General features: G+C 53.7%; 47 protein-coding genes, 2 tRNA genes and 2 pseudogenes (1 of these 51 running past the window's edge). 23 read left to right on the top strand and 28 right to left on the bottom strand.

Features of this window, described 5'->3' with window-relative positions; genetic code table 11:
- Positions 1-145: 145 nt before the first annotated feature.
- The 4 genes from DI579_RS06470 to DI579_RS06485 form a co-directional block, all read right to left on the bottom strand.
- A complete protein-coding gene (locus DI579_RS06470; protein ID WP_369680259.1) occupies positions 146-2,761 on the bottom strand; it encodes a type I restriction-modification system subunit M in 2,616 nt (871 codons plus the stop codon).
- A gap of 116 nt (positions 2,762-2,877) precedes the next feature.
- On the bottom strand, positions 2,878-3,801 hold the full coding sequence (locus tag DI579_RS06475) for a site-specific integrase (RefSeq protein WP_290599124.1): 924 nt from the start codon (positions 3,799-3,801) through the stop codon (positions 2,878-2,880).
- Positions 3,802-3,995: 194 nt separating this feature from the next.
- Complete coding sequence (locus DI579_RS06480; RefSeq protein ID WP_290599123.1) at positions 3,996-4,643, bottom strand: YqgE/AlgH family protein; 648 nt, start codon at positions 4,641-4,643, stop codon at positions 3,996-3,998.
- A gap of 6 nt (positions 4,644-4,649) precedes the next feature.
- A complete protein-coding gene (locus tag DI579_RS06485) occupies positions 4,650-6,119 on the bottom strand; it encodes a CCA tRNA nucleotidyltransferase (protein ID WP_290599149.1) in 1,470 nt (489 codons plus the stop codon).
- Between the two features lie 232 nt (positions 6,120-6,351).
- Between DI579_RS06485 and DI579_RS06490 the strand changes: the two genes are divergently transcribed.
- The 8 genes from DI579_RS06490 (at position 6,352) to DI579_RS06520 (ending at position 16,144) form a co-directional block, all read left to right on the top strand.
- The gene (locus DI579_RS06490; RefSeq protein WP_303678960.1) at positions 6,352-7,476 is read left to right on the top strand and encodes an NUDIX hydrolase; all 1,125 of its coding nucleotides are present in this window, start codon (positions 6,352-6,354) and stop codon (positions 7,474-7,476) included.
- 101 nt (positions 7,477-7,577) lie between these two features.
- Positions 7,578-10,088, top strand: a complete 2,511-nt coding sequence (locus DI579_RS06495) for a DUF6049 family protein (protein ID WP_303678961.1) — start codon at positions 7,578-7,580, stop codon at positions 10,086-10,088.
- Positions 10,081-12,495, top strand: coding sequence for a murein biosynthesis integral membrane protein MurJ (locus DI579_RS06500; RefSeq protein WP_303678962.1), 2,415 nt, complete (start codon positions 10,081-10,083; stop codon positions 12,493-12,495). The genes DI579_RS06495 and DI579_RS06500 overlap by 8 nt, the downstream gene beginning before the upstream one ends.
- A gap of 161 nt (positions 12,496-12,656) precedes the next feature.
- Positions 12,657-13,133 carry an RNA polymerase sigma factor gene (locus DI579_RS06505; protein ID WP_290599118.1) on the top strand — a complete coding sequence of 159 codons (477 nt, stop codon included), beginning with the start codon at positions 12,657-12,659 and terminating at the stop codon, positions 13,131-13,133.
- The gene (locus DI579_RS07215) at positions 13,088-13,270 is read left to right on the top strand and encodes a hypothetical protein (RefSeq protein WP_369680260.1); all 183 of its coding nucleotides are present in this window, start codon (positions 13,088-13,090) and stop codon (positions 13,268-13,270) included. The genes DI579_RS06505 and DI579_RS07215 overlap by 46 nt, the downstream gene beginning before the upstream one ends.
- A gap of 90 nt (positions 13,271-13,360) precedes the next feature.
- Positions 13,361-14,335 carry a thioredoxin-disulfide reductase gene (gene trxB, locus DI579_RS06510; protein ID WP_290599117.1) on the top strand — a complete coding sequence of 325 codons (975 nt, stop codon included), beginning with the start codon at positions 13,361-13,363 and terminating at the stop codon, positions 14,333-14,335.
- A 166-nt stretch (positions 14,336-14,501) separates the two neighbouring features.
- A complete protein-coding gene (gene trxA, locus DI579_RS06515) occupies positions 14,502-14,828 on the top strand; it encodes a thioredoxin (protein WP_290599116.1) in 327 nt (108 codons plus the stop codon).
- Positions 14,829-15,016: 188 nt separating this feature from the next.
- Positions 15,017-16,144, top strand: coding sequence for an N-acetylmuramoyl-L-alanine amidase (locus DI579_RS06520; protein ID WP_303678963.1), 1,128 nt, complete (start codon positions 15,017-15,019; stop codon positions 16,142-16,144).
- A 90-nt stretch (positions 16,145-16,234) separates the two neighbouring features.
- Here DI579_RS06520 and DI579_RS06525 read toward each other — a convergent pair whose 3' ends face one another.
- From DI579_RS06525 to rpmH, 10 genes are all read right to left on the bottom strand, one after another.
- Positions 16,235-16,633 carry a hypothetical protein gene (locus DI579_RS06525; RefSeq protein ID WP_290599112.1) on the bottom strand — a complete coding sequence of 133 codons (399 nt, stop codon included), beginning with the start codon at positions 16,631-16,633 and terminating at the stop codon, positions 16,235-16,237.
- The gene (locus DI579_RS06530; RefSeq protein WP_303678964.1) at positions 16,624-16,923 is read right to left on the bottom strand and encodes a hypothetical protein; all 300 of its coding nucleotides are present in this window, start codon (positions 16,921-16,923) and stop codon (positions 16,624-16,626) included. The genes DI579_RS06525 and DI579_RS06530 overlap by 10 nt, the downstream gene beginning before the upstream one ends.
- 316 nt (positions 16,924-17,239) lie before the next feature.
- Positions 17,240-18,253: a ParB/RepB/Spo0J family partition protein gene (locus DI579_RS06535; RefSeq protein ID WP_290599109.1), complete on the bottom strand. Its 1,014-nt coding sequence runs from the start codon at positions 18,251-18,253 to the stop codon at positions 17,240-17,242.
- Positions 18,254-18,357: 104 nt separating this feature from the next.
- Entirely contained in the window at positions 18,358-19,266 is a 909-nt protein-coding gene (locus DI579_RS06540) for a ParA family protein (RefSeq protein ID WP_290599108.1), read from the bottom strand.
- A 547-nt stretch (positions 19,267-19,813) separates the two neighbouring features.
- Entirely contained in the window at positions 19,814-20,413 is a 600-nt protein-coding gene (gene rsmG, locus DI579_RS06545) for a 16S rRNA (guanine(527)-N(7))-methyltransferase RsmG (RefSeq protein WP_290599148.1), read from the bottom strand.
- Positions 20,414-21,142: 729 nt separating this feature from the next.
- Positions 21,143-21,652, bottom strand: coding sequence for a R3H domain-containing nucleic acid-binding protein (locus tag DI579_RS06550; protein WP_290599107.1), 510 nt, complete (start codon positions 21,650-21,652; stop codon positions 21,143-21,145).
- A 99-nt stretch (positions 21,653-21,751) separates the two neighbouring features.
- Positions 21,752-22,948, bottom strand: a complete 1,197-nt coding sequence (gene yidC / locus DI579_RS06555; protein ID WP_303678965.1) for a membrane protein insertase YidC — start codon at positions 22,946-22,948, stop codon at positions 21,752-21,754.
- 5 nt (positions 22,949-22,953) lie between these two features.
- Entirely contained in the window at positions 22,954-23,337 is a 384-nt protein-coding gene (gene yidD / locus DI579_RS06560) for a membrane protein insertion efficiency factor YidD (protein ID WP_290599105.1), read from the bottom strand.
- 5 nt (positions 23,338-23,342) lie between these two features.
- Positions 23,343-23,780: a ribonuclease P protein component gene (gene rnpA, locus DI579_RS06565; RefSeq protein WP_290599104.1), complete on the bottom strand. Its 438-nt coding sequence runs from the start codon at positions 23,778-23,780 to the stop codon at positions 23,343-23,345.
- 20 nt (positions 23,781-23,800) lie between these two features.
- Positions 23,801-23,944, bottom strand: a complete 144-nt coding sequence (gene rpmH, locus DI579_RS06570; protein ID WP_290599147.1) for a 50S ribosomal protein L34 — start codon at positions 23,942-23,944, stop codon at positions 23,801-23,803.
- Positions 23,945-24,779: 835 nt separating this feature from the next.
- On the opposite strand from rpmH, the gene dnaA reads away from it, so the two are divergent.
- The 9 genes from dnaA (at position 24,780) to DI579_RS06615 (ending at position 36,884) form a co-directional block, all read left to right on the top strand.
- Positions 24,780-26,480 (top strand): chromosomal replication initiator protein DnaA, encoded by a 1,701-nt coding sequence (gene dnaA / locus DI579_RS06575; protein ID WP_306559154.1) that lies wholly within the window; start codon positions 24,780-24,782, stop codon positions 26,478-26,480.
- Positions 26,481-27,126: 646 nt separating this feature from the next.
- Positions 27,127-28,314, top strand: a complete 1,188-nt coding sequence (gene dnaN, locus DI579_RS06580; protein ID WP_290599103.1) for a DNA polymerase III subunit beta — start codon at positions 27,127-27,129, stop codon at positions 28,312-28,314.
- 18 nt (positions 28,315-28,332) lie between these two features.
- Positions 28,333-29,718 carry a DNA replication/repair protein RecF gene (recF, locus tag DI579_RS06585; protein ID WP_303678966.1) on the top strand — a complete coding sequence of 462 codons (1,386 nt, stop codon included), beginning with the start codon at positions 28,333-28,335 and terminating at the stop codon, positions 29,716-29,718.
- Complete coding sequence (locus DI579_RS06590; RefSeq protein WP_290599100.1) at positions 29,715-30,398, top strand: DUF721 domain-containing protein; 684 nt, start codon at positions 29,715-29,717, stop codon at positions 30,396-30,398. The genes recF and DI579_RS06590 overlap by 4 nt, the downstream gene beginning before the upstream one ends.
- 201 nt (positions 30,399-30,599) lie before the next feature.
- Positions 30,600-32,639 (top strand): DNA topoisomerase (ATP-hydrolyzing) subunit B, encoded by a 2,040-nt coding sequence (gene gyrB, locus DI579_RS06595; RefSeq protein WP_290599099.1) that lies wholly within the window; start codon positions 30,600-30,602, stop codon positions 32,637-32,639.
- Positions 32,640-32,660: 21 nt separating this feature from the next.
- Positions 32,661-35,150: a DNA gyrase subunit A gene (gene gyrA, locus DI579_RS06600; RefSeq protein WP_303678967.1), complete on the top strand. Its 2,490-nt coding sequence runs from the start codon at positions 32,661-32,663 to the stop codon at positions 35,148-35,150.
- Positions 35,151-35,406: 256 nt separating this feature from the next.
- Positions 35,407-35,483, top strand: a tRNA-Ile gene (locus tag DI579_RS06605).
- A 26-nt stretch (positions 35,484-35,509) separates the two neighbouring features.
- Positions 35,510-35,582: transfer RNA gene (locus DI579_RS06610), tRNA-Ala, on the top strand.
- A 174-nt stretch (positions 35,583-35,756) separates the two neighbouring features.
- Positions 35,757-36,884, top strand: coding sequence for an FRG domain-containing protein (locus DI579_RS06615; RefSeq protein ID WP_290599097.1), 1,128 nt, complete (start codon positions 35,757-35,759; stop codon positions 36,882-36,884).
- A gap of 112 nt (positions 36,885-36,996) precedes the next feature.
- On the opposite strand, the gene DI579_RS06620 is transcribed toward DI579_RS06615, so the two are convergent.
- A complete protein-coding gene (locus tag DI579_RS06620) occupies positions 36,997-37,173 on the bottom strand; it encodes a hypothetical protein (RefSeq protein ID WP_290599096.1) in 177 nt (58 codons plus the stop codon).
- 99 nt (positions 37,174-37,272) lie between these two features.
- On the opposite strand from DI579_RS06620, the gene DI579_RS06625 reads away from it, so the two are divergent.
- From DI579_RS06625 to DI579_RS06640, 4 genes are all read left to right on the top strand, one after another.
- Positions 37,273-37,800, top strand: a complete 528-nt coding sequence (locus DI579_RS06625; RefSeq protein WP_303678968.1) for a peptidylprolyl isomerase — start codon at positions 37,273-37,275, stop codon at positions 37,798-37,800.
- 29 nt (positions 37,801-37,829) lie between these two features.
- Positions 37,830-38,660 (top strand): rhomboid family intramembrane serine protease, encoded by an 831-nt coding sequence (locus DI579_RS06630; RefSeq protein WP_303678969.1) that lies wholly within the window; start codon positions 37,830-37,832, stop codon positions 38,658-38,660.
- A 391-nt stretch (positions 38,661-39,051) separates the two neighbouring features.
- Positions 39,052-40,602, top strand: coding sequence for a hypothetical protein (locus DI579_RS06635; protein WP_303678970.1), 1,551 nt, complete (start codon positions 39,052-39,054; stop codon positions 40,600-40,602).
- On the top strand, positions 40,527-41,039 hold the full coding sequence (locus DI579_RS06640; protein ID WP_303678971.1) for a hypothetical protein: 513 nt from the start codon (positions 40,527-40,529) through the stop codon (positions 41,037-41,039). The genes DI579_RS06635 and DI579_RS06640 overlap by 76 nt, the downstream gene beginning before the upstream one ends.
- Before the next feature lie 430 nt (positions 41,040-41,469).
- Here DI579_RS06640 and DI579_RS06645 read toward each other — a convergent pair whose 3' ends face one another.
- Both DI579_RS06645 and crgA read right to left on the bottom strand, forming a co-directional pair.
- The gene (locus tag DI579_RS06645; protein ID WP_290599091.1) at positions 41,470-42,000 is read right to left on the bottom strand and encodes a hypothetical protein; all 531 of its coding nucleotides are present in this window, start codon (positions 41,998-42,000) and stop codon (positions 41,470-41,472) included.
- Positions 42,001-42,335: 335 nt separating this feature from the next.
- Positions 42,336-42,599, bottom strand: a complete 264-nt coding sequence (gene crgA / locus DI579_RS06650) for a cell division protein CrgA (protein WP_290599089.1) — start codon at positions 42,597-42,599, stop codon at positions 42,336-42,338.
- 225 nt (positions 42,600-42,824) lie between these two features.
- Between crgA and DI579_RS06655 the strand changes: the two are divergent.
- Positions 42,825-44,034 (top strand): annotated as a pseudogene (locus DI579_RS06655) (nucleobase:cation symporter-2 family protein).
- Between the two features lie 181 nt (positions 44,035-44,215).
- Here the strand turns inward: DI579_RS06655 and DI579_RS06660 are convergent.
- From DI579_RS06660 to DI579_RS06670, 3 genes are all read right to left on the bottom strand, one after another.
- A complete protein-coding gene (locus DI579_RS06660; protein WP_303678972.1) occupies positions 44,216-45,244 on the bottom strand; it encodes a hypothetical protein in 1,029 nt (342 codons plus the stop codon).
- 166 nt (positions 45,245-45,410) lie between these two features.
- On the bottom strand, positions 45,411-45,830 hold the full coding sequence (locus DI579_RS06665) for a hypothetical protein (protein ID WP_303678973.1): 420 nt from the start codon (positions 45,828-45,830) through the stop codon (positions 45,411-45,413).
- Positions 45,818-46,495, bottom strand: coding sequence for a hypothetical protein (locus tag DI579_RS06670; protein WP_290599084.1), 678 nt, complete (start codon positions 46,493-46,495; stop codon positions 45,818-45,820). The genes DI579_RS06665 and DI579_RS06670 overlap by 13 nt, the downstream gene beginning before the upstream one ends.
- Positions 46,496-46,501: 6 nt before the next feature.
- Here DI579_RS06670 and DI579_RS06675 point away from each other — a divergent pair, with 6 nt between their 5' ends.
- Complete coding sequence (locus tag DI579_RS06675) at positions 46,502-47,938, top strand: aminopeptidase C (protein WP_303678974.1); 1,437 nt, start codon at positions 46,502-46,504, stop codon at positions 47,936-47,938.
- Positions 47,939-48,014: 76 nt separating this feature from the next.
- Here DI579_RS06675 and DI579_RS07220 read toward each other — a convergent pair whose 3' ends face one another.
- From DI579_RS07220 to DI579_RS06715, 8 genes and pseudogenes are all read right to left on the bottom strand, one after another.
- A complete protein-coding gene (locus tag DI579_RS07220) occupies positions 48,015-49,514 on the bottom strand; it encodes a PASTA domain-containing protein (RefSeq protein ID WP_306559167.1) in 1,500 nt (499 codons plus the stop codon).
- Between the two features lie 3 nt (positions 49,515-49,517).
- Positions 49,518-50,573: pseudogene (pknB, locus tag DI579_RS06685) on the bottom strand (Stk1 family PASTA domain-containing Ser/Thr kinase); the annotation flags it as partial.
- A 15-nt stretch (positions 50,574-50,588) separates the two neighbouring features.
- Positions 50,589-51,500 carry a Stk1 family PASTA domain-containing Ser/Thr kinase gene (locus tag DI579_RS06690; RefSeq protein WP_303678975.1) on the bottom strand — a complete coding sequence of 304 codons (912 nt, stop codon included), beginning with the start codon at positions 51,498-51,500 and terminating at the stop codon, positions 50,589-50,591.
- Positions 51,497-52,594, bottom strand: a complete 1,098-nt coding sequence (locus tag DI579_RS06695; protein ID WP_303678976.1) for a protein kinase — start codon at positions 52,592-52,594, stop codon at positions 51,497-51,499. Before DI579_RS06695 ends, DI579_RS06690 begins: the two co-directional genes overlap by 4 nt.
- 20 nt (positions 52,595-52,614) lie before the next feature.
- Positions 52,615-54,174 carry a serine/threonine-protein kinase gene (locus DI579_RS06700; protein ID WP_303678977.1) on the bottom strand — a complete coding sequence of 520 codons (1,560 nt, stop codon included), beginning with the start codon at positions 54,172-54,174 and terminating at the stop codon, positions 52,615-52,617.
- Complete coding sequence (locus DI579_RS06705) at positions 54,171-55,799, bottom strand: penicillin-binding transpeptidase domain-containing protein (protein ID WP_290599079.1); 1,629 nt, start codon at positions 55,797-55,799, stop codon at positions 54,171-54,173. Before DI579_RS06705 ends, DI579_RS06700 begins: the two co-directional genes overlap by 4 nt.
- Positions 55,792-57,495: an FtsW/RodA/SpoVE family cell cycle protein gene (locus DI579_RS06710; protein ID WP_290599077.1), complete on the bottom strand. Its 1,704-nt coding sequence runs from the start codon at positions 57,493-57,495 to the stop codon at positions 55,792-55,794. Before DI579_RS06710 ends, DI579_RS06705 begins: the two co-directional genes overlap by 8 nt.
- On the bottom strand, positions 57,496-57,671 hold the end of the coding sequence (locus DI579_RS06715; protein ID WP_290599075.1) for a PP2C family serine/threonine-protein phosphatase. It continues 1,453 nt past the right edge of the window; 176 of the gene's 1,629 nt are visible here — the last part of the coding sequence; the start codon falls outside the window, past its right edge — the gene reads right to left on this strand; its stop codon occupies positions 57,496-57,498.

Raw genomic sequence — 57,671 nt, forward strand, 5'->3', positions numbered from 1 at the left:
TGATCCCTGCCAAAAATCATTATTTTCAGTAGATGGAGTTCCGCCCCCATAGCTTTTTGAAACTAAGGAATCGGTAGTTCGCTGTTCCCAAGCGTCAGTGAAGCCTTTGAATCTGATTGCTGGTGTTAGTGCTTGTTGGGGCATGTTATTCACCTGCTAGAAGGGTTTTGAATTCGGCGAGTGCGGCAAGGTCCGTATCGGAGCCGGTGAGTGAATCCAGCATGCCGGCTAGTTCGTGCTCTGTTTTACGGATTTCCCCATCCAGATCTGCGAATGTCACCTCATATTTAGCATTGAGGGCGGCTACTGCGTCTTTCAATGTTGAAATAATTGTTGAGGGTATGGAGGATAGTTTCTTCAGTAATGGTTCAATCCATTTAGTGTCAAGAAGTCGATTGATGTCATCTTTTGAAAGGATTTCAATTGTCTTTCTTGTTAGATCCTCAATATCGGCTTTCTTCTTCTTGATGTCTTTTTTGAGGTGGCTACTCTCATCACGTAGATTCTTCGCCCGGATCATGATGAATTCGGGGGTGCCTTCCTCCCAGTCTTCATCTTTGGATGTTTTTCGAAGAATTTTTACTTCACGGTTTAGTGGTGTGGCAAGGAATGCGTCATTGTCATCATTGAGGACGTCACTTAATTCCATCTTGTCTTCTTCACTGAGTGAGTCCACCAAATCTGTTAGCTCAAACTGGGCCTGTTCCAGGCGCTCTTCTAATTCTGCTACAGCTTTAACCTGTTCTGGCATAAGAGTTTTTTGCACAATATCGAAGGGGATAATGCGCCCTTCCCAGCCTTCTTGAACTTCCTGGTCCTTACCATTTTTCTTCTTCACTACCATGTGAGGGTCGATAGCCCGGATAGTGTCGAATCCTTCCCGCTGAATCATTTCTAGGTCGAGGGAAACTGTTGTCCATTGCTCATGCAGCATTTGGAATGCGGCGTATCGGTCTACCAGTGGAATGCCGTCTAGGCGTGTAAAAATGTCTTGGGTGAGGAGGTTTTCTTCCCTCGATACCTTTACAGTTTCACAACGTGAAACTAAATGTTCGTGGAGGAAATCACCGAAACCATCAAAAGCCCGCCGATAGTTCTCTTCAAACTCCAGTACCGAAGCATGACCATTCACAATGGCAGCAGGGTCGTCCTTACACTGTGCATAACCATTGGGCTGCACATCAAACAGTTCTCCGCGTAGACCTGGGAAAGCCTCCCAGTATGGGGATAACGCATCGATTTCATTCGCGGGAATTCCCCCAAACATGGAGGCGTAAATATCCCACGTTTCTGGGTCCTCTGAAGAATCAACATAGCGGGGAATATTAAGGTTGTAGTCGTTTTCTCGAATCTCATCACGGCTTACCAGTCGTGAATACTTCTCAACATCTGCACGAGCCGCAACTACATCAACGATGCGGCGAATATCGCCAGCGCGAAGCATATTATTCTTCCCGCTCTTCACGAATCCCTTCGACGCATCAACAATGAGTGTATCCGTAGAATCTCGCTTCTGCTTCAGCACCATAATGATGGTCGGAATACCCGTCCCGAAGAAAATATTGGGGGGCAAGCCAATAATCGCATCAATATGGTTATTCTCGATAAGATTCCGACGAATCGTACCTTCCTCACCACCACGGAAAAGCACCCCGTGAGGAAGAACAATAGTCATAATGCCATCCGGCTTCAGGTGGTAAAAATCATGCAGAAGGAATGCATAGTCAGCTTTACTCTTCGGGGCTAAACCAAACCGCGCATAGCGGGGATCGGACTCTTTCCCCGTTGGATCCCATTTCTGCGAGTAAGGCGGATTAGACACCACCGCATCTAAATACAGTGGCTCGTAAGTATTTTCTGGGTCATTATCCTCAAAATAGGGCCAATCATCCTCCAACGTATCCGCGTTACGGGTCACAATATTGTCCGGTTTAATACCTCTCATCACCAGATTCATCCGTGTGAGGTTATAGGTATTCTGCTTCAACTCCTGCGCGTAGTACTTAATCCGATCCGGATCATCAATATGGCGGGCCAAGGCCTCACCAATATTCAGCAACAATGATCCCGAACCACTTGTTGGGTCATAGATACGGATCTCTGTTCTGTCCTGCAAATGGTCAGCAATAATGAGACTCATCAACAGGGAAACCTCATGCGGGGTATAGAACTCGCCCGCTTTTTTACCAGCGTTAGCAGCAAATTTAGAGATGAGATACTCATAGATGAAGCCAAGAACGTCATAGTCCTGCTTCCCATCCATGGGGATATCGTCAATAAGATAAATTAAATCCCGGACGGCTTTTGTCTGCGCCGAAGCATTATCGCCAAGTTTAGAAAGACCCGTCTGTAAGGTATCGAAAATACCGTCAAAAACCTTCTTATAGCGGGGATGAATCAGACGTTCAAAAGCAGACAATGCGTCTCGGACATCAGAAATATTAAAATCTGACCCCGCACTAATCCACGTCGAAAAAAGATGTTTATAGGCGATAAAGTACCCCACATTTGACTGCAGGTACCCCACTACTTCCCCATCATCCTCAACAAGTTCATCGGGTAAAGAATCCTCATCCATGCCCTCTTGGAGAACGAATCGAAGCTCAGTCTCAGAAAGGAACTTGTAAAAAATAAAGCCAAGAATGTAATCCTTGTATTCGTTGGCTTCCACCCTCGAACGCATCCTGTTAGCCGATTCCCAAATTTTTGCAGCCAACTGTTGCTTATTCACAATTACACCCAACTTCCGAGCATGATTCACTGCAGTGGCTTAACGCCACATAGTCGCAAGAATTCTACCTGTACCGTGTAACAAAAAGAATGATCCTGCCTGAAACTTCCCGAAAGAACACCACCAGTACGCACCAGTTTCAGTATTTAGGTCAAACTTGAAAGAAGACGCATCACAAGATCAACATCTTGATTCTCAAGCTCCTGCACAATATGCACATACGTCTTCTGCGTTGTATTAATCGACGAATGTCCCAGCCGCCTTGCTACAGACGCAATAGACACCCCCGCAAACAACAAAAGCGACGCATGCGTATGGCGAAGCCCATGAATAGACACAACAGGAATACCCAAACGCCCACAATAGCGCTTAAGAATCCCATTAATTGTGGAATTGTAAACAGCACCATTCACAAAAATAGGTTCAGACTTCGGAAGATTCTTCGTTAACTCCGAAAACTGAATAATCGTCTGCCAATCCAACGGAATCTTCCGCACCGACGAATGATTCTTCGTTGGCAAAAACCCAGTACCGTTCTTGTAATCCCACGTCTTCGATACTGACACCAACTGGTGTTTAAAATCGAAATCTTCCGGAGTTAACGCAAGAGCCTCCGAAAAACGCATACCTGTTTTTGCCACCAACAAAATGAAGTAATCCCAATTAACCTCATTCTCAAGATGCAACGATGCCAGAAGAGTCTGCAGCTGAAACTGGTTAAGATACTTCTCCTTCTTCACACGAGGAGTCTTACCTTTAATAACTGCCTTGCGGGTAGGGTCACGTGGAATTAAACCATCATCAACCGCATCTAGAATTGCCCCCTTCACCTGGTGATGAAAATCCATCACTGTCTGCCGCTCATGCTCAGCCGCATACGCATTCAACAACCGCTGATAAGCGATCCTGTCAATATCCTTCAACTGCAAAGTGGGCACTAGCCGAACCAGCCACTTATGGGTCATGCGATACTTCCCCATCGTGACGCTTCTAACAGCATCCTGCTTGTAAACCTCTATCCAGCGCTCGTAGTAGTCGCAGAATAGTTCATTCGTAAATTGTTGAGTCATAAAAATCACCTCTCAAAGAGGTGCACACCGGCGATATTCTTCCCCCTCTTTATATAAGCCCCTCGAAGCACTCCTGTAGCCATGGCACAACCCACCATACGGTCGCACTGTTTAAGTGCTACCCTGCTAATTCCGCTGTCTAGCTAGCCATCCCCGGCAGTAACGGCTAGCCCTCCCTAACTAGCACCCTCCCACTAGTTCAGTCGTGGGTCGACGGGGCGACTGGCGTAGAGGTTGAGGGGCCAGGGTTGGCGGCGCACTATTTGGGCGTAGAGGTCGGTGTGGTGGTCGGTGCCGAAGTCGTTGTCGTGGGCGTCGCAGACGTACCAGTCTCCGCGGCGGATTTCGTCTTCTAGTTGTCCTGGCTGCCAGGCGCAGTAGCCCATATAGAGGCGGTAGGATTCGGAAATGTCCTGCATGCGTTGGACGGCGTTGGGGGTGGGGTCCATAAGGAATGTTCGCCCGTAGACGGGGCGCAGTATGGATAGGTCTATGGGGCAGTGTGGTTTTAGGCGGAGTAGGCCGGTGACGCGTTCTTGTTCTACTGGGCCGCCGATGAAGAGGCTGGCGGGTGTGGAGCAGTAGGGGGCGAAGGCGGGGAGGACGTCGTGGACGGATACTTCGGATTGTTCGTTGAGGATGACGCCGAAGGCTCCTTGTGTCTGGTCGTATTCGAAGAGGTAGACGATGCAGCGGGAGAACATTTCGTCGCGGATGTCTGGGGCGGATACCAGGAGGCAGCCTTTGTAGAGTTCATTCTGGTCCATGGCGAGGAAGATGCGGTCGCCGAAGGCGCCGAATTCGCTGAGGTTCCCGTAGGGGTTTGTGCGAAAGTCACTCATACTCGATCATTCTTCCTGCCGCTCTGCACTTCCCGTGCGCTCTACACTTCCAGCGCGTTCTGTACTTCCTGCGTGCCCTGCCCACCAGTTTTGCAGGGCGGCAACGGCTTCATCATGCTCCATGGGGCCCTGCTCAATGCGTAGGTTTTTGAGGTATGCCCAGGCTTTCCCCACTTCCGGGCCGGGGTTCAGTCCTAGGATCTGCATTATTTCATTGCCGTCCAGGTCGGGGCGGATAGCTTCCAGGTCTTCTTTTTCTCGCAGCTCAGCAATACGTGCTTCGAGGTTATCGACCAGGGCTTGTTGTTGTTTGCGTTTCCATTCGCGGGCGGTGGTGCAGTCGGCGCGCACCAGCAGGTTGAGGCGGTCGAGGAGCGGCCCGGCGTCGGTGACGTAGCGACGTACGGCGGAGTCGGTCCATTCGCCGTCACCGTATCCGTGGATGCGGAGGTGTAGGTATACCAGTTGGCTGATGTCGTTGATCATCTGCCGGGAGTATTTGAGGGCGCGGAGGCGTTTCCGCACCATGCGGGCGCCGACGATCTCGTGCTGATAGAAGGTGACGCCGCCGCCTGGTTTGGGGGCGCGGGTGGGGACTTTGCCGATGTCGTGGAGGAGCGCCGCCCAGCGGAGGACTAGGTCGGGGTCACCGGGTTCCAGGTCGCAGGCTTGTTTCAGCACGGTCAGGCTGTGCGTGTAGACGTCCTTGTGGGGAAGTTTCGGGTCGGGTGGCATGGCCATCGCCGGGATTTCGGGGAAAATGTGGTCGGCTAGGCCGGTTTGGCAGAGGAGGTCGATGCCGTCCCACGGGTAGGCGCCCAGCATGAGTTTGTCGAGTTCCGCCTGGATTCGTTCGGCGGTGATGCGGGTGATCTCCCCTGACATTTCGGTGATGGCGGCGGTGACGCGGGGGGCCAGGGTGAAGCCTAGTTTGGAGACGAAGCGGCAGGCGCGGATCATGCGCAGTGGGTCGTCGTGGAAACTGACGGAGGGTGTTTGGGGCGTGTCCAGCACACCCATTTCTAGGTCGTTGATACCGCCTAGTGGGTCGCAAAAGTCTTGTGTGCCATCCCCGTGGAGGCGTACCGCCATGGCGTTGACGGTGAAGTCGCGGCGGACTAGGTCCCCTTCTAGGGTGTCACCGAATTGGACGATGGGGTTGCGGGAGACACCATCGTATTGGTCGGCGCGGAATGTGGTGATTTCAATCTGCCACCCGTTGCGGCTGGCGGATACTGTGCCGTAGTCAATTCCCGTGTCCCACACGTTATCTGTGCACGTGTTCAGAATGTTGGTGACGGCATCAGGGCGGGCATCGGTGGTGAAATCCAGGTCCATGCCCAGCTCGCCCAAAAGTGCATCCCGCACAGATCCGCCCACTAGGTAGAGGTCGTGGCCGGCGTCTTCGAAGGCGGCGGCTAGTGGGATGAGGGTAGGGGCCAGGCTGCGCAGTTGGACTTGGGCGGTGGCCATCATGCGCAGAATGCGCTCCTGGTCGGGCTGCCCAGCTCGATCGGCATTGTCAGCTGGTTTATCCTGCCCGGCTAGACCTTGCCCGGCCTGCTGCTGGGTTTGCTGGGCTTTCGGGGTTTTTGGGGTTTTCTGTGGGTTCGTGGGATGCGTCATCGACTGCAAGTTTACTAACATCGTCAGCTATTCGGCCAGGAACTTAGCCCTTGCTACTGCAGACAAGTAGAATTGAATAATCGTGGACAGTAAACGCAAGACCCCAACCGGCGGGAATTGCCGGCCCGGGCGTCGGCGTAGTTCCCGCCCTGCCGGTGCACCAACTCCCGCAGCGGAGCGCACCCCGGCTCCTGTTGTCGTGCACACTAGTACGCTGGTAACCCCGCAGCCGACTGTTTCCCCTCTTGCCCCACGCCCTGCACGCCCCACGAAAACTCCCCGCAATGGGGCTATTGTGTTGGATCCCCATGGTGTTGCCGGGAAGGCCCCTAAACGCTATACCCGCAGTGCCGCCCAGAATAAGGGTCGCCGCCCCGTCACCCGTTCTCTCACAAAAAGCCAGGTGAAGCGGAGCCACGGCCGGTATTATCCGGAAACGTCGGCTGGTGGTTTAGTACTCCGTAATATGCGGCGTGCTTATAATCCCCGCACAAATAGGGTGTATTTGTCCACGGTGAAGGTGGCGCTTATTGGCCGCACGGATCGCCGTGGGCGCCTCCTCTGGTCTCTTCCCAAGGGGCATATTGAGGATTATGAGACTGTCCCCATGACGGCTATTCGCGAGGTTCGCGAGGAAACCGGCATTGAGGGGGAGATTATTAAACGTTTGGGCACTATTGACTATTGGTTCCTCTCCGATGGCAAGCGGATCCATAAGACTGTTCACCATTATTTGTTGCGGTTTACCGGTGGGGAACTTTCTAATGCTGACGCGGAGATTACCGAGGTCAAGTGGGTGCCTTTGAAGGATCTGCCGCGGGTTCTCAGCTACGCTGATGAGAGGAAACTCGCCCGACGCGCTATTGGTACTGTGTCTGCCTGGATTCGTCATGAATACGGCACTGGCGGCACAGTAGTGACTGTGGGTAAGGACACGTCTGAGAAAAACACGTCTGGGAAAGAGCGCAAGAACCGCGACCAGAACCAGAACCAGAACCGCAACCCCAAAAATCGATCACAAGCAGGGCAAAAACAAGCGGAACAAAAACAAGCAGGGCAACCATACAAGGGTCACAAAGACCAGCAACAAAAAAGCCAGCCACAAAAAGACCGAAGAAACCAGCCGCAAAAAGGCCAAACGCAGAGAACACAATCACGGAAAGACCAGCCGCGAAAAGACCAGTCGCAGAAAGAGTCGTGGCCGTAATGGTAACTCGGCTCCTAGTTCTTAACAGGCCCGTTGTCGAGTAATTTAGAGGCGGAGTGTTATCCGTCTCAGTTCTGTAGGCGACCACGATAGGAGGGACTATGACGACATCGCTGCGCCGCCGTTTAAGCAGCCTTGCTGTCGCCATGTGTACTTTCGTCGCCGCCACCAGAATGGGTACCGGCATCGCAGCCAGCACCGATATCACTGCTGGGATGGATAATGCCGCAATTGCTGCCGCCGAGGTGGATAGCGCCGCTGGAGTTACTGGTGCCGGGCTTGCTGCTGCTGCATCGTCCTCGGTGGAGGATTCTGATCTAGTGGGTCTTAGCGATGTCCCGGACCCTACCCCGGATGCTTTACATATTTCCCTCACCCGGATAACACCTGACCGTATTGATGGCCAGTCGAAGAATTCTGTGACGGTTAGTGGCACTCTCACAAATGTTGGCAAGCTGCCCATTAGTGATATTGACGTGCGGCTCCAGCGGGGAGACTATGCTCCTTATGGTAATGCGTTGCGGCACACGCTTACTGAGGATCAGATTAACTATCCCACAACGCTGCCTTTCCACCATCTTGCCACCACCCTGAACCCGGGAGACAGTACCTCGTTTACCCTCACTGCCCGTATCCATGGTGGTGACGGCGACACGCTGAACATCAATGCCCCCGGTGTTTATCCGCTGCTGGTGAATGTGAATGGGCGGGTCAGTAATTCTGACAGTGCACGCCTGCATGATGCCCGCGTGCTCCTTCCTGTTCTTTCTCTCCCCGGTAGCGATAGGCAGGATCCCGCTACGGTGGCGTCCCGGCCCACCACTATCTTGTGGCCGCTTGCTCTTACGCCGCAGGAGGCCAGCTACTATAGCTTCAGTTCTATTGCTGTGCTTCGCAATGAGAATTTGGGGATTTCTCTGGGTGAGCATGGCCGTCTCCGTGCTCTGCTTGATGCGGCGGGATCATTGCTGAAAGACCATGCGTTAAACCATTCTGTGTGCTTCGCGATTGACCCAGATTTACTGCGCACTGTGGACCGTATGACGCGCCCCTATCGTGTTCTCAATACTCCCAATAATTGGCATGATGGAATGCACCGCGGCAAGCATACTAAAGACGCTCAATCGTGGATTGAGGATCTTCGTTCCCTCACCGCCAATAATTGCGTTATTGCGCTGCCGTGGAGTGGCGCCAGCTTGGCGACCACTACCCATCTTCTTCCCGATAAGCCCCACCAGTTAATGGAGGATAGCCGCCGAGTTACCGCCTATTTCCTGCATAAACACTTAACTAGCCACGTTATTTGGCCGAATACGGGAACACTTACTCCCTACGATATTCCCGCTCTCGACCACTCGGAGCTTCTCCTGTCCTCCACTGCCCTCACGACCCACACAGATAAGGGCTTTGGGCAACTATTGCGCTACGACCACGCTCGTTACACTGTTACTCCCTACGACAGCACTCTTTCCACCGCTCTTGCCGCCACTGGACAGAACCCTGTTAATACTCCGTATAGTCCCAGTGACAGCCGCTATGTTCTTACCGCGGATAGTGCCACCGCCCGCATGCAAGACGCCACCGCTACCCTCTTGTGGAAAACCAGCGCCGCTCTCCGCCGCGAAAAACCCGCCCACAACACATATGCTGGCACTCCCCTCCTCATTGCTCCCCCACAACAATGGAGCGTTACCGGTGATGATCTTGCCACCTTCACCAGCACTCTCCGCTACCTTGCGCAGCACAATCTCATTACTGCCCAATCCCTCACAGACGCATTAGCACAAGCACACACAAAACCCATTCACGGCACCTTCACCACAAGCAGCCCCCTCACAGAGAGCAGCATGAGTGCCATCACCCAGGCCATTTCCCACATCCACCACTACCGCAACCTCTTTACGGACAAAAACGACAATAACTTCTACAAACGCACCCGCTATAACATCTACCGCGCCGCCACCACCCGCACCCTGGGTCTTGCCCCCACGCTTGTGGGCAACATTCCCCCCTCCCACAATCACCAATCGGATACAAAAACACGCCGCCACGGCGATAGCGACTCCGCCAACACCAGCGGCATTACCCTCAGAACCCCCGATGACCTCGCCTACCCCAAGGCCTACGCACGCAGCATTACCCTAGCCGCCCACGCTATCCGCAGCTCCGTCACCCTCATTAAACCGGGCAGTATCTACACACTGGCCTCCACCGACTCCGGACTAGTGCTGGTAGCGCGCAATGAGCTACCCGCGGACGTTACCGTCACCGTCCATACACGTGAACGCCTTACCGATGGGGACAAACCCGCTAACACTACGAAGGATCTCACGAAGCCACTGCGCGTCACTATCCCCGCCCAGTCGTCCCTGAACATTAACATTCCCGTCCACCTCCACTCTGGTAAATCGGTTCCTGTACGAGTGCAGCTTTTAAGCGCTGACCAGCAAGAACTTGGCACTACTGTGGATATGACGGTCCGCGTTAGCCACCTCACGCCGCTCCTCGGATTCCTCCTGACCGCCGCAGTGGTTATTCTGGCTGTTCTTATTGTGAAGCGTGTGCTCCCACTTATCCGCCGAGGCAACGGACAAGGAAGCACCCATGAGTAAAGAAACCGACCGCGCTATACGACGCGCCCAAGAACTTGAAGCCACCGGCGTAGCCAGCGAAGACAGCGACAGTGACGTCCTCCGCTCCACCGGCACCATGGCCATCGCCACACTCCTCAGCCGCATCACCGGCTTCATTAAATCCACCCTTCTGGGCGCCAGCCTCGGCGCCGCCGTCTTCTCCTCCTTCAACTCCGCTAATCAGCTCCCCAACCTCGTCACCGAGATTGTGCTGGGTGCTGTCCTCACCAGCCTGGTTGTTCCCGTCCTAGTACGCGCCGAAAAAGAGGACCCCGACCACGGCGCCTCCTTCATTCGCCGCCTTATCACCGTTTCCAGTGTGCTGCTGCTGGTGGTGACGGTTATCTGTGTGGCTGCCGCGCCGCTGCTCACCCGCTTGAGCCTGGACCCAGACGGCAAAGTGAACGTCTACCAGGCCACCAACTTCGCCTACCTGGTACTTCCGCAGATCTTCTTCTACGGTGTTTCCGCCCTGCTGATGGCCATCCTCAACACGAAGGGTGTGTTCAAACCGGGGGCCTGGGCGCCCGTGTGGAATAACATAGTCGTCCTTGTCTTCGTCACCCTCTACTGGGTGATTCCCGGCGGGCTCGCAGCCGACGATAACGGATCCCTCACCAATGGGCACATGCTGCTCCTAGGCTTAGGCGCCACCATTGGCGTAGTGGTGCAAGCCCTGGTGCTTATATCGCCCCTGCGCAAGATCGGCATTGACCTCCGCCCCGAATGGGGTATTGATAGCCGCATCAAGCAATTCGCCGGCATGGGTGTGGCCATCGTTGTCTACGTGGCTATCAGCCAGGCAGGCTACTTCATCACCAACCGCATCGCCTCCGTGGCCGACAATGCCGCCCCCGGCGTTTACTCGCAGGCGTGGCTACTGCTCCAAATGCCCTACGGCATTATTGGGGTGACGCTGCTCACCGCCATCATGCCGCGACTCTCCCGCAACGCCGCCGACAATAACACTGCGGGCGTGGTGCGGGACCTTACCGTCGCCACCAAACTCACCATGATCGGCATTCTCCCCATCGTGGTCTTCATGCTGGTGTTCGGCCCCGAGATCGGTGTGGCCCTCTACGCCTACGGGCACTTCTCCACCTCCGCCGCCACCGCCATCGGCCTCACCGTCTCCCTCTCCGCCTTCACCCTAATCCCCTACAGTATCGTGCTGCTGCACCTGCGGGTATTCTATGCGCGGGAAGAAGCCTGGACACCCACCTTCATCATTATCGCCATCACCGCCACGAAGATTATTCTTTCGTTCCTGGCTATCCACATGGCACCCAGCTCCGAATCTGTGGTGGTACTGCTTGGTGTCGCCAACGGCTGCTCCTTCATTGCCGGCGCCACTATTGGTGCCTACCTCCTGCGCAGTAGCATTGGCACACTGCAAACCCGTGATGTACTCCGCACCTGCCTCTGGGTATTGGGTGCCTCCATAGTGGCAGTGAGTATTGCCTTCGGAGTGGACCACATCCCCTTCATCCGCAACCTCTCCACCCAGCTGGGCTCCGCCGGCATGATTATCCGCGTCCTCATCGCCGGGCTGCTCCTTGTCACCATCACCATTGCCATCCTCTCCCGTAGTTCACTGCCCGAAATGGCCACAGTGGAGGGGGCATTATCTCGTCTGCCCGGCGCCTGCGGACGCTACTTCGCCGGCCGCGCCGCACAGCGCACAGCGCAGAACACCAACGTACAAAACACAGCGCAGAGCAATGCACAGCGCACAGCGCAGCATACAGTGCAGCGTGAGAGTGTGGACGCTGCTACCGCCCGTGAAACTAGCGTTGACGACGCCACGTATACTGACGCCACACAACACCAGCCGCAGCATCGTCCGCAGCATCTCCGTCATCCCTCCGGCTGGCGTTTCTTCCTCTGCTCTATTGTCAGTATTATTCTGGCAACGGCTATTGGGGCGGGCCTTTTCGCAGCTCTCCGTACTCCTCTGGACCATGTTGAGGATCTACACCACCGCAATGATGTTTCCTCTAGCACCACGAAAACTCCTTCCCCGCGCAAGCATTCATCTGTGACGGATACGTCCACAAAGCCGTCCACAAAGCCCAGTACGGAAGAGTCCCCCACTACCTCCGGGGCCCCGCATGATAATCCGGCGGCACCTGATTCCACTTCTCGCCACTCTGGGCGTCGTTCTCAGCAGAATGATTCCAGCACGCATTCGCATGGGTCTGGTCGTGCTGGGTACGGGTCTGGTTCACACGGTGGTCCGCGTGGGTCTGGACACGGGTCTGGTCATGGATCCGGGCATGGGTCCGGTTCACACAATTCTGACCAGCCAGATTCCGGCATACGCACCAAGATTGGTGACGATCTAAAAAATATTCACGACTATTTTTCTAAACAGTTAAGAAACTAGTTTACCTGCAGAAACACGGGTAAAAAGGGCGCGAAAAAGCCTTCTTCCACTCATGTAGCTCTCCCATGGGCATGGGGAGTTTTTTACAGTGGTTCGCAACAGGGTGCCCACTGCTCAGTACGGACTCTCCACCGCACTGCGTACCTCTACAGGACAACACCATGCCCAGCTCTGTCGATGAGCGCTACCTGCCAAACGACATATTTGTTACCCACCGCGATCTTTTCGATACCTTCGACGCACACACTGGTCTGTATCGAAGCATCGCCCGGCGTATCTGCGGTAACCCCCATGACGCCGAAGACGCCCTCCAAGACGCCTGTGTTAATCTGCTCTCCCGTAAACTCCCCCGGCGCGGCTCTAACCTTGTACAGTGGGTTGCCCGTGTTGTTACCAATGCCGCCATTGACCACCAGCGGAAACAATACCGTCACACCACTTCTGAGTTGAGTGAAGACTTCGATAAACCCGCCTCAGGCAGTAACGATTGGCCCCTCTGCGGCGGCTATAACTACAGCATGGAGCAAATGCTGAAGCAGCTCCCCCAGAGCAGCGGGAAGCTATCTTCCTTGTTGACGTTGCCGGATTCTCCCTGCAGGAAACCGCCGAGCTGGTCAACGCCCCATTGGGTACTATAAAAAGCCGCCGTAACCGGGCAAAAGCACACCTTATTATCACGGCTGCGCAGGAGGTAGCCGAGGACGTATCGGACGAAATCGAGGGAAGAGCAGATGGGATAGACACTGCCACTGTCACGTTGGCGAAAAGTGCCTAGTGCTTAGCGCCTAGTGCTTGTGGGAATATATGCGGCGGTATAGTCGTTCTACTAAAATAGTACGGGTAGGCTGCCATAATGCAGTAATGAATGCCCGCCGCTCACAGAAGGATAATCGTGGCTGAGAACACTCCCGACACCACCGCAGACGTCATTATCGTAGGCTCTGGTCCAGCTGGCTATACTGCCGCTATTTATGCAGCTCGCGCAGAGCTAAAACCTCTTGTCTTTGAAGGTTTTGCAGCAGGCGGTCTACTGATGAACACCACCGTCATTGAAAACTTCCCTGGCTTCCATGAGGGCATTGAAGGCCCCAAACTTATGGAGGAAATGCGCGCCCAAGCGGAGCATTTCGGCGCTGACCTCCGCATGGAGGAGGTTGACAAGATCAACCTCATTGGGGATGTGAAAACTGTTGAATCCCTTGGCGTTACCTATAGCGCCAAGACGATTATTCTGGCGATGGGCTCCACTCCCCGCTACTTGAACGTTCCCGGCGAGGAGGACTTCAAAGCCCGCGGTGTCAGCGCCTGCGCCACCTGCGACGGGTTCTTCTTCAAAGACAAGGACATTGCTGTGGTTGGCGGCGGTGACTCCGCCATGGAGGAGGCTACGTACCTTACCCGCTTCGCCCAATCCGTCACCCTTATTCACCGCCGCGATGAATTCCGCGCTAGCCCCATCATGGTTGAACGCGCTGAGGCTAACCCGAAGATTCACCTCCTTATGAATTCCGTCATTGCGGAGGTGCAGGGCGATACCACCCTTAATAATCTTCGTATTAAGAACACTGCTACTGGTGAGCTCAGCGATCTTCCTGTTGATGGTCTTTTTGTGGCTATTGGGCACGAGCCACAATCCCAGCTTGTGCGCGACCAGATCGCGGTGGATGCAAAAGGCTATGTGAAGGTTGAGGGTCGCACGTCTCACACTAGTATTGATGGTGTGTTCGCCTGTGGTGATCTTGTTGATAGCCACTATCAGCAGGCCATCACCGCTGCGGGAAGTGGGTGTGTGGCGGCACTTGACGCCCAATCCTGGCTTATTAACCATGCATCTATGTAAATATGTAGATACTGGTCAAGAGAGAACACTAGGAAAATAAAGACACGGAAACACTAAAGGACTCGCCCAACGTAGAAGGCATCACCGCTTAGAAAGCTTGTCCTGCAAGGTTTTGAATACAGATTACGTAAAGTTTTTCGCTAACGGTCATCATAAGGAGAAACTCATGTCCGCTAACACCATTACTGTTACCACCGCCAATTTCCGCTCTGTTGTAGCAGAATCCGAATTACCTGTGCTCGTAGACTTTTGGGCTTCTTGGTGCGGCCCCTGCCAGGCGGTAGGCCCCGTCATCGACCAGATTGCCGACGAGAATAAAGACACGCTTGTTGTCGCCAAGGTGAATGTGGACGAGCAGCAGACTCTTGCCCAAATGTTTAGCATTATGTCCATCCCCACCATGCTTGTTTTCAAAAATGGCAAGGTTGTGAAGACACTCACCGGCGCCCGCCCCAAGGCCGCTATCATGGCAGCCCTCAAGGACGTACTCTAACCTGCAGATTCTTTGTTTCTTCCCGGTAAAGAAAGCGATAAACTTTAGACATAGCGGCACGACCCTATAACTCGTGCCGCTATGTTGTGTGCTATCTACCAGAATCTTTTAAAATCGTACTGAGCTCTCTTGTCGAGCTTCCCCCGCGATTATTCTTTACGCTAGTTCAGGTGTCCAAGGAGACCTTCATGACAGACCCCCGTACACACTCCTCCATCGTTGAGGAAGTGCGTCAACAGCTCACAGAGCTCGGTTTTGTTGTGAACCCAGACGATGACCTCACCACCGCCATCTGCGCCTTCCAGCAGCAGCGTGGGCTAGTTGTCGATGGACAAATAGGCGCCATCACCCGCCGCGCACTCTCCGAAGCCAGCCACAAACTGGGCTGCCGCGTACTGAACTTCCTCCCCGGCAACCTCATGTTTGGTGACGACGTTGCCACCCTACAAGATTCCCTCCAAGAGCTAGGCTTCTACACATGCCGCATTGACGGCGTTTTCGGCCCCAATACGCACGTTGCCCTCATTAACTATCAGCGCGAATTTGGCCTTAGCGCAGATGGCATCTGCGGCCCGGCCACATTGCAGTCACTCAGTAGGCTCGGCCGGCGTATTACGGGAGGCTCCCCCTCTAACATCATTGAGCAGGAAATTGTGCGCTCTTCTGGCCCTAACCTGTATGGCAAGCGCATTGTCCTCAACCCGCATGTTTACAATGGGTCCACCCACTATGGGCATGTCCTCCCCGACACTATCGCCGAACTACACGATGAACTAGTGTGGGACATTGCGAACCGCATTGAAGGCCGCATGATGGCATTGGGTGTGGAAACATTCCTTACCCACCCGCGTGGGGGCGATATTTCCTCCGACAATGCCGCCCAGATGGCGAACCAGGTTGATGGGGACTTGATGATCACCATGGAGTGCGACGTCTACCCAAACGATCTGGCTAACGGCATGGCCACCTTCTTCTTCCGCAATAGCCGCGGCAAGGTGAGCGCAATGGGTAAGCTACTAGCCCAATTCGTGCAGCGCGAAGTGGTGGCCCGCACCGGTTTAACAGATTGCCGCTCCCATGGCCGCACATGGGACGTCCTACGGCTAACCCGCATGCCTTCTATCTGCGCCTCACTTGGCTACATCACCAACCCGCATAACCGTCAACTTCTTATGTCTGCTGACGGCCGCGATGCTATTGCTGAGGGCATTGTTGTGGCGGTAAAACGCCTCTACCTGATGAACGAGGACACCCTCTCCACCGGCGCTTTTACATTCGCCGAACTACTTGAAGTCGAGCGCAACTCTGCCCATTAAAGCTGCTCGCTGCGGCTGCTCGTTAAACCTGCGAGCTAAGCCTTCTTACTGCGCCTGCCTTGCTAACCTTACTTGCGCCTGCCCAGCCGATTATTCACTAAAACTGCCTGCTAGTGGGGATGACGGCGCCCCGTAGGTAATAAGCTCGATCATTCGGTCAACATAGCGCTGGTCAAGTGCCGCTTTTACAGACTTCTTCCATAGATTGCGCTTGTTGATATCCATGCGCCAACGCGATACCCGTGGATGCGGCACAATTTCTTTAAAACCGCAGGCGGACAAAACATCTTGAGTGGGGATACAGATATGGTCTAATGCGGATGTGGGGTCTGCATCCTGCGCATAGGATCCCGCATTGCCCAGTCTGCCGAAGGCTTCCACGGCTCGCACTCCCCTGTCTTGGAGATCCGCCACTGCCGCATTGATAAGTTTCACGTAATTCATAACGGAGCGGTAGTTGTCAACAATGTAGACATGGCTTAGGAGCATAGCATCGGGGTTGACGGGTCCGCTGGGGAGCAATTTGTGGCGGGGAATGTAGTTGGGGGCGCGTAGAGGACGGTTCCGACGGCACGTTCATCGGCAACAAGGACTTGCCCACAGACTCCCCATTCAAGGAGCACAGCGGATAGCCATGCTTCTTTTTCGAAGGAGTCATCATAGCCGCGTTCACAGTGGCCGGGTTCGCGATCTGTTTCCCAGAAGGCGTAGACGCGGGAATGGTGCGGGAGTTCTTCTACCATGGAGAGTTCTAGCGGCACGATATGTAAATCATCCACTTTTCTCTCCTTTTGGCCCGTTGGCCTATTTTGTCCTAACTTTTACCATTCGTCACAGTGACGAAACTACATGGACTGATTACACATGACTACATGCAACCAAATATCGCCATATTTTCACTATCCGCAACTATTTTAGAACTCATCCCTGCCCTGCGGAATATGAATCCCGATCCCATCCACAGTCACAGACACAGTCGCAGCCACAGTCCCATCCACGGTCGCATCTACAATCACGTTTTCGGTTTTATATCCGCATTCTTATACCAGGCGATGATAACGTGCGATTTATACCGTGTGATTTATACCGGCGCGATTAGTGACTGTCGCGGCTTGTGAGTAGATCAATAATGCGTTGGGCATCATCAGCGTCACCAAAATCAATGACGATACGTCCCTTCTTACGCCCCATTGAAACTTTCACTGTTGTATCGAGTGCGTCGGAAAGCCGCGTTGCACCGGCCTGCACAGTGGCGGGAATTTCTGCCTTAGGAGCGGGTTTCTTCTGTGTTTTTTTCCCACCGTTGTTAAGTAAGGTGACGGCTTCTTCCGTCTGTCGTACGGAGAGCCCTTCCGCTATGATCCGCGCGGCTAGTTCTTCCTGGTCAGCACTTCCAGTTTTTACCCCAAGGAGGGCACGTGCGTGCCCGGCAGAGAGGACACCAGCTGCTACTCTCCGCTGTACTGGTACGGGGAGTTTAAGAAGACGGATCATATTGGTAATGACGGGTCGTGACCTGCCTAGCTTGTCTGCTAGCTGCTCATGTGTCACGTTAAACTCGTCAAGTAACTGCTGGTAGGCAGCTGCTTCTTCAAGGGGATTGAGCTGGACGCGGTGAATATTTTCCAGGAGAGCATCACGTAGCATATCCGCGTCATCAGTTTGACGCACAATAGCAGGGATCGTCTCTAATCCAGCTCGTTGTGAGGCACGCCAGCGGCGTTCACCCATAATAATTTCGTAGGTTTTTGGCGCTATTTCCCTGACAACAATGGGCTGCAGTAGACCAAATTCTTTAATGGAGTGAACGAGCTCATTAAGTGCGTCCTCGTCAAAGACGGTACGCGGCTGCTTTTCATTGGGCCGTATAGAGTCAATAGGTATATCGCGATATACGGCTCCCACCGGACGATTTTTTGCTTTCTTAGCTGCGGTGGCGGCAGCGGTACGGCTCTTATTGGAGGACTTTTTACCGTTCTTCTTCTGGGATCCCGAACCCAAAATAATATCCGCGGCTGCGTCTCCCAAATGAGGAGTACTGGGGCGATCATCGGTAGGAATAAGTGCTGCTAATCCTCGCCCTAGTCCCCCATTGCGTTTATTACCCATTATCAGTCCACACTACTTTCTTCTGTACTGCTCTCTTCTGTACTACTTTTGCGCTCTAGCTTTATGCTCTAGCTTTGCTAACTATCGCGGTTATTCTGATTATCCTAATTAGCTTCACTAGCTTGGCTGCCTTGGTCTTTCTTAGTGCTACGAAGAATTATTTCTCGTGCTGCTTCTAAGTATGTTTTCGCACCTGTAGAACCCGGATCGAATTGAATAACAGTTTGTCCGAAGCCAGGAGCTTCGGAGACTTTTACAGACCTAGGAATGATTGTTTCAAGAACAATATCTCCGAAGTGATTACGTACCTCGTTTGCAACCTGGTCAGCTAGTTTCGTTCGTCCGTCAAACATCGTGAGCAGAATTGTCGATAGATGCAGATTCTTATTGAGGTGCATCTGAATGAGGTTGATGTTGTTAAGAAGCTGCCCCACACCTTCCAGCGCATAGTATTCGCACTGGATAGGTAGCAAAATTTCATCTGCGGCAACCATGGCGTTAATGGTGAGAAGTCCCAGCGATGGCGGACAGTCAATGAAGACAAAATCTATACCGAGCTCGTCAAGGTAGGAATCATCGAGTGCATCTTTTAGCCGCTTTTCACGTGCTACCATGCTCACTAATTCAATCTCTGATCCCGCAAGATCAATTGTTGCGGGTACAACAAAGACCCCTTCCCCAGCGGTTGATTTTTGTATGCATTCTTCAAGAGTGCATTCACCTAAAAGGAGTTCGTAGCTAGATGGGGTACCAGAGCGGTGTTCAGCGCCAAGGGCGGTTGAAGCGTTCCCCTGCGGATCGAGATCAACAACAAGGACATGCATCCCGTATAGAGCCAGAGCCGCGGCAAGATTAACAGCTGTAGTGGTTTTACCAACGCCACCTTTTTGGTTAGCCACGGAAAACATTCGTCGCGAGGGCGGCTTTGGTAGTTCTTCAAGACCCGTACGGTGAATAATTCGCGATGCTCGTTCAGCTGCTTCCGCAATTGGAGTATCGAAATAACTACTCATTTTTGCAATAATCCTCAGCTTGTTTCACGTGAAACTGTTTGCTTATATTCTCTCATGCTTAGCGCAACTTAGAAACATCGGCGGCATCTCATATATCCTCGTACTACCGCTTTTCTTGTTATCGCTGTTTCACGTGAAACTTATCTGTAGCGACATACTCTAGAAAACTAGATGTCGATAAAACCATTAAAAGTGTCAGCGATACATAAGTCACTCTATAGTGTGATGGCACCATAGCGCATCTGCTGGTGTGCATTTAATCTTGTTATGTTTCACGGGAAACAATTGCTCACATAACACGAAGCGTCAAAGTGATTCACTCCTACTGCCTAGTGTTAGCTCAAAAAGCACCAACGCCAACTTCTAAAAGTAGTCTTTAAAACAACAGTAAAGACGGAAGAGGACGATAGAGCTAGAGACAGTTTCTATTAATAATAGCTACTCGCAGTAGATCATTCTCGATAGACCAGTCTCAACAGAACTATAGAGTACCGCAGAATGCTTGTCCGTAATTTACCGAGCATAGGTGCTCGCCTTATACACAGTATTAAATATGGATAGCTCTAATGACGTATGTATCGTCAACTCCCCCATCGCGGTGAAGCTGCACAACTTCTTCATTTCGCCATCCCGCTATGCCAACAGCATTGGCATCGCGTTCAATCTCTTCTGCAGCACTAGAACCTTTCAACGCCACAAGATAAGAACCTTTATCGGCAAACGGGGCTGACCACTTCGCCAGTTTAGCCAACGGTGCAACTGCACGAGACGTTATGAAATCAACCTTGCCCACTTTTTGTTGGACAGTCTTTTCTTCAGCACGTCCGCGAATAACAGTGACATTCTCAAGGCCCAATTTTTCTACTGCCTCATTAAGGAAGGTAACACGACGCAGAAGAGGTTCAATAAGGAACACCTCTAGGTCCGGCCGAGCAATAGCAACAGGGATGCCGGGTAATCCTGCCCCGGAGCCAATATCTGCAACCGTTGAATTTTCCAGCAGAATATCGCACAACAATGCTGAGTTAAGAATATGCCTATTCCAAATACGATCAGCTTCACGTGGACCGATAAGGCCGCGCTCAATACCGTCCGTACATAGTAGCTTCGCATATTCCTCAGCTAGAGGGGATCTGCTGCCAAACATATCTGAAACAACGGGTGATGATGATGTCACTCAAACTCCTGAAAAGAAGAATTAGCACAACGACGTGTGAGAGAAGTGCGAAAAGAAGAATCACTTTTGCGGACACTTCTCAACCTATTTCACCGTACCTGCCATAGTGTGCTGAAACAATGAAAATGTCAGTATCGGGGAAAGTTATCCACAGAAAAATAATAAATGTTTCATTTCCTCATATTTGTCTCTATTGAGCTAGAAAACCGGCAAATATATACGTTTCACGTGGAACAAAATACTTTAACCTGCGGAAATAGAATTACACAGATGTTATTCACACTGTGGATAACTTTTCTCTTATTCCATAGTCAGCGAGCTCCGTACCCCATCTGTATGGCACCATTAATGAACACCCCACCCACCCCGTCAATAAACTCCCCTACCCCATTGCCTCCTTGTTCCCTACCCTGTTCCCTACCCTTATCTCCGAAGAAAACACAAAAGGCAAAAGGATAAAACAGAGGACACATGGGCTCACACCACAGAAGACACAACACAAAAGACAAACGGCACAGAACATAAAAACTGCACCGTATAATAAACTGCATAAATAAACCGCATAAATAAAAGGTGAGCCGAGCAATATACCCGGCTCACCCTAAATGCTATGTAGTAGCTACCTAGCAGTATTACGTGAAGTGTTTTTATACAAGCACTTCACAAGCACTTCACACGAAATGCTTTCATGCGAAATATTTAGTTGTCGTTCTCTTCTGCGTCGTTGTCCGTGTAGTCATCGTCAGGAAGAAGAACGACGTGGCGGTTCTTGCCTTCACCAGTGGACTCGGTAACAACCCCATCAATCTCAGCAATGGCGTCATGGACAACTTTGCGTTCGAAGGGGCTCATTGGCTCTAGCTCAACCGGTGCCCCAGTTTCTTCAACACGCCGTGCTCCTTCTTGAGCTAGCCCGCGGAGGGTATCGCGACGGTTGGCACGCCAGCGCGCAATGTCGAGCATAAGGCGGGAACGTTCGCCGGATACTTCCTGTACGGCTAGGCGAGTAAGCGTCTGAATTGCTTCAAGTACTTGCCCATCGCGGCCGACAAGCATATCGAGGCTGTCGCCGCCGTCAATGCTAACGGAGGCGCGGTCGCCTTCTACATCAAGGTCAATATCGCCATCAAAGTCGATAATGTCGAGGAACTGCTCCAAGTAGTCGGCAGCAATCTCACCTTCATCAATGAGCTTCTGTTGCTTACTCATGTGTTGTCCTTTTGAGTCATCCAGCGTTCCACTGAGTGTATTTAGTGTGTGCTGAGTGTATGTGTATGGGTTGGGGGTCTTTAGGGTTACGGTTTTTGGTTACCGCTTCTTCTTTTTCTTGCCTTTGCGGTTTTTGGCTTGCTGCCGGGCGCGTTGTGCATTCCTGCGTCGCTCCGCCGCACTTAGCGCTTTACCGCTACCGTCAGCGGCACTACTCGCGGCATTGTTAGCATCCGCGGCACCACTAGCCGCACCGTCTGCAGCACTGTTAGTAGCCTTGGCAGTACTGTTGGTGTCCTCGTCATCGGACTGCGTTACAACAACAGCTTTACCGTGCTTATCCCGCTTGGGTTTTACACCGGGGCGTGGGGCGTTTGCGGCGCGGGCAGCATCGAGCTTTTCTTTCGCCTCACGCTTTTCCTCATCCATCTTCTTAAAGAGGAAGTATTGCTGGCAGCCTGTCCATATATTGTTGGTCAGCATGTAGGTAAGGAGGCCTACGTGCCACATAACGCCGGTGCCCAGAATCATGATGGGGAAGAACCACAGCATCATCTTGTTCATGACGTTAGCCTGTGGGTTGGCGGCGGCAGCGGAGGTCTGCCGGTTGATCGACATACGGGCGTTCATGTGCGTGGCCACAGCAGAAATAAGCAGCATGGGAATAGTGACGCACAAAATGGCGACGAAGAGACTGTGCTCATCCTGCGGGTGGTAGGTTCCTACCGGATAGAACGCTGCGTATTGTTCCTTCGGCTGGGAAATGTAGCCGGAGAGGGGGGCGCCGAAAAGGCGGGCGTCCAGGAAGGATCGTACTTCATCGGGTTTGAAGTAGTAGTTACCGGAGTTACGCGTTTGGGCGACGGTGTAGCCGAGGCCTCCGGAGGACTTCCCCATCTTGTTGAACACGCGGAGCACGTGGAACAGGCCAATGAAGACGGGGATCTGAATGAGCATGGGGAGGCAGCCCATGGCCATATTGACGCCGTTTTCTTTTTGCAGCTTGGACATTTCCAGGGACATTCGCTGCCGGTCGTTGGCGTACTTTTTTTGGATGGCCTTAATTTGTGGCTGCAGTTCGGACATCTTCTGGCTTGTTCGTACCTGCTTCACCATGGGGTAAAGGAGGATAAGGCGAACTGTTACCGTTAGGAAGATGATGGCCAGTGCCCAGGCTGCGCCGGACGCGTTGGGGTTAGTGTCGACGGGAAGGTTGCATACTCCCAGTAGCCATGCGAAGGCTTTATGCCAAACCCACAAAATCCAGGAGATTGGATAGTAGATAAAGTTCAACACTACGGCTAATTCTCCTCAGTTGGGGTGTGTGTTGTGGTGTGTGATGCACCGTGGCGGGGTGTGTTGTGGTGGCGGGGTGGTGGGACGGGATCGTATCCGCCGGGGTGCCAGGGCGCACATTTAAGAATTCGGATTGTTGATAGCCAAAGTCCGCGGAAAAATCCGTGAACTTGGAGTGCTTCCAGTGCGTATGCGGAGCATGTGGGCTGGAATCGGCAGGTGGGGACGGGCTTCAGTGGGCTAATAGCGGTGCGGTAAAAATACACTGCTTCAATAAGGAGAAGGCTTGCCCAATCACGAGGGTTTTTCCAGGAGCGGTGACGAAACTCGTAGTCGCTGTGGATTGCCCCAGGTCGGCTCGCAGAATTCGGTGAGTGGTCGTCACACATACGTTTTAGCCTTTTGCTGGTGGCTCAGGTGGTTGGGGTGCACGCAGGGCTGGTTTTGTAGCGAGACGTCGGAAGGCTTCCGTTAACCATTTTTCTAGGCAGGCGGAGGGCACAAATTGGGATCCGGGAAGAGCCCGAATAACGATGTCTACGTTGTTGGGTATAGTCGGGAGTAATTCTCGGCAGGTATGCCGGAGCCGTCGGGACAGTTGATGTCGTGCAACTGCATTCCCGACGGCTTTACTGACGATTAATCCAACACGTGGAGGGTTTTCCGACGTAGCACTATGAGGATGGGAACCGGTGACGGATGCCGCTAGTTCCTTATCGTTGTCCTGTCGTGCGGCGTACACCACTACGTGACCGCAGGTCACTTTCACTCCTGTGCGAACTACTCGACGAAAGTCTGAGCTCCGATGGAGACGATTCTCCTGTGAAAGCATGTATGCCGCGTCGCTTAAACTTAAGCGGACAGGGAAGCGCGACCCTTAGCGCGACGGCTGGAAATAACGTTACGTCCAGCGCGAGTACGCATGCGGGCACGGAAGCCATGTACACGAGCGCGACGACGGTTGTTCGGTTGGAAGGTCCGCTTGCCCTTGGCCACGGTCACCACTCCTCTAATAGTCATGCACTATTCAGTGCGGGTTTCAGCTAAAGATTCCGCCTAACGTTTCCGGCTGGTACTTCATCCACACTGTTACGGACGTAACCGTAAAACGTGGAGTACAAAAGGTGGCCGCGTACTGTCCCACTATCTATCTCATATCTATCTCACCATGTAACTCACAGTGTGATTACACAACATGCGTGGAGACACTACGCGCGTATGCGGAATGACTTTACAAGACTACTAGGTTCACGTGGGACAAATCAAAAAGGATTAAGCCTAGCGGAATAATGGGTAAAGATCGAGAGGGGAAAGCGACAAAAAATGATTGTCCGTCGATTCTGTGCCGCTTCTGTGTCGATCCCTCAACGATCTCTCAAGCCATGGTTGAGACTTACGTTTTCTAAATGCCCAGCTTACAAGCGTGTAATTCGTTTTTTCCGCAAAATTCTGGAAAAACAGAAAACTTTGCCGAGGGGAGACCTGCAGGTTTTCTGAAATGTGTAATTAGTGGACCAAATATATTGCTTTTGCCTAGAGGAGATAGCTAAGGTTTCAATTCGTGTCCCTGCGAAAGGAACGCTACCGCGAGGCCGTCTGTAAATGGTCGTTTCGCGCATACGATCCTTGCCAGAGGACTATCTACACTGTGGATAACGCATGTGGATAACTTTGTCGTACCCTGATAGCCTTCTGGTAATCGCAGGTTCGCCAAAGCGATATAAATTAACGTTGCCTGGTAATTCAGCTGGGTAACCCAACTGAGTAACTTAACTGGATAGCCCAATCTAGTAACTTAACCGCGATCGATAGTGTGAATGTGGAGGATATGGTGACGCAAACCCCAGACCTCCACCATATTTGGGGAAAAGTTCTTGAAGAACTAGAAACTGCGTCCGCTAACCCTTACTCCCCCACCCCCAGTCTCTCCCCACAGCAACGCGCGTGGCTGAGACTTATTGAACCCATCCAGTACACCAATGGTTTCGCCCTGCTATCAGCACCTAATACTTTTGCGAAAGAAGCCATTGAACGCACTCTTCACAATCCCATCACGGCTGCTTTGGAAGAATTACTGGGTGAAGAAGTAACACTGGCTATCAAAGTTATCGACAAAAACCCAGAAGATTCGTATGAGCATGAGGACTCGCATTCGTTCCTTCGAAAAGCTCTTGACGCAGATCCCCTATCTGGCCCGTGGCCACGCCCACCTGTGATCTCGCGAGATCGCGATCTTCCTGAAGATTTCCCCGAGGATCTTCCCACCTATCACCCAGATTTAGACTATTCAGAAAATGCAGCTACCACTGATGGTTCTGCTGCTGCACCTGTGTCTACTACTTCCGATACACACTCCACGGCTGCTTCCACTACTGGCACACAGTCCAATGGTGACGCACAGAGTGATGATAGGCAGAGTAGTGGCGGGCAGTATGAGGAGACGCAAAAGCCTCCGTCACCCACCGCAAGTGTTAGCCCCCAGGCTGTTCCGGCCCCAACATTGAACCCGCGCTACACTTTTGACAATTATGTTGTGGGGGATTCCAACCGTTTCGCCACCGCGGCCGCGTGGGCAATTTCAGAGCAACCCGCCCACGCCTATAACCCGCTTTTCATTTGGGGCGGTTCAGGTTTAGGGAAAACACATCTTCTTCACGCTATTGGCCATTACACGCGCCAACTATTCCCACAGTTGAAGGTGCATTACGTCTCCACCGAGGAATTCACGAACGATTTCATTAACTCGCTGCGTGATGACCGCAAGGAGAAGTTTAAAAAGCGTTACCGCGATTGCGATTTGCTCCTCGTTGACGATATTCAATTCCTTGAAGGTAAGGAAGGTATCCAGGAGGAGTTCTTCTACACATTTGAGGCGCTACACAATTCCAATAAACAGATTGTTATTAGCTCCGACCGTCCCCCCGCATCACTTTCTACACTGGAAGACCGCCTGCGGACACGCTTCGAGTGGGGTCTTATTACCGATATTCAAGCCCCCGACCTGGAGACTCGTACCGCTATTTTGCGGAAGAAAGCCCAGGTCGAGAATCTTCAAGTGCCTAGTGAGGTTCTTGAACTTATCGCCTCGCGTATCGATAGGAACATTCGTGAGCTAGAAGGCGCTCTTATTCGTGTGACGGCATTCGCCTCACTTAATAAGCAGGATTTAACGCCCGAACTGGCTCAAATAGTTCTTCGTGACCTTGTTCCCGCAGATAAACAGGTTGAGGTTACCGCCGCAACTATTATGACTGTTCTCGCGGAAGCCTACTCCACCAGTGTGGAGGAATTGTGTGGGCCATCTAAGACTCGCCCACTAGCAACTGCTCGGCAGATTGCCATGTACTTGTGTCGCGAGTTAACAGAAATGTCCCTCCCTAAGATAGGTGCCACGTTTGGTGGGCGTGACCATACAACAGTGATGTATGCGGAACGTAAAATCTCTAAGCAGATTAAAGACGATAGGGATCTTTTTACCCAGGTGCAGCAGCTTACCTCGGAGATTAAAAAGCGAGCTGAGCTAGAACACTAATAACGGTATTCTCGTTACCTACTTCATTTTATGGACTGCTCTGTCTATTATGAGCTGCTATGACGTACCAGTTAGCTTGTTACTTAGCCTGATAGTTATTCACAGGCCTGGCTATTTCGGTGGATTTTCGGCAAAAAAGGCAACAAATTTCTCTGTTACCACGATTTTTATTCTCACTAAGTAAAGTTTCTATAAATTTTTTTCGACAAAAATATGGGGTGAACTGCACAAATATTTGTCCCCAATAAGCAGGTGACACCTGTGGATAACTATCCACAAATCTGGGGGTGAAACGTGGATAAGTTGCCGATACATGTGAATACTTCTCCGAATTATCCACAGGAGGACAAAGTTATCCACATTTCATTAACAATTTCCCCAGAACAATTCACAGCGTGAAATCATGGTTCAACTGCACAAAATCCCAATCATCCACATCTTCCACAACCCCTATTACTAAAACTACAAATTTAAAGAAAAGAAATATAGAAATAGAGCCCGTGCATAACCGTCATGAAAAATCTGTAATTCCCACAATGCTTGGTACAAATCTCGCCATTTCTCGCTATTTCCCGGGTGAGAAACTTTGCTAAACCAGCTAACCTAAACAACAGAAAGTTGTGACTAGAAGGAGACCCATACCCTCATGGAACTCACCGATATGAATTTCCGGGTAGACCACAGCGATTTCGCTGACGCCGTAGCATGGGTAGCCCACAATATTCCCAGCCACCCACTAGAACCGATCCTTGCTGGTGTTCTTCTTACCGCTAACGACGAGGGACTCACCATCAACGGATTCGACTACGAAATCTCCACCGAAGTCACCATCCCCGCAGAAGTCGTTGATAACGGCAGCGTCGTTGTATCCGGCAAACTTCTCGCCGACATCACCCGCTCCCTGCCCAAAGACACTGCAACTGTTAATGTTGACGGCGCAAAACTCCACATTTCCTGCGGAAACGCCAGATTTACTCTCCCCACTATGCCCGTGGAGGACTACCCCAACCTCCCCAACCTCCCCACAAAAACCGGCAGCATCCCCGTTGATGTTTTCGTTGACGCCGTCAAACAAGTTGCTATTGCCGCAGGTAAAGACGATTCCATCCCCATGCTCACCGGCATACGCATGGAAATTAACGACGTCACCGTCACCCTTGCCGCCACCGACCGCTTCCGCCTCGCAGTCCGCACATTTGAGTGGGATCCCTTTGCACAATTCAGTGATTCCGCCGTCCTCATCCCCTCTAAGATGCTGTCCGAAACAGCGAAAACATTCGCAGCCACCTCCACTGCACCAGTGGAACTAGCACTTGGCGGCACTGATGAAGAACTTGGCGGAGAAGGACTCCTCGGCATCGTGGGCGAAAATCGTCGCACCACCACTCGCCTTCTCGATGCGCAATTCCCACCATTCCGCACACTGTTACCACAGTCACATACCGCTATCGCCACCATGGACATTGCGCCTTTAGCAGCATCTATTAAGCGCGTTTCACTTATGTCGGACCGCGGCGCCCAAGTTCGCCTTGCCTTTGCAAATGGCGAAGTTGTTCTTACCGCCGGCGGTGATGATTCCGGCGAAGCCGAAGAAACCCTCCCCGTCCGCTACTGGGGCGAGCCAATGACCATCGCCTTCAACCCCTCCTACGTGCTGGATGGACTCTCCGTCATTGAAGACACCACCGTCACATTCGGATTTACCAACCCGAACCGGCCCGCCATCATCATTCCCGGCATTACTGAAGAACCCGACACTAATAATGACGGCGAATACATCTCCCCCGACACGGACTACACCTACCTCCTGATGCCCGTCCGCCTCCCCGGATAGACAGTAGAAAGCGCACTTGTGTTTCTACGCCACTGCGAACTACACAATTTCCGTTCCTGGGATAACCTCACACTGGATCTTCAGCCCGGTATCACTGTTTTTGTGGGAGCAAACGGCCAAGGAAAAACAAACTTTTTAGAGGGCATCAACTACCTGGCCACTTTGGGATCCCACCGAGTTTCTGGAGATAGTCCCCTTATTCAAGACGGTAAAGACTCCGCCCAACTAGCTGCCACCGCAGTTCATAACCATCGGGAACTAACCGTCGCCATAGAAATTAATAGTGGCAAAAGTAACCAGGCCACTATTAACACCGCCCCGTGCCGGTCACGCGAAATTGTGGGAATTTTAAGCACAGTTCTCTTCGCCCCAGAAGACCTTGGCCTTGTTCGTGGCGAACCCGCTGGCAGACGCGCCTATATGGATACTCTTCTAGTGCAGCGACGTCCCCGGCTGCGTGGCGTTATTAGTGACTACGACAAAATTGTGCGGCAACGTAACGCACTACTAAAAAGTGCCTCATTGTCCCTGCGGCACGGCTACCATACTGCCGCCGGTGCTAGTGCGTTGGGCACGCTTGATGCATGGGATGCCCAACTTGCCCATGTTGGGGCGCAACTTTTGGCCGCCCGCCTCGATCTTCTCCACAAGATTGCCCCGCTCGTTGCGAATAATTATGTGGCGCTTGCCCCACACTCGCGTCCCGTACAACTGTGCTACAGTTCCATTCCTCAACTTACGGTGAATGATTGCGCCACTACTCCTCCACTGGATACAGACTATTTAGAGGCGGCACTCTTGGTAGGATTGGCGGATAAACGCGAGCGAGAAATTGACCGCGGTGTCACTCTGGCCGGGCCACACCGCGATGACCTTACTCTTCTGTTGGGAACGCAGCCGGCGAAAGGGTTTGCAAGCCACGGTGAATCGTGGAGCCTTGCCTTAGCTTTACGCTTAGCCGCCTATGATCTTCTGACATCCGAAGGGACAGAACCTATTCTGCTACTTGATGATGTGTTTGCAGAGTTGGATCATTTCCGCCGCGCAGCTCTTGCTACCGTTGCCAGTAAAGCCGAGCAAACTCTTATCACGGCGGCAGTGGGGGAAGATCTGCCCGACGAATTGCATGTTACCGCCACGCATACTGTGAGCACCGCGGGGGAGGCGAACCAGCGTATTTCACTGCTTGATGGTGTTCTTACTGATGATCCCAGTGTTAACGAACCCGCCCCCGGGGGAATCGCTGGCCGCTATAACCCCGGTGCCCCTGATACAGTTGGCTTCTCTAACACGGGTGTTCCCGATATGTGCGGCATTGACACTTCCGATACTGACAGTACCGGCAATATGCATGATGATCGTGATGAAGTAAATGGTGAAACACGGAAGGAGGACAGCAAATGAGCCCACAGGGAAAGCAGGAAGCGCAGGGACCACAAAACTCGCAGAGCTCAGATGAGGGTTTCACGTCAGATGTTGTCCACCGTACTCTCGCTGCTGCTTTAGATGCCGCCCGCGCAACTGGTAAAAATGTGGGGCGGGGACGCGCCAGCCGCAATCCTTACACTTCCCGCAATTCCCCCAATTCCTATAGTTCTGCTAATTCTGCTAGTTCCTCCCAGTCCTATGGGGGTAACGGGCCGCGTGGTGAACAACACCACCGTGGAGCAGGGAAGGCCAGTACTGGCCGACGTCGCCGCTACAGTTGGACTAGTAGTGGACCCGATAAGTGGGATCCGCAGCTTCTCACTGCACTTGTTGCCGACACAATACAAAAACATGGCTGGCAGCATGAGGTTATAGGGGGGCGAATTATCCATAATTGGCCCGAAATTATGGGGGAAGAAATTGCTTCCCATTCCCATGTAGAGAAGCTCGATGAGGATGGAGTCCTCTACATCCGCACTGATACCACTGCGTGGGCAACGCAATTGCGGCTTCTCCAGCCTAATATTTTGGCTGAGCTTGGTAAGAAGTATGGGAAAACAGTGCGTATGCTGCGAATTTTGGGTCCTGCTCAGCCTAGTTGGCGGAAGGGACCGCGGCATGTGAAGGGTCGTGGGCCGCGCGATACGTACGGATAATTCATGCGTATGTATATATACCCTTACTAAAAAACGTTTTAAACGCGATTTGCGGAAAAAATTTTTATCGTTGGGCTCCTACACGTCAGTAGGTCCTAAAAGCGTCGTTTTGCCACTGAGGGCGTAGAATAGAGAAGTAAGGATGTTCGAAACGAACACACGCTAGTATTCACGTCAGTGAAATAAGGAGTGCGACACTCTGTGGCTCCCTCTCAGAATAAGAAGAAAAACGAGTATGGTGCCGATTCCATTACCATCCTCGAAGGCCTTGAAGCTGTCCGCCTACGTCCCGGTATGTACATTGGTTCCACCGGCGAACGCGGTCTTCACCACCTCGTCTGGGAAGTTGTAGATAACTCTGTTGACGAAGCCATGGCCGGCTACTGCGACGAAGTTAACGTCACCATCATGGAAGATGGTGGAGTTGAAGTACGAGATAACGGTCGCGGTATTCCTGTTGAAATGCATGCCTCTGGTTCCCCTACCGTGCAGGTTGTTATGACGCAGTTGCACGCCGGCGGTAAATTCGACTCCTCCAACTATGCTGTTTCCGGTGGTCTGCACGGTGTCGGTATCTCCGTTGTGAATGCGCTTTCTACTCGTGTGGAAGCCGAAATTTGGCGTGACGGCCACCACTGGATCCAAAACTTCAACAACGCTATTCCGGAAGACCTTGTTGATGACGGCCCCGCTGAAGGCCGTGGCACCACTATCCGCTTCTGGGCTGATCCGGATATTTTTGAAACCACGGAATACAAGTTCGACATTATTGCCCGCCGTCTCCAGGAAATGGCCTTCCTCAATAAGGGCCTCACCATCACCCTGGAAGACCAGCGTGTTACGCGGGAAGAAGCCGAGATTGACGCCGAGGCAGAGTCAGGTGATTCTGAACTTGCTGTTGCTGCCAAGAGTGCCGACGACGCTAAGGCCGCCGCCACACAGAAGGCCGCCCGTCGCCGTAAATACCACTACCCCAATGGTTTACGGGACTATGTTGAGTCCATCAACAAGACCAAGCAGGCTCTCCACCCCAGCATTATCGCTTTTGACGCCAAAGGTGAAGGCCACGAAGTAGAAATCGCTATGCAGTGGAATAACGGCTATAGCGAATCTGTCCACACGTTCGCTAACACCATCAACACCATTGAGGGTGGTACGCACGAGGAGGGCTTCCGCTCCGCTCTTACCTCTCTGGTGAATAAGTACGCGCGCGACAAGAAACTCATTAAGGATAAGGACCCCAACCTTACCGGTGACGATATTCGCGAAGGCCTGGCCGCCGTCATTTCTGTGCGTGTCTCCGACCCCCAGTTTGAGGGTCAGACAAAAACCAAACTGGGTAACACTGAAATTCGCTCCTTCGTGCAGAAGGAATGCAATGAGCACCTGGGCCACTGGCTAGAAGCCAACCCCACGGAGGCGAAGGCCATTATTAATAAGGCGGCCTCCTCCGCCCACGCCCGCATTGCTGCCCGTAAGGCCCGCGAGTTGGTGCGCCGCAAGTCCGCCACCGACCTCGGTGGTCTGCCTGGTAAGCTGGCTGACTGCCGTTCCAAGGATCCGGCCGAGTGCGAAATCTACATTGTGGAGGGCGACTCCGCAGGTGGCTCCGCCAAATCCGGCCGCGATAACTACAACCAGGCCATTCTGCCGTTGCGCGGCAAGATCCTCAACGTGGAGAAGGCCCGCATTGACCGCGTCCTCAAAAACGCTGAGGTGCAAGCCATTATCACCGCACTGGGGACTGGTATTCACGATGAATTCGACATCACCAAGCTGCGCTACAACAAGATCGTCATCATGGCAGATGCTGACGTTGACGGCCAGCACATTGCCACCCTGCTGCTCACCCTCCTCTTCCGCTTCATGCGGCCACTAGTGGAGGAAGGCCACGTGTATCTTGCCCAGCCGCCACTGTACAAACTGAAGTGGGGCAAGGGTGAACCCGGCTACGCCTACTCCGACCGCGAACGCGACACCCTCCTCAAGGAAGGCCTCGACGCAGGCCGCAAGATTAACACAGATGACGGCATCCAGCGCTACAAGGGTCTTGGCGAAATGAACGACCAGGAACTGTGGGAAACCACCATGGATCCCACCACCCGCACCCTCCGCCAGGTCACTCTTGACGATGCCGCCGCAGCTGACGAAACCTTCTCCATTCTGATGGGTGAGGACGTTACTGCCCGCCGCAACTTTATTACCCGGAACGCCAAAGACGTGCGCTTCCTGGACATCTAGTAGCACACGTAAAGAGGAATAATGTCCGACAACACTACTTTGCCGCCCGACGAGGTTGAATACGACCGCGTTATCCCGATTGACCTTAACCAGGAGATGCAGAACTCCTACATCGACTACGCCATGAGCGTTATCGTTGGCCGTGCTCTGCCCGAAGTTCGCGACGGTATGAAACCCGTGCAGCGCCGTATCCTGTACGCCATGTTCGACAGCGGCTTCCTGCATAACCGCAGTTATGTGAAGTCCGCCCGCTCGGTCGCTGAAACCATGGGTCACTACCACCCGCACGGCGACTCCGCCATCTACGACACCTTGGTGCGTATGGCGCAGCCGTGGACCATGCGCTACCCGCTGGTGGATGGCCAGGGTAACTTCGGCTCCGCCGGTAACGACCCCGCCGCCGCCATGCGTTACACCGAAGCCAGGCTCACCAGTTTGGCCGAGGAAATGCTGCGCGATATCCGCGAGGACGTCGTCGACTTCCAACCCAACTACGACGGCAAAACCAACGAGCCTGTGGTTCTTCCGTCCCGCGTCCCACAGCTATTAATGAACGGCTCCAACGGTATTGCCGTTGGTATGGCTACTAACATTCCGCCCCACAACCTGGGCGAGGTAGCGGAAGCTATCTACTGGTGCCTGGATAATCCGGATGCGGATGAGGAATCCACCCTGGCGGCCGTCATGGAACGCATTAAGGGACCCGACTTCCCCACCGCCGGCCTTATCGTGGGTGACCAGGGCATTAAGGACGCCTACACCACCGGCCGCGGCTCTATCCGCATGCGTGGCAAGACCTCCATTGAGGAGGAGGGAAAACGCACGGTTATCGTCATCACCGAACTGCCCTACCAGGTGAACCCCGATAATCTTGTGTCCTCCATTGCCCAGCAGGTTTCCGACGGGCGCATCAGTGGCATCGCCAACATTGAGGACCAAACCTCCTCCCGCGTGGGCATGCGCATTGTTGTCACGTTGAAACGCGACGCCGTAGCCAAGGTGGTTCTTAACAACCTCTACAAGCATTCGGCGCTGCAGACCAGCTTCGGCGCTAACATGCTCTCCATTGTGGACGGCGTGCCCCGTACTCTCCGCATTGACCAGCTGGTTCGCATCTATGTGCAGCACCAGTTGGAAGTTATTGTGCGCCGCACCACGTTCCGCCTGCGTAAGAAGGAGGAGCGCGCCCATATTCTGCGTGGCTTGAAGAAAGCCATCGACATGCTGGACGAAACCATCGCCTTGATTCGCCGCTCCCCCAGCGCCGACGAAGCCCGCGTGGGGTTGATGGACCTCCTCGACATTGACGAAGCCCAGGCCAACGCCATTCTGGAAATGCAGCTGCGCCGCTTGGCCGCCCTGGAATTGCAGAAGATTCTGGACGAGTTAGAGCAGATTGAAATCGACATTGCGGATTTGAAGGATGTGCTCGCTAAGCCGGAACGCCAGCGCGCCATCGTCAAGGAAGAACTGTCCGAAATCGTCCGCAAGTACGGTGACGAGCGCCGCACCCGCATCATTCCAGCCGATGGGGAAATCTCCGACGAGGACCTCATTCCGGAAGAAGACGTGGTTGTTACCATCACCGAAACCGGCTACGCGAAGCGTACTAAGACGGACCTGTACCGCTCCCAGAAACGCGGCGGTAAGGGCGTAAAGGGTGCCACCTTGAAGCAGGATGAGATTGTGAAGCACTTCTTTGTGTGCTCCACCCACGACACCATCCTCTTCTTCACCACGAAGGGTCGCGTCTACCGGTTGAAGGCCTACGATCTACCCGAGGCGAACCGCACCGCCCGCGGCCAGCACGTGGCCAACCTGCTGGCATTCCAGCCCGGTGAGCGCATTGCGCAGGTTATTCAGCTGAAGAGCTACCAGGACGCCCCCTACCTGGTGCTGGCCACCCGCAATGGCCTGGTGAAGAAGTCCCGCCTGGAAGACTACGACTCCAACCGCACCGGTGGACTTGTCGCCATCAACCTGAAGGGCGACGACGAACTGGTGGGCGCAGACCTCTGCTCCGAAGACGATGATTTGATCCTCGTCTCCGAGTTCGGCCAGTCCATTCGCTTCCACGCCACCGACGATGTGCTGCGCCCCATGGGCCGTGCCACCTCCGGCGTGTACGGCATGCGGTTCAACGGCGACGATAGCCTACTGAGCATGAACGTTGTGAAGGAGGATCAGTTCCTCCTGGTGGCCACCTCCGGCGGCTATGCGAAGCGGACAGCCATGGAAGACTACCCCGTGCAGAGACGCGGCGGTAAGGGCGTTCTGACCATTCAGTATGACCGTCGCCGCGGCCACCTGGTGGGTGCCGAAGTGGTTGCTATTGATGACGAAATTTTCGCCATCACCAGCAACGGTGGCATTATCCGCACCGCCGCCAAGGAAGTCCGCAAGGCCGGACGTCAAACAAAGGGCGTGCGCCTAATGAACCTGGCTGAAGGCGACTCCCTGCTGGCTATCGCCCGCAACGCCGACCAGGACACCATCGACGAAGAAAACTAAACAGCGCAGGCAGCGTAGGTAGCGCAGCAGATAGCGCAAACGCCTGCTTGTCTGAGCGTATGACTGCGTGTGCGTAGGCGCGCGCGTGTGAATACTGACGTGATCCCCATCCTGTTCCCTAGCCTGGAACCAACTACCAGCTAGGTTTACGGGGTGGGGATCACGGCATTTCCCGCCAGCTGCCAGCGGTTACAAGTGGTTGTTACCAGCCGTTTTGCAAAATGACAGTAAATTCGGATAAAGTTTACGGAGTTACGGGCCTATAGCTCAGTCGGTTAGAGCGCTTCGCTGATAACGAAGAGGTCGCAAGTTCGATTCTTGCTAGGCCCACCATTCATATCCACACTCTCCACAAACTTGGGGCATTAGCTCAATTGGTAGAGCGCCGCCTTTGCAAGGCGGAGGTCAGGGGTTCGATTCCCCTATGCTCCACAGAATTGAGAAGGGAAGTACGGACATCGTCCAGTACTTCCCTTCTTTGTGTATATGTGGACTGCTAATTTTCTGCTAGTACAGGGCGTGTACTACCCAACAGATAAACAATGATTACGTGTAGTCCTAAAGCTCACTACACACTATCTGCACTGTCGAAGAAAGATATACAGCATGCTTGAAACCACGTCTGACTCTAAATCAGGTCCTGAGTTTGTAGAAAAATTCTTTACTGAACGAGAGCTTCATGTCCTTGATGAGAAGAGCGGGACGGGTGAAGTAGACAAAGATCGTTTTGACGAGTGGTTTAGGGAGGTAGAGAAGACTTTTAAAAAGCTTCCCCTCTATCAAGATTCGGCGTGGGAGAAACTAAAAGTAGTCATAAATTTTTTACACAATAAACTTTTTAGTAAAAATGATGATTCAGATGAAAAGGATAAAACACCACAAGAATTGACAATTTGGTTTTTCCGAGGTCAAAGTAACTCAAATTATTCTTTTCATTCAAGTCTTTATCGTCATTTTAAAAGAAATTATGAAGAAAAGAATGACAAAGAAGCGAAATTTGAATCACTTGATGTCGATAATCAAGAGAAAATACTAAGAAATGCTAGAGAAGAGCTTATTCAAAAAGCTCAAGAACACGGTTTTATCCGTAATCTAAGTAACTTGCATATAGAGGCGTTATTACAACATCACGGAACTCCTACTCGACTAATCGATGTAACACTCGATTGGAGAGTTGCTCTATATTTCGCCTGTAAGGAAGACGTAGATAAGGACGGACGATTATTCATATTAGCTAGTCCGTATACGTTCGAAACTCTTGTGAAAGAGCAGTTAGATGCTAAAGGTGTGCCATACGCATCAGATAAGGCTTACCTGGTGTTATTAGCTCATTTTGATTCAAGAATGATTGCTCAGCAAGCTTTCTTCATTAATGGGAAACTTCCTAAAGAGAATAAAAATAATATTCGTTATAACGATGACGAACTGAAATTAAACGAAATTAGAGAAATAATGTCTGTTTCGATTAATTTTCGGAAAGATGGAAAATTAACAAAAGTTAACGATTTACTTCAGCCTGAAACCTCTCCCCAAAATTATGAGGACATAATCGGATATTCGATTCGGATTCCTAGGGAATTTAAGCGCCGTATCCTCAAGAAGTTAGAGGAAGAGGGGATTTGTGAGGATTCCCTCTTCCCACCCCTGCTTGAGACCAAAAGGTTGTTTAAAGAAACAGTTACTAAATCATTCGATGAATCGATTAAAGAACTCAGTAAGCAAGAAGATGAGTAGTGAAGTTATTATCCGGTAGCTTTTTTGTGCGTATTTTTCTGTACGACAAGAGCTAGATTGAATGACTACGCGAACTTACGTTAGTACGGGATAAGCACAAAACTGTATAGGGTTATTCCGCAGAGTTACGCTTCTGAAGCTCTTGCCGCTTGTCTTGGAGGTATGTCATTGCGCGCGGGGCACCGTATTCTAGTAGCGCGTAGACGGCTGTGGCTTTTTTCCAGTTACCGAAAACTGGGACCAGGGGGACAATCTTTTTAAAAACGCTGAAAGCATGCTTGAGGTTCATAGTTTTAGACTGCCACACTGGCACTCACTTTGCAGCGTAAAACCTGTGAAAATTCACGACTAGATGGTGTGAATGCTCCAAACCTGGCACGATAGAACCATGAGTAAAGCAACCGCACAGGCGACCCTGCACACCAACAAGGGCGATATTGTTATCGATCTTTTCGGTAACCACGCCCCGAAAACCGTCAAGAACTTCATTGGCCTAGCTAACGGCTCCGCCCCCTACACCACCCCTAACGCTAAGGGCGGTAAAGAAGGCCCCTTCTATGATGGTGCTATCTTCCACCGTATTATTGATGGCTTCATGATTCAGGGTGGCGACCCCACCGGCACCGGCACTGGTGGCCCCGGCTACCGCTTCGAGGATGAATTCACCAACGAACTCACCTTCGACCGTCCCTACCTTCTGGCCATGGCCAATGCTGGCCCGGGTACTAATGGTTCCCAGTTCTTTATTACTGTGGCCGCCACTCCCTGGCTGAACATGCACCACACTATTTTTGGTGAAGTTGTGGACGCTGACTCCCAGGCTGTTGTGGATACTCTTGCGAAAGTCCCCACCGATATGCGGGATCGTCCCCTGGATGATGTTGTTATCGAGTCCATTGATATTAAAGAACTTTAAACCCCTCAATTTCGCACAAGGATAATCTTATGGCAGCCGCGCGGCGGGCAGATTTCACCACAAATACGGTAATGAAGTCTCCCGTCACGTGGCTGCTTATTATTGTCAACGTTGCGCTGTATATTGTGGTCTCCGTCCAGGGTGGCACATTCCTGCATGCTGCCGTGGACTCTCAGCTTCTTAACGATACTGTTCTAGTACCCTACATGCTTGGCTTCGGCGAATACTGGAGACTGTTGACCAGTGGTTTTATGCACTTTGGTCTCCTGCACATTGCGTTCAACATGTATGCGCTGTGGGTATTGGGGCGTGACGTGGAAATGGCGTTAGGTTCTGCCCGTTTCTGTGTCCTTTATATTCTTTCTCTTCTGGCTGGTTCTGCCACCGTGGTGTGGTATGCGGATCCGGACTCTGCCACGGCCGGTGCTTCCGGCGCTATCTTTGGGCTTCTTGGTGCGGAACTTATTGTGGTGCTGGCGCTTAAAGCTAAAGTATCCGGCATTATTACTGTCATTGTGTTGAACGTAGTTATTGGGGTGGCGCAGCCAGGGATTTCTATTCAGGCCCATTTGGGTGGTTTTGTAGTGGGATTCCTGGTGGCGGGGGCTTTCATTTTTGTGCCACGGTGGGTGGCTGCTATTCGGCAGCGTCACAATACTGGTGGCGGCGTTGTGTACGATCCGCAAACGGGGGAACAATTGCCCGCCTACGTTACAAGTAAGCAAGTAAATGCGTGGGGGTGGGGAACAACCGCAATTATTGCGATTGCTATTATGATTGCGCTTGTTGCTGGTGTGGATAAGATGCAGCAGTTGGTAAGCACTGCTGGGGAAGTATTGTCGCCTACCGTAACTGTGTAAGCAGAGTTGTGTAGTGAAGGCCTACGGCACGTAAGAAAGTTCTCGTTTTGTGTTAGCGAGATAGTGAAATGGAATTTGATAGGTGTTCAGTTTCCATTTTTAGTCTGATAATTTTTAATTTTTTCTTAAGAGAAAATACTGGTAAGAGGCTTTTGTAATATAGCGGGGGGGAATGGGGGTAATTACACTGTGTAATAAGCTTTTCGTTACTTGTCAGTAATCCTTTTGTTGCTACTAGAATACATCCGTATTTACTGGATCGTTCATATTGCTGCTCTTGGATGTAACTTTCTGTTAAAGAAGCTACCTATCTCACTGATAAGTAAGTGAAAAAGCAAAGTAGTTCCTTAAAACCATGCGCGCAAGTGAACACATAACTCTTGGAGTTCTTGTGAAAAACAAGTTTGTGTTGCCGGGTGCGGCTGCTTTTGCCGCGGCTGCACTGTCACTCTGCCTCGGCGGCGGAGTGGCACACGCACAAGAAGCTACAGATAATTCTGTTACTTCTGTGCACGTGCAAGCACCTCGGATCGTCGACACCGTACGTGTCACCAATGACAGCCCAACCCCCGAAGCACCTGTTGACGGTGCTCTCGCATTTCTCGCTGAATCCATTAATCTCGTTGGACGCGACGTTCTCTCCCAAAAGGAGTACATGTCCCGCGGCCCCATTATCCGTGTTGTCGATGCACGTGGAGACATGGAAACCGAGAAAGAATCTCTCCTCGACCACAATCTAGACGATGCCAGCACTCCAGATAAGGACGTTCCTCCTATTCTGATTGCTGGCAGTTTTGCTGTTCCGGCACTTGCTGTCCCCGGCTCCATTGCCGTCGGCGCCATCGGTGGCGGACTCGCTGGCCTCATTGGTGTTATCCCCGGTACCGCTGCCGGTATTGTGAGCGACACTGTTGCCCGTCACCTCACTGGTGGCGGACTTCCCGGTGCTGTCCTCGGTGGCATCACCGGTGGTATTAACGGTGGCATTGCTGCTGTTACCACCGCTGTTGGTGCACCGATCCTGGCAGGCATCGCTGCCGCTGCCGTCGGCGCTCTCCCCGCCGCCGGTGTTCTTGCCGCAGCTTCTGCTATTCCGGCAGTAAAGGTTGTTCAGTCCCGCTCTGAAACCATGCCGAAGGAACTTCCTGCCCTCAAGATGCCGGAACTTCCCGAGACTATTGTTATTAAGCTCGGAAAACCGAACATCGCAAAGCCTGCTGCTCCTAAAGCACAGGACGTGAAGAGCGAAACTGGAAAGCCAGAAAACGGCAAGCAGACAGATCAGAAGAAGCAGGGCCAAGGCTCCAAGAGCGAAAGCAATAAGAAGAAGGATAACGACCGCACCGGCGACAAGCCGAAGGACGATTCCAACAAGCGCGAGAGCAACAAGAACGGCTCCGCTGCAAATGGAAACGGAGGCGCCCAAGACGTTAAGTCTTCCACCCAGCCTTCCACCATTACTGTTCAGCAGATTCTCGACAATCTGAAGAACGTTCCCCTTCCTGACCTCAGCACCATCGCTATCTCCAATGTTAAGAATCTAAAGAACGTTCAGATTGCTGGAAAGACCCCTGAAGAAATCGTCTCCACGGTTATCTCTTCCCCCATTCCCGCATTGCTCGTCGGCCCGGCCATCGCCGTTCCCGGTGCAGTAGTTGGCGGAGTTGCCAGTGCCCTCGTTACCGGCGTCGTCTCCACTATCCTCAGTGGTGTTATCCCCGGTGCCATCAGTGGCGCACTGACCGGTGCTATCCCTACACTGTCATCGTGCTCCCCATTGTGCGTGACATGTTCTTGCTGCCTGTTATCGTTCCCGTCCTCATTGGTGTTCCGGTTGTTGTTATCGGTTCCTTTATCGTTGGTGGATTGCTTATCGGTCATCTTCTTCGCCATGGTCTCCTTGGTGCGATTATTGCCGGTCGCGTTCTTCGCCACGGTGTAGAAATCCTGAGTGCCCTGGCTCTCGCTCATGCACTTCGCCACGGTCTGGGAATCCTTGGTATCTTCGGTGCACTGCTACTGACTACCGGTGCTGTTCTACCGATTCTTGGTACTCTCACCGTTGTCGTTTGCATTGTTCCGGTTTTTGGACTTCACCATGTGGTGCACTTCTTTACCCATCTCCCACTGTTGCTGCTTGTGCTACCAATTCAGTGGTTCTTCAAGTACTTGCCTGAAGGCCTAGACCTCGCAGGTGTTATCGTTCTCATCGTTGCTGCTTGTTTAGCTGCTGCAGGATTATTCTTTGATGTTGACCCCTGCTCTGGAGCAGTCATAGGACTTGGCGGTGGCGGTGTATGCACCATTGTCGGTCTTAGCTTGCTTGCAGCCGGCATCATCTTCGGTATCGCTTCACCCTGGCGGCACCTCATCCCCTAAAAGATAAAAACCTCTAGCTGAGAAGTTTGTATGAAGCTATGGGAACGCTCCCATTCCTTTCAGATGTAAACCTCTGATGTGAACTTCTGTCCCACTATTCCTGCAAAACAGGAATAACGGACAATCCGCTAGTAAGTAAATACAAGTAATGCCCCTTCCTCGCGGAGGGGCATTACTGCTATATTGACGCACTACAGTAGCCGCTGCATGGTGTCGTTACATGGCCGCTACAGAGAGTGTCTGTTACAGGTCGCTACAGAGTGGCTGATACAGTGCTGCCTAGTGCCGTCCAGTGTTGTCTAGTGTGCTGCCATGCTCGGCACTAGTGCGTTGCCTCGCATAGGGAACACTATTCTGGGCTTTCATTTGGGTTCTCAGCCATTACCGTTTTAGGTAATAACAAATTACTGGTTTGCGGTTGCCTGCGGTTTTAACGCTGCTTGCTCAGGTTAAGAATGCCGGCTTCCTCCAAATTGGAGGCAATACGCAGTGGACTTACCCCAATATCCCCCCACGTCACAATCTCAAGCGTATCCCGCTGACGATCCTCCATAGTGGGCAATGGGAGAGGAAGAGACTTCACTTCCTCATACTGGTGGCGCAATTCCGTCCAATCCCCCGCCCGGGCAATATCAAAAGTCAGCATGGGTGAATGCTGAATAATGCCGGAAGGACGATCAATGCGGAAACCGTGCACAGAATAAAGAGGATAAATGTGGTCACGGAAAGTGCGGCGAACATGCAGGTGCGTATCCGTAATAATAAGGCGCGGACGCCGAATAATGCCGGCAATGCCATAGCAGAGTGTAATAACGCCGGCGATGAAGAGAAGAATCTTGGCAGTAATGCCAACAGAGATACCGAAAGTGATACCTAGGAAAACAATGCCGAAAATGGTGTTGATAATACGCCAGGCGATATTAGGGGACCAGGCGTAACGGACAGAACCATCAAACGACATAGGGTATTTTCTCCATAAAGTTATCCACAAGATTATCCACAGTGTGGATGAATTACATGTTTGTTATTATTAACGTACTTTTTAACAAGTGTTTTACGTGCAAGCATAGTACAAACTTAGCTAAAAATAAGATTCGTAAGAATAGCAAAATTACTATCCACAGGCTGTGGATATGTGGATAATACGGATGTTCCCATATAAAGGATAAAGAAAATCCCCATTGCCCACACTGTAATCAGTGTAAACATTGGGGATCTCCCAGTATGCAATTTAATTACTAAAAGCCTTCAAGTATGCACTTAATGAGGTTAGTACTCAGTGCTACCTATACGCAGCTACCGCCATCGCAATGTCATCAGCAGGCCAATAATCATAAGGCCAAAAGCAATGAGGTAATTCCAGGCGCCCAAGTCATCCACAAACGGGATCACACCACGGCCGGCTACTAGGTAGTACATAATGATCCAGGCAAGGCCAAGAACCAGGCACACGCCCATAATGGTAAGCCACACGACTGGGGTCTTTGTCTGCTTTACCTTAACAGGAGTACGGGTCACACCCTCAGAAAGATCCGTCTTCGTCACTTTTGACTTAGGCATAATGTCCTCTCACTACCACCGCACGTTACGATGATCACCTCATCAATCTACCAACGCACAGCTAAAACGGCACATTTCGCTTATACAACTATACAGGTAACCCCGTAAACTAGCACCATGACCACTGAGCCGCCTTCCTCACCTTCCCCGCAATCTGAACAACCACGTGAACAACCAAGTGAACAGCCAAGTATTGTCAGCACCGACCCCGCCGACAATAACGCCATGCACCCCGACGTCAACGCCAACCCGGGGTTCTGGCAACTCCTCCTGCTGGGCTTCCAACACGTCCTCGCCTGCTACGCCGGCGCCGTCGCCGTCCCCCTCTTCGTGGGATACGCGCTGGTCCAAGCCGGAAAAATGGACCCCAGCTACATTCCGCACCTCATCACCGCAGACCTCTTGGTCGCCGGCATCGCCACCATCGTCCAATCTATTGGCGTGTGGCGCTTCGGTGTACGCCTCCCCCTCATTCAAGGCTGCACCTTCTCCGCCGCCATCCCCATGGTCACCATCGGCAGCCAATACGGCCTGGCCGCAGTCTACGGTTCAGTAATCTGCTCCGGCATTTTCATCATTCTTTTCGCCCCGCTCTTCTCCCGCCTCCTCCGCTTCTTCCCACCCCTGGTGACGGGTACTGTCCTCCTTATTATTGGGTTGACGCTCATGCCATCGCCATGGGTGTGCTGCTGCTCATTCTCCTCATTGAGCGCTTCGGGCCCGGCTGGCTCGCCCGCATCTCCGTCCTCGTCGGCATGGTTGTTGGGTTCCTGGTCTGTATCCCCCTCGGCATGGTGAACTTCGACGGTATCCACCACGCCAACTGGGTACGCCCATCACCAAACGCCGTATCGCCGACGCCCTCCGCGCCGACGGCTTCGCCACCGTCCTCGGCGGCTGCATGAACACCTTCCAATACACCGCCTTCGCCCAAAACATTGGCGTCCTCTCCATCACCGGCGTGAAAAGCCGCTACGTTACCGCCTCCGCCGGCGGCATCCTCATTGTGCTGGGGCTCCTCCCCAAAGCAGCGGAAGTGATCGCCGCCATCCCCGCCCCCGTCCTGGGTGGCGCCGGCATTGCCCTCTTCGGCACTGTGGCCGCCAGCGGTGTGCGCACCCTCTCCAAGGTGACCTTTACCAACACAAACATTTGGGTAGTGGCCGTCCCCACCGCGTTGGCACTACTCCCGGCCGTCTGCCCCAACCTGTTCTCCACCATGCCGGCCTCGCTGCAAACCTTCCTCTCCTCCGGCATCTGCATTGGTGCCGTAGCCGCCATTATCCTCAACCTGCTGTTTAATACTGGCCGCAACGCCCCCACCGAGCAGGCCGGGAAACCCGCCGCCCACGACGCACCCCGCGGCGGTGAATTCGGTGTCGATGACGCCGACGATGACGGCAAAGGCGACGAACCCGAACTCCCCGACGAGTGACAGGGGGCGTGGCCAAATATACTGACCACGTACGCGACTACGCCCTCGACGAGTAACAGGTAAATAAAAGCAATAGGCCAATGAAAGTAACAGACAAATAAAACTGTGGGTGGGCTGCTTCATGAGCAGCCCACCCACAATAGTTAACGGTGCCTCTAGCACTTATAGTGCGTGATGAGGTTTACTTTTTGGCTTTATCGTCCGACTTAGCGTCGGTCTTGTTCTTCTTTTTCTTCTTACCAGCGTAGATACCGTAGCCGATACCGCCCGCAGCAGCGAGAACAATAATCACAATAAGAGCAATACCCCAGCCGGGCATACCATTCTTCACAGAATCCTCGTCCGCATAAATGTCAGTATCGACGCGGCGGAGACCATTCTCATCGGTCTTCATAGCAGACGTAGAGTCCCGCTTACCCTTCTTATGGTGAGATTTCTTCTCTGACGCTTTCGCGCCTTTCTTACCCTTGGCAGCCATCATGGCATCGTGTGCGGATCCCGTGGCTTTCACAGTGGCCAGTGTGAAAGCCAGTGGGCCACCATTCTTCGCCACAGCAAGACAATTCATGGGGAATGTCTTATTCCCCACTATGGGGTGATGCACATGGTTTTCCATAGTGATCCAGTTTTCGGGGTTATTCTTCTGCCCCGCAGCACCCTCAATAGCCTGATGGATAGTGGGTAGCTCACCCGGCTCCGTAGCTCGCAAGGTTACCGAGAAAATGGGTGGGGACCACACAGTATCCTTACCGTTTACCGCAACATCCATATTGGAGAGGATAAGACGGTTACCCCCCACGAGGCTCAAATTCGGCTTCGTGGTAAGAGCCTGACCAGGGGCAATAATTCTGGCGGTAACGAAAGCAGAGGGATCGTTAAGGGCAAAACGAACCACAATGTTTTTCATAGCGATAACATCCGCACCCTGCTGTTTACCAAGAATAGTGTCGGGGCGGTAATCGACGGTGATGGTGAACTCGTCACCCACCTTCACATTATCGGGGGTGACGATTTTAATATGGTCAGCATCGCGCACCATGTCCGCTTTAAAGTTCAAGGGAACACCATTAGAGTGGCAATTTTGGGCGATAGGCTTGTGGATCTCAGCAGCCTCCGCACTGGCTACAGTAAGCGGAGCGCACGCACAAACCATACCCGCAGCAGCGCTAAAAGCGACGATTCGCCTAAAAAGCGAAGTGTGAATGTTCATAGTCCTAGATATTAACACCGGATGTCATAGGTCCTCACCTTGGGTAACAAGTATGGCCACCACCCCACAGACCACTCCGTAAACAATGCTTTAGCTGCGCCTATAGCCATTATCACGGGTAATTGCTACCCGCCCAAGGAAACTCGGTGAAACGATACAGAAACGTCTACACCCACAAGCGGCTAGCAGGAACCCCCAAATCCACCGTCGCACTCTCAGAAACAGCCGCGCCTGCCCCAGCAGTTAACTCCAACAATTGCGCCGCCCAATAAATATCGTGCAAGGCAATACCCAAATTGTGGCACACAATCCGCTGCGCAGAGGACGTCCGGCCGGCATGCTCACCGCGCACCACCGCCGCAACCTCCACCGGGTCCGCAATAGTGCGGCTACCCGGCCACGCCTTAATGCCCTCCACGTCATCAACGAATACGAGGTCGAAGGCGGAATTAATGCTATTGAAGCCCACCTTAAAAATAGGAATAACAGTAGTACCCGGCGCGAACCACTCCGGCTGGCACTGATCACCGTCAAAATGGCTGGCGGCGCTCAACACAATATCCTTCTCCCCCACTAGCTGGCGCATATCGGTAACACCACATTGGGGAAGCCGGTGAAACGCTCTGCGAAGCGTTCATGCTGGTCCTTATACTGCAGCACCGTCACCTCATAGAAGCGCTCCGGGTGAGCAGACGCCATAATATGCAGGAAGGTGACGGCTGTGTTCCCCAACCCCACTATGCCGATACGCTGCATATCCGCATAGTTGCTATCTGCAGAGCTGCCGTCCGTGGGGCTGCCGTTGGAGGAGCTGCCGTCCGTGGGGCGAGCATTGGTGACAGCGTGAGCATTGGTGGTGGGGTGCGTATTGGCGAAGGTGAGAGCACTATGGGCCGCCACCGCACCCGTCCGCCAGGCAGTAATCCACGTACCATCCACCAACGCCAGCAACTCCCCCGTCGCCAGATCCGTTACCGTAATCTCCGCCGCCACAGAAGGACTCCGCTGCGGAAACCCATCCACCAGCTTCGTTCCCGCAATACCCAAGTGGGGAACAATAGCCGGCATCACATCGTAAAACCCCGTGCCGGGACAGCCCAACAGACGCTCATCCAGATCAACCTCAGTTTTCGCGGGAAGGATAGCCTCCTGCTTGTGGGTCAGAGCGTCCTCCACCCACTCCACCATGGTGGCGGCCTCCAGATGGTTACGGGCGAAAGAATCAATAGTGTTGAAGCTGAGAATGCGCATAACCCAGTGTTACACAGGCTGACATCACCACGCAGCCCGCAAGCCAGAACTCCGCGCAGCCCGAAAGCCAGAACCTCACTCAGCCCGCAAGCCAGAACCATCTCCGCCGACAACCTGGCCAGCTACCAGGACGCTTTCGCCGCCAGCCCCATTAACCGGCTGATGCAGAATGCCGTCACCGAATCCCCCATCACCAAGGTCGCGATGGACCGCAGTATCGCCGTCGGCATCGACAAGACCGTTAGCCACCGCCTGGACGACTGGAAAGTCACCAACCAGAAGAAATCCGGCCGCTGCTGGCTCTTCTCCGGCCTCAACTCCCTGCGCTACGCCGCCGCCAAACAACTGAACGTCCAGGACTTTGAATTCTCCCAAAACTGGATGCTGTTCTGGGACAAGCTGGAAAAATCCAACTACTTCCTAGAATCCATGATCGACCTGGCCGACGCTGACGCCGACGACCGCACCGTCCACCACCTGCTCTCCGACCCCATCGGTGACGGCGGCCAGTGGAACATGTTTGTTGCCCTGGTGAAGAAGTACGGTGTGGTGCCGAAGAGCGCCATGCCGGAAACGGAATCCTCCAGCTGCACCGCCTCCCTCAACGAGGCTCTGCAAACCCTCCTCCGCCAAGGCGCCCACGATCTGCGCGCTCTCATTGCTGCCGAGGGTGGTAAGGCTGCCGCCGACCCGCAGAAGGTTGACGCCGCCAAGCAGGATATCCTCAGCAACATTTACCGCGTTCTCGCCATTCACCTGGGCACCCCACCCACCGACTTCGAATGGGAATGGCAGGATAAAGACAAGAACTTCACCCGCGCCGGGCGCATGACCCCCCTCGAGTTCGCCGAAAAGTACATCACTGTGGAACTGGACGACTATGTGTGCGTCGTCAACGACCCACGCCCCACCAGCGAATACGGTAAAACCTACACGGTGGATCGCCTGGGCAACGTGGTGGGCGGCACCCCCGTCACCTACCTGAACGCCCCCATTGACGTGTTGAAGACAGCCGTCAAGGAAACCATTGTGGACGGTGACCCCGTCTGGTTCGGCTGCGACACGAATAAGCAGTCCAGCCGCGACCTCGGCATTTGGGACGCCCACCTATACGACTATGAGGGCGCCTACAGCCTGGACCTCACCCTGGATAAGGCCAACCGCCTGATCTACGGCGACAGCCTGATGACCCACGCCATGGTGTTCGTGGGTGTTGATGTGGACGATGACGGCAACGCCCGCCGCTTCCGCGTGGAAAACAGCTGGGGCGAAGACATTGCCGACAAGGGCTTCTTCACCATGAACTCCACCTGGTTCGACGAGTACGTGTTCGAAATCGCTATCCACAAGGACCGTCTGCCCGCCGACCTGCGCGCCGTCGTGGACGCCCACGAGGAACCCATCGTGCTGCCCGCCTGGGATCCCATGGGAGCCTTGGCCTAAGCTAAAGCACTGAAAAGGTGCTAAGGCGCTAGGGTGCTAAGGCACTGAAGCACTAAGGCACTGAGGCTGCCGACTGCTAGAGGATCTTCAAGTCGTAGACTTGCAGCGTAATATCCTGGTCGGAGTCCATGTCGGATCCCGGGCTGGGATTCTGATCCTTCACCTGCCCCGCCTTGGAAATACTCTTAGTCCCAACCTTTTTCACGGTGATGGTGCCATCCCACCCGGCCGCATGCAGGCGGTTAACCGCCTCATCTTGGCTTAGGCCGCGCACGTCCGGCATCGTGATCTTGCTGCCATCCGAGATAAGCAGCGTGACCGTATCACCCTCCTTGGCCTTACCAGAGGGGTTCGTGCCTATAACAGTGCCACGCGCCTCCTTAGAGTGGACGTACTTTTCCTCCACCGTAAAGCCGGCCTCCTCCAGCGTGCTGCGGGCCTTATCCTCCGACATTCCATTAACAGAAGGAATGTAGGTGGCAGTTGTTTCACCAGTACCAATGAGTAGAGTGATCTCCTGCGAGGGGGAGATGGGGGAGCCTGCCGGCACCGACAAGCCCACAACTTTATCTTCCATGGAGGATTCGGAGGGGACGCGGCGGACGTCAGAGGCAACCTTCAACCCGGCCATAGTGAGCTTTTCGCGGGCTTCGTCCTCACTTAGGCCGCGCACGTCCGGCACCACAATGGGGTTCTTACCCTTGCCAGAAGAAATAATAAGGGTGACGCGCCCACCGCGGGCCACCATGGTACTGGCGGCGGGATCCGTACGGATCGCCATACCGCGCGGCACAGTGTTCGAGGATTCAGTTTTCAGCTCTACGCGGAGACCTTGCTGGCGTAGGCGGTCAGCAGCCGCATTGGCTTTCATGTTGGTGACGTCGGGGACCGCCAGTTGGTTCGAGAAGAGACTGACGCCCGTGACGGCCTCCGTAATGACAATGCCGGTCATCGTGAGGCCAAGAATAATGAGCAGGGCAATGCCGATTTTCTTGAAGTGGGAACCTACACGCTTACGCTTTGCCTCCTTGGGGGAGAGATTCTTCTCAGCGTCAGCCTTTGCAGTGTCTTTTGAGGAGTCTTTTGCCTTGCCTTTTGTGGTGTCGGACTTCTTCTTCCACCACTTTTTCGCCGGCTTTCCCTTTCCATCAGCAGCAGTACCATCTGTGGAGGTGCCATCAGCGGGTGTGCCATCTGCTGCAGCATTGTCTGTAGCAGTATTGTCAGTGGCAGTACTGTCTGTAGTAGTGCCGTCATTCTCATTAGTAGCAGAATCACCGTCAGCAGCGGAATCACCGTCAGCAGTGGTGAGGGCCTCAGTAGCCACACCTGCCAACGCTCCGCTACCGTCACCAACGCTGGTATCAGTGCCAGCACCAGCAGTGGACCCAGTACCGTCACCAGTGTTATCGCTAGCAGTGTTCTGCAGACCGGGGAGGTCCTCAGCGTCCCGCATGGTGCCGAAGCGGACACCTTTTTCGTTAATGGGGGCGCGCTGGTCGGCGGTAAGGCTCTTCGCGTCCTCACTGGCCTGCCGGGAATTAGCCTGCCCAGCTGCCGCTGCCGCCGCCATCATCTCACCAATACTCGCGGCGGCAGCACCAGCGGCATCAGCAGTACCGTTAGCGGCATCGTCATCGGTATTGTCGCTGGCACCAGAATTGTCGGCGGCAGTATCGGAATTCTTATCCGTTGCGTCTGCGCTGGCTTTCTTGCCTTTACGCTCCGCATCCATGCGGGCAATATCGTCATCGGTGAGTACTGGCTGCACAAGAGTAGCGTCACTCTTCATAGCCATGGGGCGCTGCCCATGCAGCACCGTCACCAGGTCCGCCTCCATATCGGCGGCAGACTGGTAGCGATCCGCAGGGTCTTTCGCCAGTGCCTTCAACACCACCGCATCGAGGCCAATAGAGACAAGCTCATTCAGGTGGCTCGGCGGAATAGGGTCTTCCTGCACATGCTGGTAGGCCACGGAAAGCGCAGAATCACCCTCGAAGGGAGGCTGCCCCGTGATCGCCTCGTAGAGGACACAGCCAGCGGCGTAAATATCGGAGCGCACGTCCACATTCTGGCCGCGTGCCTGCTCCGGGGAAAGATAGGAGGCAGTGCCAATAACCTGGGAGGTTGTTGTCATGGTGCTGGGGGCATCCATCACCCGGGCAATACCAAAATCCATTACCTTCACCTTGCCGGTGTTGGTAATCATAATGTTGCCGGGTTTCACATCACGGTGAATAACACCCATCTGGTGGCTATACTCCAGCGCATTGCACAGGTCAGCCACAATATGCATAGCACGCTGCGGATATAGGGCACCGTCCTCATGCACCATGTCCCGCAAGGTTTGGCCGCGGATAAGCTCCATCACAATGTAGGGGCGCACACCCTCATCTGTTTTTGCCTCAGCCGTATCATAGATGGCCACAATGTTGGGGTGGTTCAGCTTGGCACTGTTTTGTGCCTCCATGCGGAAACGCTCCAGGAAGGACGGGTCCCGGGCTAGGTCTGGGCGCAGGATTTTAATAGCGACCTCGCGCTGCAGAACCGTATCCACGGCCATGCGCACTTCACTCATCCCGCCATATCCAAGAATGTCCCCCAGCTCGTAGCGGTTGGACAGCATTCCTTCCATTTTTGGGTGTCCTCCTTACGGCAGATTCAATTCGTAGACGGTAATGCTGACAGCGGAATCCTTATCCACTTCAGCCCCCGCAACCGGGTACTGCTTCGCTACCCGACCAATACGCCTAATATCCAGCGTGTTTGTGTGAGAGCGGTTAAGTTGGCCACTCCACCCCGCTGCACGCAGTTTCTCCACGGCGGACGCGCTAGTGTCACCCACCAGATTCGGCATCGTGATGAGGGAACCATCAGACACCACAAGGGTTACCGCATCGCCCTCGGAAAGATCCTCCCCCGCATTCTGCACAGATATTACCGTGCCGCGCGGCTTAGCGGATTTCATCGTCTGGACCTGCACCTTCAACCCTAAAGCGGTGAGCTTATTCTTAGCTGTCGTGACATCCTCGCCCACAACCGCAGGCAGTTGCACCGGCACGCGGCCACTACCCACATAAAGCTGAATATTTCTCCCAGGTGTAATAGTGTCACCAGCCGGCACACTCGTGCCAATAACCTTGCCCTTCTTATCGTGCGGCGAAGGCTTCTGCACAGTGTCCGCATCCACCCGAATACCGGTAAGACGCAGCATAGTACGCGCCTTGCTGACACTCATTCCGGAAACATCCGGTACTTCAATGGGGGAATTGCCGGTAGCCACATAAAGGGTGATGCGCTCATCCTTCTTCAGCTCCGTTCCCGCCTCCGGCTTCGTGCGAACAATAGTGCCATGCATTTGCGTGGGCACATCACTGACCACCACCGTGACGGTATAGCCATCACTAGTGAGGGAATCATAAACGGAGTGAGCATCCTGGTCATGATAATTCTGCAGCTTCGCACCGGCCGTCACCACAGTGTCGGAATTATTATCGTGGACACCATAGTAGATACCAGTGCCGGCAAGAATAACAACAATAACCGACGCAAGAGAGATCAATACTGTGCGGCGCTTCTTCTCCCCCAGACTCTCCCACCAGTCCTTGATGGCAGCACCACGTCCCCGCTCCTCAGTATCCTCGGCGTCCTCAACGTTCTCAGCGTCCTCGGCGTTATCAATACCCCCAGCAGCATAGCCACCGGCAACACTCGCCGGAATACGCGTAGCACTGCTCGCGCCGGTAGCACCCGCGGCATTAGCAGCACCGCCAGCAGTGCCGTCAGCATTTTTTGGTAATCCGGCAAGTGCACACGGGGCGCAACATGCTCACCCAGAATATCCTCTAAAGCCTCCTGGAAATCGCCGGCATTATCAAAACGATTCTCCGGCTGCTTCTCCAAAGCCTTCAGCACTACCGCATCCAGGGCGGGGCTAATCTCCGGCCGCACGATACTGGGTGGCTTGGGGGTATCCTGCACATGCTTGCAGGCAACCGCCACCGCCGTCTCCGCCTGGAAAGGTGGCTGCCCAGTAAGGCACTCGTAGAGGACGCAGCCCAAAGAATAAATATCGGCACGGTAGTCAATAGTTTTCCCCATGGCGTGCTCGGGGCTGATGTACTGGGCAGTACCAAAAACCGTAGACGCCTGGGTGAGGGACTTCATATCGTCTGCAGCACGGGAAATACCGAAGTCCATGACCTTCGGGACACCGGTAAGGGTAATCATAATGTTCGCCGGTTTAATATCCCGGTGCACAATACCCATCTGGTGGCTGTAGTCCAACGCATTAGCCACCTGCGCACTAATCTTCAAAGCATTCTTAATAGGCAGGGGCCCCTCGGTTCCCACCAGGTTGCGGAGGGTACGCCCATTCAGGCGCTCCATCACAATGTAGGCCAGAATGCCGTCATCGGTGGCGGATTCGCCGGTGTCGTAGATAGCCACAATGTTGGGGTGGTTGAGGCGGGCGCTGTTGCGGGCTTCACGGCGGAAGCGCTCCAGGAAGTTGTGATTACGTGCTAAGTCTTTCCGCAAGATCTTGATCGCAACATCACGATTCAACAATGTGTCACGAGCAGCACGTACTTCGCTCATGCCGCCATAGCCGAGTACTTCACCCAGCTCATAGCGTCCATTGAGTCGTCCACTCATCACGTGTCTGTCCTAGCGTTCTAGCGTTCTAACTGTCGTCCACGTGGAGACCGTATTTCCAGATCTCCAGAATCATTCGTGCGTGTTAACGGGGCTACATTACTATCCGATTTACCTCCATTATCGGGCTCCCGCGTCTTCGTCCGCGTCGTATTCCGCGACGATTCATCCGTGGAGTTACCAGAGTCCCCCTCATCGTCCTCAGTACTGTCCACCGTGGGACTCTCCTCCGACTTCTTCGACTCGGAGGTTTCACTGGACGTATCAGAAGAATCCGTAAGAGTATGTGTGAGGGTGACGGTGGGGCGCTCCGACGACTGGGTCGGCAGATCTGACTTCCCCGTCAGCGTGTACGCCGCATACGTAATAAGGGCAATAACCAGCAGGACACCCAACACAATAAGTACTACCTGGGCCGCAGTTAGACCCCGCGGTGCCGTGTCCTTGTGGGAGGACTCCTCCGACTCGTCAGAAGAATGCGACTTTGCTGGCTCTGCCGGCTCTGCGACAGGCTCAGTGTAGACGGGCCGCGGTTGCTGCGGCGGCATGGGGGTATTGGATACAGCCTGGTAGTTATTCTCACCAGGTACTGCTCCTGATGTCCCCACGGCGGACGTCAAAATCTGGGTAGCATTTGCCGGAGGAACACTACCCCTGCCGCCAGCGCCACCCATGCCGCCGAACGGACCACCCATCACGGCAGTTTCCGCAGCGGACGCAGCCGACTCCGGTAAAGGAGCCGGATTACCAGCCTGTACTTGGGAAATAGCGCGGGCAAACTCCGTACCATTCCGGTAGCGGGTAGAAGGATCCTTACACAGGGCAAAACCAATAAGGTTACGCACATTCGCAGGAATAGTGGACGGCAGCGGATCCGGTTTAGCAGTAACATGCGCCATTGCGGCAGAAACGGATCCTTCACCCCCGAAAGGACGGTGTCCGCATAGTGCCTCGTAGCCCACAATGCCCAGGCTGTAAATGTCGGAAGCGCTGGTGGCTTCCTTGCCGACAGCCTGCTCGGGGCTAATGTATTGGGCGGTTCCCATAACCGTGCCGGTGCGGGTAATGGGAACGGAGTCAACGGCTTTCGCAATTCCGAAATCGCTAATCTTTACCCGTCCACGGGGCGTGATAAGAATATTGCCGGGCTTCACATCGCGGTGAATAATGCCCTCTTCGTGGGCGGCGCCAAGCCCCTGCGCCGTCTGCGACAGCATATCGAGGGTTTGGGCAACGGTAAGAGTACCCAGGCGCCCCAAAGCATGGCTGAGGGACTCCGCATGGATTAGTTCCATCACCAGGTAGGCAATGGGGTATCCACCGTCTACGTCGCGGAATTCCCCATAGTCGTAGACGGAGACAATGTTGGGGTGGTTCAGGCGGGCTGTGGTGCGGGCCTCCTCCCGGAAACGGGTGAGGAAGTTACTGTCCGCGGAGAATTCAGCCTTTAGGATCTTGATGGCGACGCGCCGGTCAAGAACGGTGTCGTTGGCCATCCATACTTGGCCCATACCGCCGGTTGCGATGAGGGATTCAATTCTATAGCGGCCGGAGATAATAGTTTTAGGTCTGATGATCACTCGCCGTCACCTCTCTCATCGTTAGGGCTCTGAGTGCTGGTACCACCCGTGTTCTCTGGAGTGTTCTCCGGGGTAACCGCGGGTGCGGAATAGGTGGGGGATTGGTAGGTGGGTGTTGTTTGGTAGGTGGGGTATGTCTGGTAGGTGGGGGTGGAAACCTGCGGGGTGGATTCCCCAATGGAGGCTTTCAAGACGGCGCGGCCAATAGGGCCGGCGACGGTGGCGCCCACAGATCCTAAACCTACGCCAGGTCCGCCTTCTACCATGACGGCTACGGCAACGTCACGGCCGGGGATAAAGGCAATGTACCAGGTGTAGGGGATGGAGTTTTTAGAGTTGGAGCCGTGCTCGGCGGTACCAGTCTTGGAGGCGACGGTAACGGAGAGTTTATTGCCGCCACCTGCGTACTGTTCGGCAGTAATCATAAGATCAGTAAGTTGTTTAGCTTCGTTGATGGACAGTGCGCGGTTCAGTTCTTTCGGCTTGGCCTCGTAGAGGGTGGAGAGGTCCTGGGAGGTTTGTGCCTGTACCAGGTAGGGCTTCATGCGAACACCCTTATTGGCGATGGTGGCGGCAATGATGGCGTTCTGGAGTGGGGTGAGGGCCACGTTGCGCTGCCCGATGGCGGACTGGGCAAGGGCGGCGGAGTCGGAAATGTCGCCAATGGTGCTCGACATTTCGGAGACGCCCAGGTCGTAGTCGTCACCAATGCCGAAGGCTTTGGCTGCCTGCTGGAATTCCTTAATGCTCAGTCGGCGGGATAGTTCCGCGAAGGGAACATTGCAGGAGTAGGCGAAGGCCATGGCGAACGTGCTGCCGCCGCAGTATTCACCACCATAGTTTTCGAGGGTGGTGACGGTGTCCGGCAGGGTGGTGCGGGGTGCGTTGTTGACGGGTGTGCTGGCGTTAACGCCTTTGCGGAGCAGTGCCGCCGTGGTGACCACTTTGAAGGTGGAGCCGGGGGGAAGTGGTTCGGCGGTGGCGCGGTTGGTGAGGGGGGAGGGCTGCATGCCGCGGAGTTGCTCGTCGTAGTTGTTGACGGCGGTGCTGTCGAAGCTGGACAGGGGGGTGGGGTCGTAGCTGGGGCTGGAGGCGAGGGCGAGAATAGCGCCGGTGGAGGGGCGGATAGCGACAACGCCACCAATGACGGGGCCGGCTCCCACACCGGTTTGGAGGGCGTCCCAGGCGGCCTGCTGCATGGCGGGTTTAATGGTGAGGGCAACGTTACCGCCCTGGGGATCGCGGCCGGTGAAGAGGTCCACAATGCGGTTATTGAAAAGTTTGTCGTCTTTACCGGAGAGAATGGAGTCTTGGAAGTATTCCATGCCGGAGCGGGAATAGAGGCTGAAGTATCCGGTGACGGGCGCCCACATTTCCGCATTCTTGTTGTAGACGCGGTGGTACTTGTTGGTTTTTGGGTCTAGGCGGCTGGAGGCTAGGACAACTCCACCGGCGGTAATTTGTCCACGCTGGTGTCCGAATTGGTTGAGTTGTGTGCGGGCGAAGTTACGGGGGTGGTCTCGGAGGTCGGGGCCATGGATAGCCTGCACCCAGGTGAGGTTGAGGAGGAGGACGACAAGGAGAATGCCAGTGAACGTGACAACGCGCCGAATGGTTTTATTCACGGTTTCCCCCTTGTTGTGAGTCGTGGTGTGAGTCGTTTTCGTGTGCTTGCTGTGGCGTCACTTTTACGCGGTTGGCGCGGCTTGGCCTTTTTATCCCATGGGGTGGGAGTTTTGTGCCGGTGGGCAGGGACAGTGGCCGGGTAGCCGAGTCTGACACACGCAACACCAGCGCTACCAGCAGATAGTTTGCCAGCAGCGAGGAGCCACCATAGGAGAGGAATGGGGTGGTGAGGCCGGTGAGGGGGATAACGCGGGTAACGCCACCAGCAACCACAAACACCTGGAAGGCCATGGTGAAAGCAAGGCCGGAGACCATCAGTTTCCCGAAGGAGTCCCGCACAAGCAGGCTGGTGCGGAAGCAGCGTTGCACAATAAGCGCGTAGCACACTAGTACTGCTGCCAGGCCAATGAAGCCGAGTTCCTCACCCACTATGGAAATGATGAAGTCGGTGGAGGCGTAGGGCACTAGGTCAGGGCGGCCATTGCCCAGGCCGGAGCCGGCAATTCCGCCGGTGGCCAGGCCGAAGAGTGCCTGGGAGAGCTGGTAGCCGTTAGTGTCGAAGTATTTAATGGGGTCCAGCCAGGTGGCGAAACGTACCTGCACGTGGCTGAACGAGAAGTAGGCAATGAGGGCTGCCGCCGCGAATCCAACAACGCCAATAAGGAGCCAACTGACGCGGTTGGTGGCGATGTAGATCATGGTGAGGACGGTGGCGAAGATCAGCAGCGAGGTGCCCAGGTCTTTTTCCACGACCAGGATAAGGACGGCGACCACCCACACCACCAGAATGGGGGCAAGGTCGCGGGCGCGGGGCAGTTCAATACCCAGGATTTGCCGGCCGGTGGTGGCGAAGAGTTCCCGCTTGGATACCAGAATGGCGGCAATAGAGATAATGAGGACAATCTTGGAGAATTCGCCCGGCTGGATGGAGATGATGGGGGTGCGGATCCAGATCTTTGAGCCGTTGACCTCGGACATGCTGGAGGGCAACACGGCGGGAATGGCGAGCAGGATAAGGCCGACCAGCCCCAGCGTGTAACTGTAGCGGCTGAGGACACGGTGGTCGCGTATTCCCCAGAGGGTGAGAACGAAAATAATGACCGCAACAAATGTCCAGATAATCTGGCGTGTTCCTTCAGATACGCCACCGGATTTCGCGGAGGTGGATAGATCCAGGCGGTTAATAAGGACAAGCCCAATACCGTTCAGCATGGTAACAAGCGGTAGCAGGAAGGGGTCTGCCTGGGGTGCCAGGTAGCGCATGGCCACGTTGAGAATAACGCAGATAGCGACGAATGAGAGTCCGTTGGTGAGAATGCCCCAGGAGAGGTGATTGTCTACCGTGTACTGAACCATGCACATGGCCAGAATGACCAGCGCGGCGGACACCAGCATAAGGATAAGTTCCATATTGCGGCGTTTCCGGCCCGTCTTTTTCAGAATGGTGACGGCTTCTTCTGGGCTGACGGGGGTCGCATTCTGCAGTCCGGATCCGGGCGCGTTGATAACTGCTGGAGAATCCGCGGTGACGGACGCGCTGGCCTCGCTGAGCTTGCTGTTGTGCTTACTGGTGCGCTTCTTCGTGTCGCGCTTCTCCGTTGTCCACTTGTGCTTCCAGCCGTGTGCGGTACGTGTGCGCTGCTTCTCGTTATCGGATGCGCTCTTGGAATGAGGCTGGTTAGGTGAGTGTGTCATTTATTTCGCCTTTCGGCAGGGCACCGGATGGTCTTGTGGTGGCACAGGTTGTCCGGTGGCGTCATAAATGATGGGGGATTTGGGTGGGCAGACGGGGAGAAGCCCAGAGGCAATAGCGCGCGTAAGGTAGTTCCGGGCGTCCTCCTGCGAGTGGAAGATCTTGTCGGAGACAAGCT

It is taken from the genome of Lawsonella clevelandensis, assembly GCF_003241315.1.
GTDB lineage: Bacteria > Actinomycetota > Actinomycetes > Mycobacteriales > Mycobacteriaceae > Lawsonella > Lawsonella clevelandensis_A.

What these genes read in the sequence shown, in the direction of transcription:
- DI579_RS06475 (WP_290599124.1), bottom strand. Translation starts at nt 3,801, where the DNA reads ATGACTCAACAATTTACGAATGAACTATTCTGCGACTACTACGAGCGC.
- DI579_RS06480 (WP_290599123.1), bottom strand. Translation starts at nt 4,643, where the DNA reads ATGAGTGACTTTCGCACAAACCCCTACGGGAACCTCAGCGAATTCGGC.
- DI579_RS06485 (WP_290599149.1), bottom strand. Translation starts at nt 6,119, where the DNA reads ATGATGGCCACCGCCCAAGTCCAACTGCGCAGCCTGGCCCCTACCCTC.
- DI579_RS06495 (WP_303678961.1), top strand. Translation starts at nt 7,578, where the DNA reads ATGACGACATCGCTGCGCCGCCGTTTAAGCAGCCTTGCTGTCGCCATG.
- DI579_RS06500 (WP_303678962.1), top strand. Translation starts at nt 10,081, where the DNA reads ATGAGTAAAGAAACCGACCGCGCTATACGACGCGCCCAAGAACTTGAA.
- DI579_RS06505 (WP_290599118.1), top strand. Translation starts at nt 12,657, where the DNA reads ATGCCCAGCTCTGTCGATGAGCGCTACCTGCCAAACGACATATTTGTT.
- trxB (WP_290599117.1), top strand. Translation starts at nt 13,361, where the DNA reads ATGCCCGCCGCTCACAGAAGGATAATCGTGGCTGAGAACACTCCCGAC.
- trxA (WP_290599116.1), top strand. Translation starts at nt 14,502, where the DNA reads ATGTCCGCTAACACCATTACTGTTACCACCGCCAATTTCCGCTCTGTT.
- DI579_RS06520 (WP_303678963.1), top strand. Translation starts at nt 15,017, where the DNA reads ATGACAGACCCCCGTACACACTCCTCCATCGTTGAGGAAGTGCGTCAA.
- DI579_RS06525 (WP_290599112.1), bottom strand. Translation starts at nt 16,633, where the DNA reads ATGCTCCTAAGCCATGTCTACATTGTTGACAACTACCGCTCCGTTATG.
- DI579_RS06535 (WP_290599109.1), bottom strand. Translation starts at nt 18,253, where the DNA reads ATGGGTAATAAACGCAATGGGGGACTAGGGCGAGGATTAGCAGCACTT.
- DI579_RS06540 (WP_290599108.1), bottom strand. Translation starts at nt 19,266, where the DNA reads ATGAGTAGTTATTTCGATACTCCAATTGCGGAAGCAGCTGAACGAGCA.
- rsmG (WP_290599148.1), bottom strand. Translation starts at nt 20,413, where the DNA reads ATGTTTGGCAGCAGATCCCCTCTAGCTGAGGAATATGCGAAGCTACTA.
- DI579_RS06550 (WP_290599107.1), bottom strand. Translation starts at nt 21,652, where the DNA reads ATGAGTAAGCAACAGAAGCTCATTGATGAAGGTGAGATTGCTGCCGAC.
- yidD (WP_290599105.1), bottom strand. Translation starts at nt 23,337, where the DNA reads ATGTGTGACGACCACTCACCGAATTCTGCGAGCCGACCTGGGGCAATC.
- rnpA (WP_290599104.1), bottom strand. Translation starts at nt 23,780, where the DNA reads ATGCTTTCACAGGAGAATCGTCTCCATCGGAGCTCAGACTTTCGTCGA.
- dnaN (WP_290599103.1), top strand. Translation starts at nt 27,127, where the DNA reads ATGGAACTCACCGATATGAATTTCCGGGTAGACCACAGCGATTTCGCT.
- DI579_RS06590 (WP_290599100.1), top strand. Translation starts at nt 29,715, where the DNA reads ATGAGCCCACAGGGAAAGCAGGAAGCGCAGGGACCACAAAACTCGCAG.
- gyrA (WP_303678967.1), top strand. Translation starts at nt 32,661, where the DNA reads ATGTCCGACAACACTACTTTGCCGCCCGACGAGGTTGAATACGACCGC.
- DI579_RS06615 (WP_290599097.1), top strand. Translation starts at nt 35,757, where the DNA reads ATGCTTGAAACCACGTCTGACTCTAAATCAGGTCCTGAGTTTGTAGAA.
- DI579_RS06620 (WP_290599096.1), bottom strand. Translation starts at nt 37,173, where the DNA reads ATGAACCTCAAGCATGCTTTCAGCGTTTTTAAAAAGATTGTCCCCCTG.
- DI579_RS06625 (WP_303678968.1), top strand. Translation starts at nt 37,273, where the DNA reads ATGAGTAAAGCAACCGCACAGGCGACCCTGCACACCAACAAGGGCGAT.
- DI579_RS06630 (WP_303678969.1), top strand. Translation starts at nt 37,830, where the DNA reads ATGGCAGCCGCGCGGCGGGCAGATTTCACCACAAATACGGTAATGAAG.
- DI579_RS06645 (WP_290599091.1), bottom strand. Translation starts at nt 42,000, where the DNA reads ATGTCGTTTGATGGTTCTGTCCGTTACGCCTGGTCCCCTAATATCGCC.
- crgA (WP_290599089.1), bottom strand. Translation starts at nt 42,599, where the DNA reads ATGCCTAAGTCAAAAGTGACGAAGACGGATCTTTCTGAGGGTGTGACC.
- DI579_RS06660 (WP_303678972.1), bottom strand. Translation starts at nt 45,244, where the DNA reads ATGAACATTCACACTTCGCTTTTTAGGCGAATCGTCGCTTTTAGCGCT.
- DI579_RS06665 (WP_303678973.1), bottom strand. Translation starts at nt 45,830, where the DNA reads ATGCGCCAGCTAGTGGGGGAGAAGGATATTGTGTTGAGCGCCGCCAGC.
- DI579_RS06670 (WP_290599084.1), bottom strand. Translation starts at nt 46,495, where the DNA reads ATGCGCATTCTCAGCTTCAACACTATTGATTCTTTCGCCCGTAACCAT.
- DI579_RS07220 (WP_306559167.1), bottom strand. Translation starts at nt 49,514, where the DNA reads ATGATGGCGGCGGCAGCGGCAGCTGGGCAGGCTAATTCCCGGCAGGCC.
- DI579_RS06695 (WP_303678976.1), bottom strand. Translation starts at nt 52,594, where the DNA reads ATGAGTGGACGACTCAATGGACGCTATGAGCTGGGTGAAGTACTCGGC.
- DI579_RS06710 (WP_290599077.1), bottom strand. Translation starts at nt 57,495, where the DNA reads ATGACACACTCACCTAACCAGCCTCATTCCAAGAGCGCATCCGATAAC.